This window comes from Morganella psychrotolerans, from assembly GCF_001676055.1.
GTDB classification, from domain to species: domain Bacteria; phylum Pseudomonadota; class Gammaproteobacteria; order Enterobacterales; family Enterobacteriaceae; genus Morganella; species Morganella psychrotolerans_B.
This window is the reverse complement of record NZ_LZEX01000034.1, coordinates 288,358-345,191: the sequence shown is the minus strand read 5'-3', so window position 1 is coordinate 345,191 and position 56,834 is coordinate 288,358. Positions and strand designations below refer to the sequence as shown.

The following is a 56,834-nucleotide window of genomic DNA, read 5'->3' as shown; positions in this document are numbered from 1 at the left end:
GGCGGTAAAAACTGTTTTGACGGATAAACCGCACACACCGGTTCTCCGGGAGCTGAAAAAGGGTTCAGCAGCGGTATTAATTTACCCTGCGCTATCAGCGGTCCCGCAAGAAATGCACCAATCTGACAAATGCCGTTCCCTGCAAGCGCCGCATCCAGGATAGCGCCGGTGTCTCCCAAACGCATTCTTCCGGTGACCGGGAGCGATATTATCTGTTTATCACGGCTGAACTGCCAGCCAACCCGCCGCCCGAGATGGCAAAAAACCAGACATTCATGTGCCGCCAGTTCATCCGGTGTTTCCGGTGTCCCTTTCCGGGCCAGGTAGTCCGGCGACGCACAGGTAATAAGGCGGTGCGGTGCCAGCACTTTGCGGACCAGGCGGCTGTCATCGTTTCCGCCGATGCGGATTGCCACATCAATACCTTCCTGTACCAAATCACAGTAATCATCAGAAAAACTGACATCAATCTCCACATCCGCCCATTGTGCGGTAAAGTCCTGCAAAACCGGCAGCACATAGCGGCGCCCGAATACCACAGGCAGGTCAATCCGCAATGTGCCCGACGGGGTTTGCTGCCCTTCATACAGTGCATTTTCTGCATCATCCACCTCAGATAAAATCCGTTTTGCATGAAGATAAAAGCGTTCTCCCTCTTCACTGAGACGAATTTGCCGGGTTGTCCGGTGCAGCAGGCGGGTACTGACTCTGTTTTCCAGCCGCTGAATACATTTTCCGGCCGCCGAGCGGGAAATTTGCAACTTTTCTGCCGCCGAGGTGAAATTTCCGGTTTCACTGACCCGCACAAATACCAGCACATCAAATAAATTATCCAGTAATAAACGATTTTTATTTGCCACGATTTGTCCCCGGTGTTACGCCAAAACCCCTGTTTATCTACCATATTGGCGCAGATAGACTGATGCCTCAAGTTATGTTTATTTTTATGAGGAATATATGTCAGCCAATCATTGTTTATCTCTGCCATTACCATCATTACGGCGGGGATGGCTTTCCGTTATTACCGTCACACTTGCCACCTTTGCCGTCGTTACCACGGAAATGCTGCCGGTCGGATTACTCAGCCCCATCGCCGCTGATTTTGATGTACCGCAGGCACAGGTCAGCCTGTTGCTGACCATTCCGGCAATCGTCGCGGCTTTCTGCTCCCCGCTGGTTATTTTATTTGCCGGCAGACTGAACCGGCGTGCCCTGCTGATGATCCTGATGGCGTTACTGATGCTGGCAAACATCAGTGCAGCTCTGGCAACACATTTTTATGTACTGATTACCGCACGGATTATTGTCGGACTGAGTATCGGCGGGATCTGGGCGATAGCCGGTGGTATTGCTGTCCGTCTGTTACCCCCCCGGTCGGTTGCTGCTGCAACATCATTGATTTTCGGCGGCGTGGCTGCCGCTTCCGTACTCGGGATCCCGCGGGGATCATGCTGGGAGAACTGACAGGCTGGCGGGGGGTATTCACTATCATGAGTGCATTCGCCCTGGTTATTCTGCTGTTACAAATGGTCTGCCTGCCCTCTTTACCCTGCGCACAGGCACCGGCGGTAAGCCGGTTTATGAGTCAATTACGCCGCCCGGTTATCCGTACCGGTTTATTTATCACGCTGCTGCTGGTGACCGGACATTTTATGGTGTTTACCTTTATCCGTCCGTTACTGCATGAGGATCCGCAACTGCAACCCCGCTACCTGAGCGGATTACTCGCGCTTTACGGAATTGCGGGGATCGCCGGAAACTTTCTGTTCGGGCTGCTTGCCGGACGTCATCTGTACCGGGCTGTTTTTGGTATTATTACCGGGATTACGCTCGCACTGGCCGGGATGCTTTTTCTGCCGCCGGTGATGAGCGCCCGCATCCCGCTGATCATTCTCTGGGGTCTGACTTATGGCGGTGTGTCTGTTGTACTGATGACCTGGATGATCCGCTTCAGTGCGCCGGATATTGAAATAACCGGCTCTCTTTATATTGCCTTTTTTAATGCAGGGATAGCCGCCGGGTCTGCTGCCGGCGGCGTATTTGTCTCCGCATTCGCACTTCAGGGGGATATCAGCGCAGCCCTGAGCTGCCTGTTTGCCGCCCTGTTATTGACCGCTGTTTTTATTCTCCGCTCACGCAGGACTTGCGCGTCAGCCGGTAAAGAAACCACGCGGCACACAATGCCATCAGAATATTAAACCCGAGACTCAGGCTGAACGCGGAAACCGGATCGGATGTTAAGGCGGGGGTATCAGCAGACCTGAGAGAAAATTGCAAAATAACAGATACGGCGGTAGCCCCTGCCGCCGCACCAATTTGTTGCAGTGTGGCGGTCAGTCCGGAAGCCATTCCGGTCTCCGGCGCAGAAACACGGGAGAGCACCAGATTCAGCATCGGCGTCATGATCATTGCCTGGGTGAAACCAATCCAGAACAGCAGCGGAGTGAGAAGCCATGGCGTCTCTCCGGCGGGTAACAGATAAAGCCCTGCTATCAGTGCGAGATAACCGGCGGCATACCACAATGCACCACGGAAAATAACGCGCTCCCCGCGTTTAATTATTGCGCGGGGCATGATAAATGAGGCGATAACAAACCCGATGCTCGACGGGACAAAAATCAGCCCGGCTTCCAGTGGCGTTGCGCCCATGACATTTTGCAGCAGTAATGACAGGACCAGCGGAAATGCCGAAGAAGTGGCATACACACAGACCACCACACCGGTGCCGGTAACAAACTTCCCGTTGCGCAGTATTGCCATGTCAAACAACGGCGTCCTGCCGGCACGGGAAAGATTCATTTCATGGCGGACAAAGCACCACAACAAAATAATACCGCTGATAAATAATCCGCTGCTCCGCAGATCCCAACCCCATACCGGTAACATCAGTAACGGCAGCAACAGCATACTGACGGCAGCCGCTGAAAGCAGGACACCGAACCAGTCCGGCGTTAACCGGCCTTCTGCCCGCCCTTCCTGTAAATAACGGGATAGTATCAGCGCCAGAATGCCGACCGGCAGATTAACCAGAAAAATCAGCCGCCAGCCCATGCCAAACAAATCCAGTGTAATGAGCCAGCCACCCAGCGCCTGCCCGGCGATCGCGGCAAGCCCGAGCGTCATTCCCAGATAACCGAAGGCTTTTTTTGCCTGTGTTTCATCAAAATTAAGGCGGATCCCGGCGTAGACCTGCGGAAACAGCAGCGCGGCGGCCAGACCCTGGATAAACCGGGCGGTCACCAGCAGTGTTGCGGTGGGTGCAAATGCACATAACAGTGATGCGACGGTAAAACAGGTCATACCGACGCGGTACAAACAGCGCCGCCCGTAAATATCACCAAGACGTCCGCCGGTGATAAGCAACAGCCCGAAAGCCAGTTCATACCCGACAATAATCAGTGTCAATTCCGTAAAACTGGTGTGTAAATCGCGCTCAATACTGACAATCGCCACATTAACCACAAATAAATCAAAAATAGTGACAAACCCGGCAAGAACTAATACAAACAGCACGATCCGTTGTTGTTGATTCATTATTTATCTCATTATGTAACCAATTCTATACCCGACGTCATTCAGGATGCAGGCTTCCCTGCGCCAACGAATCTGCAGTTTGAATGATTAAAGGTATAAGCAGGAATGAGACTATAATTGGTGTGTTATCCTGTTACAATTTAACCGTTTATACTATTACTAAAAGCAACCGGCTGACAAAATACAATTGATTATAAAGGACAACCATCAATGAATGATAAAACCCGGACCCGCCCGGAACTGGCTGATTTCCTGCGGACAAAACGCGAAAGTCTGACACCTGCGAGTGCGGGTCTGCCCCACACCTCACGGCGCCGTACACCCGGGCTGCGCCGCGAAGAAGTTGCGGCACTCGCGGGTGTCGGGCTGACCTGGTACACCTGGCTGGAGCAGGGTCGTGAAATCGGGGTTTCCACCCGCTTTCTGGATAACCTTGCGCGAACGTTGCAGCTCAATGATGCGGAACGTCAGCACCTTTATCTGCTGGCGCATCAGCGGGCACCGGAAGCCACCGGTGAAACAGAGCATCATGTCCCCGCCGTGATCACCCGTATGCTGGCGGATTTTCCGGACAGCTATCTCTGTTATGTCCTGAATCTGCACTGGGATGTACTGGCGTATAATGACAAAGCGGACAGATATTTTCATTTTTCTGATGCCGCACCCAAAATGCGCAACTTTTTGTATCTGCTGTTTACTGATCCTCGCTATCAGACCCGTTTTACTGACTGGGATATTGATGCGCAGCGCCTGCTCGCCAGTTTCCGCCGTGATTATGCGCGGACAAAACAAGACCCGGCGATTCAGTTGCTTATCCGTACATTATGTGAAAGATCCCCGGTATTTGACCGGCTGTGGAATATTCATGAGATCTATCAGCCCTGTAACGGAATGCGGGAGATTGAGTTTGACGGAAAGCGGGAAACCTACGAGTACGCGTCACTGACATTTGATATTGATAAGTCCAACCGGCTGCTGGTATACACGCCGGTCAGTGATGAAGAATAACCCCCCCGGTTCAGATAAAACCTGTCCGGCACACTCTGCCGGACAGGTTTTATCACGCGGAATCAAAAAACTCAGTTCTCAGTACAGTGTCTTGCGTTCATTACCCGCTGACGTTTTGCCTGATGCAATGTGACCTGAAGGATGATTAACCCGCCCGCAGCAACCGCAGCACCGGCATAACTGACCGCAGAATAATCCCCGCCGTTCGCCAGGACAGATGCTCCCAGCGCCGCACCAATGGCATTACCCAGGTTAAACGCCCCGATATTGACCGATGATGCCAGCGCCTGTGCATCTGATGCCACCTGCATCACTTTCACCTGTAACGGCGGCACAATCCCGAAACTTGCCAGTCCCCAGATAACCAGCATCACGCCCGCCGTGACACTGTCACTTGCTACCATCGGGAACAGTACCATTGTCAGCGCCAGCAGGGTAAATAATCCGTATAGCGTGCGGGAAACTGAGCGGTTTGCCCAGACACCGCCCAGGTAGTTCCCCAGCGTGAATCCCAGACCAACCAGTATCAGCATAATACTGATTTGTGCTTCCGGCACACCGGAGATAAACATCAGTGACGGCGAAATATAAGTATAAAATGTAAACATCGCACTGGCACCGAGCACAGTACACAGCATCGCCAGTAACACGGCCGGGCGGGTCAGTACCTGTAATTCACGCCGCAGATTCAGCTCTTGTCCCTGCATATTACGCGGCAGAGAGCGCAACAGTGCCAGCATAGTTATCAGCCCTAATACACTGATAGCAAAGAAAGATTCCCGCCAGCCCAGTATCTGGGATAACCGGGTGATCGCCGGTACGCCGCCGATATTGGCAATGGTAAGCCCCATAAACATCCCGGCGATAGCGCCCGCCTCTTTCCCTTTCGCTACTACGCGGGTCGCCACCATCGCGCCTATCCCGAAAAATGCGCCGTGATTCAGACTGGTAATAAAGCGGGCGATAAGCAACATGTCATAATTCGGCGACAGCGCCGACAAAATATTGCCGAGGGTAAAAATACTCATCAGAAAAATCAGGGCGGCTTTCGGTGAACGCTTAATTAATAACAATGTCATAATTGGCGCACCCAACATGACGCCCAGCGCATACACCACAACCAGCATACCGGCAGTGGGAATGGAAACCGCCAGTGAACCGGCGATTTCCGGCAGCATGCCCATCGGGGAAAATTCGGTCGCACCGATAGCAAAAGCCCCGACAGAAAGGGATAACAGTGCAGTATTTGTTCGCATAATGTCCTCAGAAAATAATAACAACGCCACTTTGTTGTAAGTGCGGCGATTGTGTCACATTGATTCTGGCGGAAATAGTCGTTAATCTGCAAAAAATAATTGAGTGAAACGCGAAAATGAACATTACGCTGGAAGAGATGCGGGTATTTATCGCTGTGGTGGACAGCGGATCTATCACTGCCGCCGCCGCACAAAGCGGACTGACAGTTTCTGCCACCAGCCGCGCCCTGCTGCGTCTGGAAGAAAAAATGAACAGCACGCTGGTCTTACGCACGACCCGGCGGCTGAAACTGAGTGAGGAAGGCGCGGTATTTTTGCACAAAGCCCGGGATGTCGTACAACTTGCGCAGGAAGCAGAAGACGTATTGATGAACCACCAGCTGATCCCGTCCGGTATTTTGCGGGTGGATGCATCAACCCCTTTTCTTATACATGTGATAACACCGTTGGTGGCACAGTTTAATGAGATCTACCCGCAAATCCGCCTGGAACTGACCAACTATGAAGGTGTGATTAATTTACTTGAAAAACAGACAGATATTGCATTTCGTATCGGCCCGCTCGCGGATTCCTCTCTTCACGCCACACTGCTGGGTCACAGCCGGTTACGTATTTTAGCCAGCCCGCGCTATCTGCAACAATATGGCGAACCCAAAACACCGCAGGAGCTGACACAGCACCGCCTGCTGGGATTTACCTCACCGGAAAGTCTGAATGAATGGCCATTGTTCCATGATGATAAAAAAGGACTGAAAATTACCCCTTCAATTTCCGCCAGCAGCGGGGAAATACTCTGTAACCTGACCCGTCAGGGTGCAGGGATTGTCTGTATGTCTGACTTTATGACCCACGAGGTGCGTGAAAGCGGCGAATTCCGGCAGATCCTGACCTCATTTACGTATGAAAGCAAACAACCTATTCATGCCGTCTATTACAGGAGCCAGACTCTCTCCCCGCGCCTGCGCTGCTTTATCGATTTCATTGTGCAGCACAGCCAGAGCCTCAAACGTCTGAGCTGAATCTGAACACAATATTAAGCCGCGACGGATGGCTCAGGGAAATGTTCGACATTATTTTTCAGATTGTTTAGTCTGCCTGCGATCACCGGATAATGATCAGGGTAAACAATTAATGAGAGAGATAATCATGCAAGCGTCGGATCCCGTATTTCCTGCCGTTATCACCCGCCATTGGGAAGAGGAATATCAGCACGGTCATGTGCTGGTGACACAGCCGGCATTGCGTCTGATGTGCAGGACTGATTTGGAAGAGGGTTACGATGCCATGTGGCTGCGGATGGCGCAGGAAGACCGGATTCAGGTAACAGACGATCTTGCCCGTCAGCTCAGATTACAGCAGAACCCCGTGTTGTCGCGGAATGAGTTTCTTGCCCGTATTGCTCAGAACGGACTTCACTGGAGCCATGCCGACCAGTTTTTTTATCTCACCACGCAGGCGGAATCTGTCCTGCTGAATTCCACATTTCCTGATTATGTCCGTACACTGACCGCTGCCGATGAGGCAATTTTTACCCGGTTTTGTGCGGAAAATAATGAAGATGATCTCGATATCGCCGGTGTTGAACCTGATCATCACCTGGTTTACGGTGTGTTTAAAAACAAACAGCTTGTTGCCGTTGCCAGCGCATATCCGTGGGAAACATCCCGATTGATGGATATCGGTGTACTTACACATCCCGGATACCGCAAACAGGGCTTTGCTTCACTGGCGGTCCGCGCACTGAGCCATGCTGCATTGCAGGCCGGTTTTACACCGCAGTACCGTTGTCAGCTGAATAATGCACCGTCTCTTGCCCTCGCTGAACACAGCGGTTTTACGCCGTTTGCACAGTGGAATTTTATTATTAAGGGCATATGATGGCACACTACTGCAAACGGATACTCGTTGGATTTATTCTCCTGCTGATAACAGCCGGACTCCTGCTGGTTTTTACCAGCCACCTTGATGATTTCGATTTTGACAACACGATACAGCAGGAACTGACCTTTGAATCACAGGGTAATACCCTTTCCGGCACACTTCTGTTACCCGGAAGCGGACAACCGGCGGCGGTTGCCGTTATTATTCACGGCGATGGCCCGCAGGATCGCTATTCCAATATGGGTTACAGCCCGCTGTTTAATACACTGACAGATGCCGGTATTGCCGTGTTTTCATGGGATAAAGCCGGTGTCGGCAGCAGCCGGGGAAACTGGCTGGATCAATCAATGCCTGATCGCGCAGAAGAAGCGGCAGCAGCACTGCGCTTTATTCAGTCCCGCTATCCGGGCGGCACTGTGCAAGTCGGATTTCTCGGTTTTTCCCAGGCGGGATGGGTTATCCCGGCGGCAGCGGGTCAATCACATCCGGCATTCTCAGTGATTATCGGCGCCGCAGTTAACTGGCGGGATCAGGGGCAGTTTTATCAGAAATTACGCTATGCGCAGCAGGGAAAAACGCCTGATGATATCGCCCGTTTACTGGCTGAAGAGCAAACAGAAAATGACCGTATTTTCTCCATGAATGGTTCAAAAGACCCGGCAAACCGCAGTGATATGACGCCGGATCGCTTTGCCTTCGTGGCAAAAAATTACCTGAGTGATTCATCCGCTGACCTGCCGCATATGAACGGGCGCGTATTGGCGGTCTGGGGTGCGGAAGATTTAAATGTGAATGCGCGCGCGGATGCCTGTCGTTATCAGTCAGCTCTGAAAGATAACCCGCAGGCGGATGTGATGGTTGTTCCGCAGGCAGGTCACGGACTGCTCCGCGCACCCGCCTTTAACTATCAGTTGGAAAGCGACTGGCCGGTACTGCGCCGGTGGCATTTTCTGTATTCCGGACGCGATGCCTATTACCCCGGCGCCCTCAATCTGATTACAGACTGGATAGAAAACAAAAAACCGGATTTAACACCCTATCTGCCCGTCTGTAAAGCCTGATAACCTGCATAACCACGCTTTGCGGCCGCATGATAAAGCTGATTCAGCGGCGCGGTCATGCTTTGTGCGATCCCTGTCATTTCAGCACCCGCCAGTTCCGGGGAACCTGTACCAAACGGCGGGCGCGGATCATACTCGATGGCCAGTTCAACCAGCGCAGCAAGTTCTTCCCCGCGCAGAGCCTGTAATACCCGCAAAGATGCATCAAAAGAGCCGGTCGCCGGACCCGATGTATAAATATTGCCATCAATAACAACTTCACTGCCGCTGACCGGCGTTGCACCCACATCGGGCAGCATCGGCACCACATTGCTGTTGCTGGTTGCCCGTTTGCCCTCTAATAATCCGGCCGTTCCCAGCATCAGTGAGCCGTAACAGGTGCCAATGACATATTTTGCCTTGCGTCCCTTATCCGCGAAAAACCCGATAACAGCAGGATCTTCAATCACTTCCGGCGGCACCATTCCGACAACCAGCACATCGAGGTCATCAGGGCATTCTTCAAATGTCATGGTCGGCATCGTCGGCCAGCCGATATAGCCCTCCACCAGTTCCTTATGCTTCCAGATAAGATGGATCTCCGCTCCGGCAATTGTAAACACAGACTGCGCACCGTTAATATCCATCGGCATAAAACCGGGACTGACAAAGATACCGACTTTCAGTAATGCAGGCTGTTGTGCCCGTCCGGCAGCGACCAGAGCCTGAATTGACGGAGTGGTAAGCCCGTAAGGGGTGTTTACTGTATAGTTTTGTTCAGACATCAGAGATACTCCGTTCAGCAGAAGATGAATTAATTACTATTTAGTAAAATAATACATACGGTACAATGATGTAAACTATTTTTATACTAATCAGTAAAAAATAAAACGGTAACTATATATGGCGCAAAAAGGCAGACCCCGGAATTATGACAGTGCAGTTGCGCTGGATAAAATCATGGCGCAGTTTTGGCGCAAAGGGTACGCCGCTACCTCAATTGATGAGCTGGCGGCAGAAACCGCGATGAAAAAACCCAGTCTTTATGCCGCATTCGGCAATAAAGAACGGCTGTATCAGTTGGCGATGGACAGGTTTGGTGAGATAGCACAACAGCATTACAGCGCAGCACTGGCTCCCCGCAGTGAGGGTGAACCGCTTTATCTGAGGCTGAGCCGCTATTTGCAGGCAACCGTAACACTTTATACCGGCGAAGAGGGTTTACCCGGGTGTATGGTTTTGTCGACTGCTGTCGCAGAAACACATAATCCTTTGATCAAAGCCCGGTTGCAGGAGGTGATAGCCACCCAGGAAAAGATGCTCCTGACCTGTCTGAATGAGAATAAAACAGCCCTGAAGGAGCCGGAAAGCGCCTCATTACTGGCAAAAACGCTGACCGCCTTTCTGCACAGTATTTCTCTGCGCGCCCGCGCGGGGGAAAGTGCGGAGCAACTGGCCGCGATGACAGAGGCAGGGCAATACGTGCTTCGCATGGCACTGAAAACAGATGAGTGATAATAATCCCCGCCGCGATTTATTCAGCGGGAATTATTTAAAGAAGATCAGCGCAAAGACATTTGCCCGGTGATAACGGAGACCACATCACCGGCAACCCACACATCAGCGCCCTCTTTGCTCAGAAAAATCTGCCCGTCACGGCTGAGCGCCCGTCCCTGATTAGCTGTGTATTTTTCCGGCAAGGTGCCGTTGCCAATCAGCCATTGTGCCAGTGACGCATTCAGACTGCCGGTGACAGGATCTTCCTCCACCAGAGAGCAACAAAATGCGCGCACTTCCAGTTGTACCGGACCATTCTGATCGTCATACAGAGCGCAAATACCAATGTCATAACCATTCAGACGGGAGTAATCCGGCTTAACCGCCAGCACACGTTCAACGCTGGTCAGTTGCAGACCTATCCAGCCCGGCCCGTTATCCACCCATGCGGAACGCACGACATCCGCCTGCGTTAATCCCAGCGCACTGATAATATGAGCCAGTCTTTCAGGCTCCACATCCCCGCCACGCAATAATTTTGGCGCGGCAAATGCCAGCTTTTCATCCTGCTGACGGATAGACACTAACCCCACACCGCACTCCTGGATAATCGTGCGTTTTTCCTGAAACGACTGCGTCTCCCGCCAGACATAGCAAGAGCCCAGTGTCGGATGTCCGGCAAACGGCAGTTCGCCGTCCGGGGTGAAAATCCGCACCCGGTAATCAGCCTGCGGATTTGTCGGTTTGAGCAAAAAGGTGGTTTCACTCAGATTTGTCCAGCGGGAAAAGCGCAGCATATCCTCATCCGTCAAATCATCGGCATCAACAACGACCGCCAGCGCATTGCCCAATAACGGCACCGCAGAGAAAACATCAACCTGGTGAAAACGATGGGGTTTGGTATTCAAAATAATTATCCTTATGGCATTTCTTAGTCAGTTAGCAGTACACTGATTTTTACCTCAAAAATACATTATGATGTACTGTTTTAATAACGATAGTGATAATTAATTATGCAAAAAAATGATTCTTTCTCAGGGATCACTGCGTTTGTTGCTGCCGCTCAATCCGGCAGTTTCACAGCAGCAGCCGATAAACTGGGCATAACAAAATCGGCTGTCAGCAAACGTCTCATTTTGCTGGAATCCGCTCTGGGTGTCAGTTTGTTTCAGCGGGGAAACCGGCGCATTACACTGACTATTTCCGGCGAGCGTTATTTGCAACACTGTCTGGCAGCCCTGAATATACTTAGTGAGGCAGAAGATGATATCAGTAAACAACAAACCACCCTGAGCGGAAGACTGCGTATTGATTTACCCGCCGCCTTTGGCCGTCGCCGGGTAATGCCGGTTCTGGACGGACTGATGTCCCGCTATCCACAATTAATGATGAGTATTTCCTTCCGGGAACGCTATATCGATCTCGCGGAGGAAGGTGCTGACCTGGCTATCCGGATCGGAGAGCTGGCAAATAGCAGCCATTTGATTGCACGGCGCCTGACCTCCCAGACGCTGGTGTTATGTGCCGCACCTGAGTATCTGGCACAATATGGCGAACCTGAGACTATTGACGCGCTGGCTCAGCACCGCTGTATTGTCGGATTTCGTCAGGATCAGCCGTTTTACTGGCCTCTGTACTGTGAAGAAAAACCACAGCGCATTATTCCGCCGCCATTTTATGAGCTGGCAGACGGTGATGCGATGCTGTCAACGGTACTGAACGGACACGGCATAGCTCAGTTACCGTTATGGATGGCCGGCGATTATTTACGTGATGGTTTATTATGCCGGGTACTGCCGGCATCAGAAGGGGCTCAGATACCAATACATGTTATCTGGCTCAAAAATACACAATTACCGGCAAAAACCCGTTTTGTTGCTGATGCCCTGATTGCTGCAGCAAAAAACGGTGATTTTGATTAATCGGCACGATATATCAGCACGGGGGAAGCCATCTGCCGCCGTACTTTCAGATATACCGTAATAAAAGCAGGTAATGCAAACGCAATCCCTGCCCAGACAATGGCATGAACACCATAATGGCGTATCACCCATCCGCCGGCCATAGCGCCCAATGTTATACCGAGGTTTGAGAAAGCGATATACAGACTATTGGCAAATTCAGGCGCAGATCCTGCGTCACGCAGCAGCCAGGTCTGACTGACAATTAATCCGGATGTATGCAGTATCCCCCAAAATACAACCAGCAATATCATCAGCCACTGAGAGGATCCACCCAACCAGACGGCCAGGTAAATCAGCACAAATAGCAACGGATACAATAATGTTGTTTTTATGACATTTTTTTGTAAGCAGCGACTGAAAATAAAATTACCGACATAACCGCTGATACCGAATATCACCAGTAAACCACTCGTAATATTATTGGGAAAATGGCCGATTGTGACGAGATAATCCGCAATATAACTGAATCCTGCAAACATTGCGGAAAAAATCAATGTCACCGCGGCAATACTCAGCCAAACATCCTTGTTCTGTAAAATAATCAACTGATCACGGATTTTTAATGGTTTAGTGACCGGTAATGAAGGAACAAACAGGGCAATACCGGCAAATGCAACCACACTTGTCAGTGTACCGAACCAAAATGCTGCACTCAGCGTAAATATTTCTGCAATAAATGCACTGAGAGGCATGCCCAGAACCATTCCGACCGCAACACCGGAAAAGACGATTGCAACCGCATGTGCTGAACGGGCGGCAGGTACAGAATTGGCAGCAACAACCAGAGCAATAGCGAAAAAAACAGCATGCGTCAGTGCCGGTAACATCCTGAAAAATAGAATGACATTATATTGATGCGTAATGGCATAAGCGGTATTAGAGACAGCAAAAATTGTCATAATAACCAATAAAACGGTTTTGCGGTTATAGCGCCCGAGCAACAGAGTGATAGCCGGTCCGGTCACCGCAACAACAACCGCATAAATACTCACTAAAAAACCAACTTGCGGCGCGCTGATATGTAATTGCGCCGTCAGTTGCGGCAACAAACCAATAACGGCGACCTCTGTTGTGATCACGCCAAAGACAGCAAGAGATAATGACATCAGAATCAGCATAGTTTTATTTTGCATAGAGATACCCGCAGGGTGCATGATGAATGACCCTGACATAAATAAAGTGAATGAATAGAGCGGATATATCCTGTGCGTATCCTGCCAAAGATAAGCCGTTGACGGAAGTGCATCGGCGGAAACTGTCAGTAGAGAAAAAGTTGACACTGTATGCACGCCACAGTGTCATAATGAATCAAACGGATTCATTCATATAAGCGATTAAGGACTGACTATGACACCTAAAATGATCGATAAGCTGGCACTGATCACTCTGAAAGACGGCAAAGTCGCGATGGTGCGCTCACACAATAAAACGCTGTTTTATGCCCCGGGCGGTAAACGTGAGGCTGGTGAAACCGATGAACAGGCACTCTGCCGTGAAATTGATGAAGAGCTGACTGTTACCCTGATACCGGACACTATCTCTTTTTACGGTGATTTTACCGGGCAGGCGGATGGCAAGCAGGACGGCACGCAAGTGCGCATCCGTTGTTTTCAGGCTGAATTTACCGGTGAACTGAAACCGGCGGCTGAAATCGCTGAACTGGCCTGGCTCGACAGCCGTGACCTGCCCCGCTGCTCTCTGGTTGCCGCGCTGATCATCAAAGACCTCTGCGCACGTAAATTAATTAATTGAATTCTTACTGCAGATGCGCAATTTTGTACAAGACAGACAACGAGTCTGCTGTTTGAATAAATAAAGGTATAAATACAGGTCTATTTTTATGCATGACAAACAGCCGGAGCGCCGGGAAACAGCGGATTATTTTCACCTGGACGATTTTTATGGTCTGAGTATGCTCTCGGCACGCTATCATCAGCAAAAATTCAGCCGCCATACCCATGAAGGTTTTTGTATTGGTGTGATTGAAGATGGCGTACAGCAGTTCTTCCGCACCGGCAGTAATCACTATGCCCCGGCCGGAGACATCATTCTGGTGAATTCCGATGAGATCCACACCGGCTCTTCCGCCCTGGAAACCGGCTGGGCTTACCGGGCGATTTACCCGACACCGGACATGCTGGACACCCTGATGCGTGATCTGAAAACCACAGACCAGCGCTTTGTTCCCTGGTTTACCAGCGCCGTGGTACATGACCCGGGGTTGTCCGCACAACTGCGGCTGCTGTTTGATTTACTGCTCAAACCGGATAACCGCCTGCTCAAAGGATCCTTGTTGCTCTCTACTCTCGCATGGCTGATAACCCGTTATAATAAAACAAATTTTTCCCGTGTTGAAATAACCCCTGCCGGTCAGCGCCTGCAATATATCGCGGATATGATGAACAGCCAACCGGAGACTGATTACGCGCTGGATGACCTTGCCGCACTCGCAAACCTCAGTCCGTGGTACTTTTTGCGCCAGTTTCGTCAGCGCTACGGCATGCCGCCTCATGCCTGGCTTATCCAGGCACGCCTGCGCAAAGCACGTCAGTTACTGATTGACGGCGGTCGCCCGGCAGATATCTCCGTTCAGTGCGGATTTACTGACCAAAGCCATTTTACCCGCCATTTCAAGCGGGCAATGGGTATTTCACCCGGTAAATTTATCCATAACCGCCTCACCCGCTGAGCAATTTTATACAATCTTCCCGCCCCCTCTGATGCCAGAGTATCCGCTACTGTTTCATGTTGACGGATGGCTCACTATGACGATAACCGCTGATTTACCTGTATCACCTCTGAAAGATTTTTTTACCGGCGCACTGCACATGACCCCGCTGAATCTCGCCGTGGTTCCCTGGGCAATCCTTGCCGGATCAATGGCGGTGGACAGCGGGCTGACCTTTGCACAAAGTGTGGCGATGTCTGCCATGATGTTTGCCGGTGCCGCCCAGCTTGTGACGCTCGGGTTGCTCAACAGCGGTGCCGGGATTATCACGATTATTGTGTCCGTCTTTTTTATCACCTCGCAGCACCTGCTTTACGGGCTGACACTGCGCCCGCATGTGCGTTCGTTTACCCCGGTGCAGCACGCGGGGATCGGGTTTTTACTGACAGATGAACTCTTTGCCGTCAGTGTTGCCGGGCGCAGACAGTTGAGTTTTGCGTATCTTTTCGGTGCCGGGCTCAGTTTTTACCTGGTCTGGGTGCTGGTCAGTGTGCTCGGAATTGTGCTGGCGCACAGCATCAGTGACCTGAGTCAGCTAAAGCTGGATTTTTCCGTGGTTGCAACATTACTGGCTATTGTTGTGCCGCTGATTAAATCAAAAAGTGCATTAACCGGTGCAATTATCTCTTTTGCGCTGACTATTTTCCTGACCCGCCAGGGCATTCAGGGCGGCACAGTGCTAGCCGGTGTCAGCGCCATGCTGATTGCTGTCTTTCTGGGTCGCAAATGGGGGGATGTAAAATGAGCTGGGGACTAATTCTGATACTGACAGTGATGGTTTTTTCGCTGCGCTTTATTTTTCTGATCCCGGGGCTGCCCTTGCGCCTGCCTGTCTTTGTGCAACAGGCGCTGACTTACTCCGCGCCCTGCCTGCTGGTGGCTATTTGTGCGCCAATTGTGTTATTGGAAGAGCAACAGTTCCGGGAGATAAATGATAATCCGTATTTATGGGGAACACTGTTTTGTATAATATCTGCGCGATTAATTAAAAATACCTTGCTGACTGTTGTTCTGACACTGACTTTTTTTTTATTCACTGATTTATCTGTTTTAATTATACTCGTCATACTTCAGGATGCGTGGGTGTTGACTGCACTACGCCCGCCGGGTCACATACTAATGTATGCTCCCCGGCAATCGGAGCTTCTCGCCTACACGCATCCCGAATTATTTAGAGTATATACCCGCTATATTTCAGCACCGGGCTTTACCGGTGCTGAATAAACACAAAATTAATGTTTTTCGTGTATTTCTTTTGCCAGTGCCGGCAAAATATCAATAGAACGGGGTCCGGGAACAAGCTCAGATAAATTCACTTTTATATAATTTTTATTTTTTATCGCGCTGACGCCCTGCATTTCCGGCATAGATTCAAGAAACGCGACTTTCTGGTCATAATCATCATCATTACGGAAGCCTTTGTAAACAGGAATAATGATAACTTGTGGATCAGACATAATCACATCTTCCCAGTTACCAACAGCCCAGGTTTTCTTAATACCTTTTCCGGCAAAAATATTTTTTACTGAAATTAACTTCAGCATTTCCGTCGTATATCCCTCAAAAAAGGTATACGGCTTGCCATCCTGTGAGTCAAAAATAAACGCGGTTTTCTCAGGGTATTTATCAATATGGCTGACAACTGATTTTAATTTTTCTTTTTCGGATGCAACATATTTTTGTGCATTGTCTTCAACACCAAAAATCTCACCAAACTTCAGCAGATCATTAAAATAAGTATTAACATCCGCAGATGAAGAAGTCATTGATTCAGGAATATAAACAGAAATGCCTTCCGGCACAATTTTATTGGCTTCCAGTGCTAATTTAGAATACGAATTTGCCCATCCCGTGGAAAAATCAGGAGAGACCGACATAAATACTTCATAAGAGGGCCATTTTTCTGCCAGCACCGGAATTTTATCATAGGCCTCTTTTACCGGCGGATAAATAGGCTCTTCCAGAAAGGCTGTTCCCACCATGCGATCACCTAACCCCAGCACCAGTAACATTTCAGTGGTGATCTGGCTGAGAGAAACAATGCGCTGCGGGTGTTTCTCCAGCTTAAAATGATATTCATTGCCGTCCAGATTTGCATCAAACTGAACCGGTGCCGCGTGTGCCGGTAATGAACATAGTGCGGAGACAATAAACGTACCCAATAATAATTTTTTCATCATTCCCTCTTGAGTGACAATAATATCTTATAAAACCGGTAATAAAATCAGGCTATAAAAATATAGCCACACGGTCGCCGACCGGTAATATGGTAAATTCCACACCAAATACATCAAACAGGCATTCTTTGGTAAATACCTGCGCAGGCGTTCCCTGTGCATATATTTCGCCGTCTTTCATCATAATAAGATACCGGCAATATTTTGCGGCTAAATTAATATCGTGAATTGTCATTATAACCGTCGCATCTGACGCCGCTAATGCTTTCATTACCTCAACTTTATACCTGACATCCAGATGGTTTGTCGGCTCATCGAGGATCATGATATCGGTTTCCTGTGAAAAACATTTCGCCAGCATAACCCGCTGTTTTTCACCACCGGACAGGTCGTGATACTCTTTATGCTTCATTGCTTGCAGACCAAATAATGCCATATAGCGGTCTGCAATCATAAAATCGTTACGGCTGTAATCAACATAATGTTTTTTATACGGCATTCTGCCCATCACAGCTATCTCTTCAATGGTCAGTTTTCCTTCGACCTGATCATTAAACTGGGTCAGTACTGATATATTACGGGCAAGCGATTTTATCGAAAATTCAGCAATATCTTTCTTATCAATAAAGACCGTTTTTTTTTGTTTTTACATCGCGGTAAATATGCCTCAGTAAAGTTGTTTTTCCTGACCCATTAGGTCCGACAATACCAATAATATGTTTACCGGAAAATGATAACGAAATCTCTTTTAGTATCCCGTTATAGTTCAGGTCAGTAACATCAACAGTACTCACTGTTATCGGCTCCTGTTTCCTTTGATAATAATATAAACAAACAACGGCGCACCAATCAAAGACGTGAGGATCCCGACCGGGATCTCCTCCGGTTTAAACCAGCTCCGGGATATAGTGTCGATAATAACCAGGAACACGCCGCCGATCAGACAGGAATAGAGGGATAATTTAAAATGTTTAACCGAAATAAGGTTCCTGACAATATGCGGGATAATCAGTCCGATAAATGCAATAACACCGACATTTGCAACAATAATGGAAACCACAAAAGAAGACAGAATGATGATACATAATTTAATTGCACCAACATTAATACCTAATTGTTGTGACGCATCCGCACCTAATAATAGTGTATCAAGGATATTACTGAATAAAAGACAGAATATCAGTACGACCAGCATAGCAACAAACGGGAGCCAGATATAGGACCATTTGATACCCGAAAAACTGCCCAGCATCCAGAACATTGCACTTTTCACCTGACTTTCATTTTTCGATAAATAAATAATCGCAGTTGTTATTGCAGAGAAAAGACTGGAGATCCCTATCCCGATAAGCACCAGGTTTGTCATGTTACTTTTTTTAAAGTTAAATAACACAATAATGGAGGTAGAAACCAATCCCCCTGCGAAAGCACCAATATAGATATTATAAGGTGAAACCGAAGAGAACAATCCCAGCACAATCGCGGAAACAGCCCCCGCACTAGCGCCGGAAGAAACGCCGAGAATATAAGGATCCGCCAGTTCATTACGGGTAATGGTCTGCATCAGAATACCGACCAGTGATAATGATGCACCGGTGACAGCAACAAGAATTATCCGGGGTAACCGGATATTATAAATAATGGTTTCATACGGCAATAAATCCCCGCTGTTTATTCCACCGGTGACTATTTTAAGGACAGTTGTCAGTTTTTGATGGAATTCCATATTGACACTGCCATAAAACAGTGAGAAAAACATGACAGCGAGTAAAATAAAGAGGTAAAAAAGGAACTGTAAAATACCCTGATACTGACATTTCTTTTTATTTACCCTGTTTATATCACTTACCATATCCCTCATATATATCAGCCTGTATTTAGTGAAACATTAACATAACACGTTGTCAGCATAAGAGTAACGTATTGATTAATCATTATATTCGATAATAAATTATAATGACATGTTGTTATGTACTCCCCCTGAGTACATTTCATAAAATAAGCCATTAACACAGCCATTCCATGTTCTGTATTTGATTACCACAGAATAAAATATCAATTTGGTACCGGATCCCTGCTATTTAAATAAACTGGATCTTTCTTCTTCCTGCCCGGCATATTACAGTACAAAAAACAGATACACAGCGGAGAAAAAAATGAGCCGGTTAAACACATTCGGACAACCTGTCGGCGATTCCATACCGGATTGGTCAGGACGCCCTTACCCTGAACGGATTAGTGCAGAAGGTGAACATTGCCGTATTGAACCTTTGGTTCCGGCACATGCAACGGATTTATATCAGGCATTTTCCCTTGCACCCGACGGACGTTACTGGACCTGGCTGCCGGATGGGCCGCCGCGTGATCTCTCTGAATATACAGCACGAATTGAAAAAAATGCGCAACTGACCGATCCGCTGTTTTTTACCATCATCAGTAAAGAAACCGGCAAAGCTATCGGGTTGTTCTCCCTGCTGCGGACAGACAGTCAAAATGGCGTAACCGAAGTCGGACATGTGCATTTTTCCCCGTTACTGAGCGGCACGGTGATGTCCACGGAAGCCCACTGGCTGCTGATGAAATATGTGTTTGATACCCTGAATTACCGCCGTTATGAGTGGAAATGCGACAGTCTGAATGAACCCTCCCGCCGCGCGGCGCTGCGTCTTGGTTTTCAGTATGAAGGGTGTTTCCGTCAGGCGCGTGTGGTCAAAGGCTGTAACCGCGATACCGAGTGGTTTTCCATTATTGATGCAGAGTGGCCGGATGTTGATCAGGCGATGCAGGCATGGTTATCTCCGGATAATTTTACCGCAGACGAAAAACAGATCCGTTCACTCGCCTCACTCCGTAAACTGACAGGACAGGCATGAAATTACTCAATATCGGGCGGGTTGCACAACTGACCGGCCTGACAGCGGCAACCATTCGTTATTATGAGAGCAAAGGACTGATTACGCCCGCCGGGCGTAAAGGTTTGACCCGTATTTATGAGCCGGAGGTACTGACCCGGCTCTCTCTGATCATACTGGCAAAACAGGGCCATTTTTCGCTGGATGAAATCGCGGTGATGCTCAGGGAATTACCGGAAAAAGGTATTGAACGGACCGCAATTAAAGCTAAGGTCGCCGAAATTGACGATAAAATACAGGAACTGCAAAAACTGAAACAAGGATTGCTGCATATTGAACAGTGTCCGGCTGAAAATCACCTGGAGTGTCCGAATTTCCGGAAAATCCTGGCCGTCAGCCTGAAAAATAACAGAGAAAAAATGATCAAAAACCCCTCTTGACTTAAAGTTAACTTGAAGTTGTATCATCCGGCATACTGATTTCCATCTTGTTGCATTACTCACTCACATCTTAACCTACGTGATTGAATAATAAGGAATTACTATGCCCCGTTCTGTTTTCTGGCTGGCTGCTGCTTTAGCCCTGTTTACCACCGGTAATGCACTGGTTCTCTCTGTGGCGGTATTAATCGGCTCACAACTGGCAGACGATCCGGCTTACGCCACCGTGCCGCTGCTGGCGCAATATATCGGGCTGATTTTTGCCTCTGTCCCGATGGCGCATTTTATGATGCGTGCGGGTCGCCGCCCGGGGTTTATCCTCGGCAATATCGGGGGATTAATTGGCGCTCTGCTGGCGATAGCCGGTATTTATGCACAGAGTATGACTCTTTTTTCTGTCGGCACGTTCTTTACCGGTATTGCTATCGGTACCGCACAACAATATCGCTTTGCCGCGCTGGAAGAAGCCCCGGCCGCACTGCGGGCAAAAGCTATCGGGCTGGTTATGAGCGGCGGTATTGTTGCGGTACTGATTGGTCCGACACTCGCGATGTCAACCCGCACACTGGTTGCAGCCTATCCGTTTGCAGGAACGTTTTGGGCGCTGAGTATTATTTATGTTCTGGCGTTTGCCCTGTTGCTGTATTTACCGCTTAAACCACAACATGCCCTGCGGGTAACAGATGCACCGCCAAACCGCCCGTATCGTCAGCTCTATTCCCAGCCATTACTGATGCTGATCGCGGTTGTCAGTGCCGTCGGTTATGCCCTTGTTGTTTATATGATCGGCGCGTTTCCGCTGGCTATGAAAGCGCAGGGTTTTGAATTTCCCGCCATTGCCTTTGTTTTCCAGTGCCACATTCTGGGTATGTTTGCGCCCTCTTTCTTTACCGGGCACCTCATCAGCCGTTTCGGGGTGACATTATTTGTCCGGCTGGGCGCGGTCTGCCTGCTCATTACTAATCTGATCAGCCTTGCCGGTAACAGTTATGCCCACTTCCTGATTGCCATGACCACTCTGGGGCTGGCCTGGAACTTTATTCTGATCAGTACCACACAACTGCTGCCGCGCACCTATCGCGGAAATGAGCGGGCAAAAATCCAGGGCGCAACCGACTTTCTTATCTTTAGTTTTGGCGCACTCGGCAGCCTGCTGGGAGGTGTTGCGTTTTATTATGCGGGTTGGTATTACGTCAATGCTATCGGGCTGGCGGTCGGATGCAGTATTGTTCTTGTGATGATAGTGCTGCGCCGCAGTATGAATGAAATACCTGCCAAGGCCGCTGGGTTATGAGTTCATCCGCTGTAAATTTGTTATAGTATCCGCGCTATGTATCATCCGGATCACCTAAATCATAACAAAAGGACAAAATCTGATGACAAACCAATATGATGACGCCCTTTACTGGGATCCGGATCTGGCGCGGTTTTATGATATGGATAACGAATGGCGGGCCGATTTTGATGTTTATCTCGCCCGTGCGGCAAGTGCCGCGCGTATTTTGGATCTGGGTTGCGGCACAGGTACACTGATGGCAGCAATTGCAGCAGCCTATCCGCATAAAACCCTCGCCGGAGCCGATCCGGCGCAGGCAATGCTGGCTATCGCACAGCAGAAAACAGATAGCGTCCGCTGGGTATGCAGTTCAGCAGAAAACCTTGATTTGGATATCACCTTTGACCTGATTATTTTATCCGGCCACGCGTTCCAGGTCTTTCTGACCCGTGAACAACGCATTGCACTACAGACAATTCAGCGCCATTTAAGCCCGGACGGTATTGTGCTGTTTGACAGCCGCAATCCGCAGACTGAAGAGTGGCGTGAATGGACGCCGGAACAGACCCGTGAAACGCGCATCAGTGATGAATTCGGTGACATCATTTCCTGGAATGATGTCACCGAGCATGACGGCTTTATCCGTTACAGTACTTTTTATCAGATGGGTGAAAACGGACAGATATTCAGTGCTGTATCTGATATTGCTTTCCCGTCTTTTGCGGAGATCTGTGATGCCGTTGAATACAGCGGACTGACAATCAGCCGTGTCTGTGGTGACTGGCAACACAGCCCTTTTCAGCCCGGTTCACCGGAAATGGTATTTGAGCTATGCCACCCGGGACATACTCAGACCTGCGCGGCCTGATCCCGTTGCCGGTACCAGGTATTTTTGACCATATACTCAAAATAGCGCTCTGTTTTGATATGAATAAATTTCAGCGGTTCAGTCAGTGTTCCGAACAGTGGTTTGCCGCCGCCTAACAGAACCGGCACTGTCGTGATCACCATTTCATCAATTAAATCTGCCGCCAGGCACTGCTGTGCCGCCGTTCCGCCATCAATATACAGCGTCTGATAACCCGCACTCCGGATAGTATTCAGCACCTCATTAATATCCCCCTGCATTAATTGTACGCCATGACCGGTGAGTTTTTCCGGCAGTTCCGTCACTGAGCGGGATAAGACAAAAACCGGTTTATCATACGGCCAGGCACCATCAAAATTGCACACGGTCTCAAAGGTTTTGCGCCCCATCACTACCGCGTCAATGCCCTGCATAAATGCCGAAAATCCCATATCATCCTGCTCAGGGTTCGGCACAGCAAACAACCAGTCCAGTTTATCCTGCGCATCGGCAATATAACCGTCGAGGCTGGTCGCGATATAAATAATATTGCGCATGATTAGCACCTTAATAGTTAATTAATAAAAGGATATAGATTGTGCTTTACTGGCATTCTACACTGTAGAATATCTTTACACAGCTTAGCGGACTGATATGGTTGTCGTCAATCATATGATCAAAAACGGACTGAATAATAATGACCACAACACGCACAGTACTGATCACCGGGGCAACCGGGCAGGTCGGAAAATTTCTGACACAGCGCCTGCGGGAAAGCACCGGGCTGAATGTTATCCTCGCCGCCCGTGACCCGCAGGTGCTCGCTGACAGTGGTCTGCCGGTCCGTTATTTCGATTATGATGATCCGGATTCAATATTGCCGGCGCTGGCGGGTGTTGACACTGTTTTTATGATGACCGGTTATACGCTTGCCATGCTGGAGCAGAGCAAGGTATTTACGGATGAAGCGAAAAAATCCGGTGTGCGCCATATTGTTCACCTCGGCGCCTGCGGTGATGATAATACCCGCGTAGCGCACTGGGCTTGGCATCAGTTAGTTGAGCGCTATATTGAATGGGCAGGATTTGATTTCACCCATCTGCGACCGGAATCCTATATGCAAAATTTGCTGGGATATCAGGGTGATAATACGGGTACGCCCGGTATATTAAGCGATTATTTCGGCGATGCAACACTGAGCTGGGTTGCCTGTGAAGATGTGGCAGAAGTGGCGGCGGCCTGTTTACGGGCACCGGAACAGCACCGCAACCGCGTGTACCGCCTGGGCTATGATGCAAAAAACCATCATGAGATTGCCGCTGTTATCAGCAATGTTACCGGGAAACCGTATCGCTATCAGGCGCTGTCTCCGGTAATATTCCGTGAGTTTGCCGAAAAGCAGCAGTTGGAACCGGCGTATATGAAAAGTATTTATGATCACTATGTGGCATTCAGCGAATTCCGTATTCCGGGAGCGGGAACCACATTTGATAATTTCACGGCGATCACCGGCAAAAAGCCAATGTCTGTGACAGACTTTATTCTTAAATATCAACACCATTTCCGGTAACCGGAGACTGAACGTGACCCAATCCCGACTGCCACCCTGCGGGCGGCCTGCTCACCGGGGCAGTAAACTGACACCGGAAAATATACTGACAGAAGCACAAAAAAATGTGGCAGTCACAGGGGAAAATACCGTCGATCCGCGCCCTCGCTGAATGCTTACAGGTTGATCCGATGGCTATTTATTACTATTTCCGCAACAAGCAGCTGTTACTGGAAGCACTTGCCACCGCACTGGTCGATACAATTTATCAGCCTGATCCGCAAGCGCCACGACAGCAGGAATTATGCCGCCTGGCAGAAAGTTATCTGCATCTGCTTTATATTTACAGTGATTTGCTGACTGTTCTGCTGTCTGCGGACAGTGACGGCCCGTCAGAATGCTTCCGGCGCCGCTATCTGCTCATCATTGAGCCGTGCGGGCTGAGTGACGCACGACGAACTGCCATTCTGCATCTGCTGGCAGATGCACTGCACGGACACAGTGTCGCTATCCGCCGCACCGACTATACTTTTGAACAGAGCCTGGCGCTCTTTCAGCCCGTTCTGGCACTGATTAGCGAACTAATTGAATCTCCCGGAGTATCATCATCATGACTATCCTCACCATAACAGTCCGCCCTGTCACTGCTCAGCCTGAGGACTATCCTCTGCTGCAAACCATCGCTCAGGTTCTGCATAACGAGTGGCAGGCGTTGGCGCAATGGCAGACTCCGGAGATAATTCTGGCGCGTCTGCTTAACCGGGTAAACGGGGAGAATGGTGAGCAGCTGTTTGTTGCCACAGATAAAAACGGGGCACTGCTGGCAACCGCCAGTCTTATCTGGCGGGAGCTGAAAACCAGCCGGATGGCAGATGCTGACTGGTGGACAGGCGAAATATACACCCTGCCCGCCGCACGGGGTCAGGGGCTGGGCAGCGCCCTGACGCAGGCTGTGGTTGATGTGGCAACCGCGCGTCACCTGCCTGCGCTCAATCTTTACACCCCGGACAAACAAGCCATGTATGGCCGAATGGGATGGAAACCGGTATTTGATGATGTTATCAACGATGAAAATGTCACCATTATGCAGCGTCGCTTAGCAGACTAATCATTCAGGGCTTAAGAGCTTTTCTGATCAAAACATGCAACCCGGCAATGCTGGCTTTCCAGTTAAACCCGGGCTCCATCAGATCACGGCCCATAGCACCTTCTGCTATGACCATCAGCCAGGATGCCGTTTGTTGCGGATTCAGTTGTGAATCGATCTCGCCTGCGGCAATTCCCCGGTGCAATACATCACATATTTTACTGTGCAGTTTTTGCTCATTTACCACAAATGCGGTGTTAAGTTCCGGGTTACGGCTCGCCTCGGTGATAATTTCCAGACTGATACGGGCATAGCCCGGTTCATTATAAAGAGCGATCAGCGCCGATACTATTTTTTCAATAATATCAACGGTATTTCCGGGCTCATCGCCCATGGCAAGAATGGATTTGTGATCATCACTGTCCAGGTCTGCGATAGCTTCTATAATCGCGTATTTCGTCGGATAGTAGTGAAACAGGTTACCCGGGCTCATTCCTGCGACTTTGCAGATCTCCGCTGTCGATGTCGAATGAAATCCCTTTTCAATAAAGCAGTGCATTGCTGCATCCAGGATCTGCCGGCGCTTCCGGCGCTGCTTTTCCGTTAATTTATCCATGAGAATACTCTCCGAAAAGCTGGACAATAAATGTTAGACTGATTACTCTATCTTTTATCAATTCATCTTTTATTATTTATATACCCAACACAATGAAGAGTATAACCACTGCCTCTGATGGTAGCAGATTACAAACAGAAAGTTTGGATGAAACAAACATAAACAGCGCATGTGCCCTGTTTTATCAGGCGTTTTCGTCTAAATTTAAAACCATACACACCATGGCGGATAAGCAACGTCAGGCGGTGCTGGAGATGTTCTGGCAGCGCGGGCTGAGTGAGCCGCATGACCGCCATTTTCAGGTAAAACGTGACGGCAAATTAGTCGCTGTTTACGGACTGAGCTATGGTGTGAAACATCCGGCGGAAAATGCACCGCGACCGGTATCTTATCTGACTATCCTGCGCAAAGCCGGGTTTATCCCGTTTATGAAAATCAGACGTATTTTTCAGATGTTTGTGCATGTCCCTGAACCGGATACCGCCTATATATCTTATCTGTGTGTGGATGAATCACAGCGCGGAACGGGTATCGGCAACTGTGTGCTTGATAACATCACAGAACAACTGCGCGCTGACCCGTCCATCAACCGGCTGTCATTGTATGTTTCAGACTTAAATACACAAGCCCGCGCGCTGTATCTGCGGCGCGGCTTTACTGATGTGAAATATGAAACCTCGCAGGCCACACTGCGCTATATGGATATTTACGGCTGGTATTATATGTCGTTACCTTTGAGATAATGAGCTGACTATGTTTATTTACCCTTCAGAACATCAGCCCCACAAAGCCACCTGGATGGCATTCGGGGCTCATCCACGTATCTGGTCTGTAAAACTTGCCGCAGGAGTCTGTCGTGATCAGGCAGATATTGCGCGGGCGATTGCCCGCTTTGAGCCGGTTAATCTGCTGGTAACAAAAGAAAACAGAGCTGTTGCACAGCAGTTACTTGGTGACACCGTCACTTATATTGACTGTCCGCTGGATGATATCTGGCTGCGCGACAGTGGTGCCAATTTTGTTTATGACACCCTGACACAACGCCCCGCCGCCGTCAGTTTTAATTTTAACGGCTGGGGCGGCAAACAGGCAGCAAAGCACGATGCAAACATTGCGGCGGTTATGGCGCAATACACCGGTATGCCTCTGCATATCAGCCCGCTGACCCTGGAAGGTGGCGCAGTTGAGGTCAATGGCTCCGGCACCGGTATTTTTACCCGCAGTTGTATTCTTAATAATAACCGCAATCCCGGATTCAGCCGTCACCGGACAGAGCAGTTATTACAGCAAACCCTTGGTCTGAATACGATTATCTGGCTTAACGGTATCCGCAACCATGATATTACCGATGCCCATGTAGATTTCTACGCACGGTTTATCAATGAAACATCGTTAATTATTCCGATGGAAAATGCCCCCGGTTCCTTTGAGTACGAGGTCACGCGGGATCATGCCGCCGCCCTGAATACCCTGCGTCAGAATACCAATCTGATTGATAATATTCATGTTCTGAATAATCCGTCACAGACAAGGGTAAACCGGGATAAACATCCGGATTTTGCCGCCGGATACATTAATTACTACCCGTGTAACGGCGGGGTTATCCTGCCGGAATTCGGTGATAAAACGGCTGATGCACAGGCACGATCCCTGCTTGAATCCCTGTTCCCGCAGCGCACCGTTGTTCAGATAAATATTGATAATATTGCGTCCGGCGGCGGCGGGATCCATTGTGTGACTATGCAGCAACCTGACTTTTCTTCTTTTATTACATCTCATTGCCGCTGAGGTAATACACTGATTAATCTGAGCTGCGGATAAAATTCATTAACATGCATTAAATATGCTTTAATTTGTGGGTTACTTCTCAAATTAAAGCATTCCTATAGCCCATACATTGACAAGCCTGTGATAGAGTCCGGCTATCAGTCCGTCAAAAATAGTATTTTACTTTGACATTCAATACGTTCAGCATTGATTTTAAAGGTGTTTCCATGGGTCTGTTCACTCAGCAGCGGCACAATCAAATTTTTGCAGGTATTCTCAATGAGGTTGTGCCTCAGGATGAATTCGCAAAACGTTTTTCCGTTTCCACCCGGACAATTCGCTCAGATATAAATGAAATCAATGAGTTGATTAAAGATCATGGGGCACATATTCTCTATGAGCGCGGCCATGGCTATCGTTTAAAAATTGACGATAATATCCTTTTTGAGGCGTTCACCCAGCAAGATGAAACAGAAAACAGTATTCCGCGTACCGGAAAAGAGCGTATCGATGCATTACTATTAAAACTGTTGATGTTATCACTCCCTGTAAAACTGGATGATATCGCAGAAGAATGGTCTGTCAGCAGAAGTACACTGCAACAAGATATGAGCGCGGTCAGAGAACATCTGCAAAAATATCAAATCAGCTCAGAAAGCATTCCCCATCAGGGAATTCGGTTAAATGCCAGCGAATGGGCAATCAGAGCCTGTCTCACCGAAACATTGTGGCGTCGTTTTTCTGAACAGATCAATCATGATTTAGCCACTTTTTCGCCTGAATGCTTAGATAATATTGATCTCACTTACATTGATAAAGTGCTGCATAACAGTATTAACCGCTTCGATATCCGGCTCAGTAATGAAGGTCATCTTTATCTCATTTTTAATTGTGCAGTCACCATTTTACGAATTACCCGCGGACATGAATTAACCTCAATAGTCAAAAGTAATACTAATGAAGACGTGATCCTCAACGTCTGTAATGAAATATCTAAAGGGCTGATTTATTTCTTAGGAAGCGACCTTTCTAATCACGAAATTAGCTATTTGCACGATCAAATTGTGGCAAGACGCATCAGCAGCCAGGATTCAGTCAGTCAAAAAAACGGGAGCCACAGTGAACTGGCTGAGTATATTCTGAGCTATATTAACTCACTCTATAACTATGATTTACGCAGTGACGAAAAACTTAAAAAAAGATCTGAATACGCATCTTGCTGCATTAATCACCCGGCTTCAGTACCATATATCCACACCAAACCCGCTGTTATCAGATATAAAACAATATTATCCTTTTGCCTATGATGTCACTCTCAGTGCATTGACCGGCGCAAGTAAAGAATTACTTCCCCACGCCATCAGTGAAGATGAACTTGGTTATCTGGCGGTGCATATCGGTGTCAGTCTTGAAAGAAATTATGGTGCCGGGTCTATCCGGCAAACAGAGGTGCTTGTTGTCACCGATGCAGGTAATTCAACATTCCGGGTGGTTGAATCTAAGATCATGCGTGAATTTCCGCAGCTGAAATTCAGCCGGGATCTCACTTTGCAGGAATATGAATCACTTGAGGAAGTTGATGAAGATTTTGTTATTACTACCGTGCGTATTTCTGAAAAAAATAAACCTGTTATAAAAATAGCCCCTTTCCCTACCCCCTATCAGCTCAAGCAGGTAGGTCGCTTAGCGATGATTGACCAAACGCATCCTTATATCATTGAGCAGTTTTTTGATGAACGGTTTTTTATGGTGATTAACGAAAAAATCAGCCAGGAAACACTGTTTCAAACGGTATGCCAAAAATTACAGCAAGACGGATACGTCACTCCGGATTTTTATCCCTCATTGCAGGAACGCGAATCAATTGTTTCCACTTTACTGGGTGAAGGTATCGCCCTGCCTCATTCGTTAGGATTACTCGCTAATAAAACGGTGGTTGTCACCGTTATTGCACCAAGAGGTGTCGAATGGAATAAAGAAACGAAGGAAAATGCCTATGTCATTTTTCTGCTCGCTATCAGTAAGGCTGATTATGAAGAAGCTATGGCGATATATGACTTATTCGTCACTTTCGTCAAAGAAAAAACAACCCGTCGCTTAATGACTGTCAAAAATTTCAATGAATTCCAAATGATAGCAAAAGACAGTTTAGCCCGTATCCTCTGAATACCGGCAGCTTCCACTTATTTGCGGAAAACCGGGAGTTGCTGCTTTTTACGTGATCTTAACCGCAATTTCATCATTTAATTTTTAACAATCCCCGGCTGATTTCACCACCAAAGACCCCAAGTGGAAATAATAGCTCGCCAATATCACTCCCTGTCAGCTCTGCATTTCCACCTTAACTAAAAAATAACTAACAGATTGAATTAAAACAATTATTTTTAAAATAATACTGCGTAAGAATTTTTTAAGACTCTTTTAAAATGTTATTTTTCCATTTAGCTTCCGCTTGGGTCAAAAAATAAACACCTTTATTCCTTGTATTATTCCCTGTCATTTCCACTTCCAAACGGAAATTTCCTGCCTGCAAAAACGATGCGGAACAGCTTAAGGTATCAGTCATCAGAGAACAGAGAACAGAGAACAGAGTAGTCTAACTTACATTATTACTTTGGATTTTAAATAGTTATGAGTGAAGCAATCGTGGTTTTTAAGATGTCAGAACACAACCTTAATATTGATGAGGTTACACAAAAACTGCTGGTAATGATTACTGACCGGCTCAGTCAGGAGGACTGCCAAACTACGGAGGTACAACAACAAATGCTGGTATCTCATCTGCGTGCCATGGTTGCCAGGGCACAAACCGGCGAAGCATTACCCGAAGTGGATATCAGCTTGTTTGATGAAATATCTGAACACTCCATTGCACTGGCTCAACGGGTTGTTGACACCTTACCCGGATTAGCGCCTGAAGAGACGCTCTTACTTTCTGTTCATTTTGAAGTTATTCGTTCTGATGACTAATTTTTGGAGAATAAAAATATGAAACAAATCGTTATTGTTATCGGCGACCGTTTGGGGAAAGGACAAAAAGTGGCTGCCGGTGCAGAAAATGCAGGTGCCAAAGCGATTGTGGTTCCCGGTGTTGCCGCTGATATGAAACTCGGTGATGTCATGAATGCGGAGAAAGCCGATCTCGGTATCTCTTTTTGCGGAAGCGGTGGTGCCGGTGCTATCACGGCTCAAACCAAATATGGCTATAAAGCACGTTACGGGATGCGCTCTGTCGAAGAGGGAGAAACGGCCATTGCAGACGGTTGCAACGTGCTGGGTTTCGGTTTTATGGACAAGGAAGAGTTAGGCGAGCGCTTAGTTAAAGCCTTTAATAAAAAATACGGCAACGCTTAATGAAAAAATCTACCGAAACGGTTGTACGGGTGACAGGGCAAGGCGACACCAAACAAAAAGCGATTGCTGACGCGTTGAATTCAATACAAAAAACCGTACTCAAAGACAACACCGACATCATACTGAGAATTGAACCAAAGGATGTTGCGGTGATTAGTGCTCATTCGCAGTCACGGACAGAAAAATTTCTTTTTATCTTTTTGCCGCGTAAACGCGAACACTTTCGTGTTGTTCTCGACGTTTCGCTGGATGTGACCTTACTTTCTGTTAACGAAATACCATTCACAGAACAATAAAAGCAATCAGGCACGGAGTTAATTCCATGAGTGAAACGGCATCTTTCTTAGAAATATTGGGTATGTCCCTGATTATCGGCGGCCTTTGCGGCTTTGGTTTAGGCGCCGGGGCAGCACGTATGTTCCACGCTCCGACCACTCAGGGAATGGGGGCATTTCGTACATTAGGCGAATTAAACGCCTGTGAAGGCGACCCTGCATCACACTTCTCTTTTGGTCTGGGATTCTTCTTTAACGCATGGGCCTCCTCTGTCGCTGCGGGGGCATTCACGCAAGACGTGGATCACCGCATCATTCCTAACTGGGGTGCGGCGGCACTGCTGACAAAAAACCGCAATGTTGCAGAAACATTGCATAACCCGAAAAAAATGGCGATAGCCTGTGCCATTATCGGCGCTTTTGTCGTCGCATTCTTAAATACCACCGCATCAGCTGTTCCTGCTGCTCTGCAGACAACCGCCATTAACGTGCTGGTTCCTGCCGCTAACTTACTGGTTAACACCGTCATGCCGGTTATTTTCTGGTTAGCCGCGATGGATGCCGGGCGTCGTTCCGGTTTCTGGGCAACACTTTTCGGCGGCTGCGCACAGTTGATTATGGGTAACGCAATCCCGGGTTTAGTCCTTGGTATCTTAATCGGTAAAGGTGTTGATGATAATGGCTGGAACCGCATCACCCGCACAATGATGATAACGGTTGTTCTGTTGTTCGTACTCAGCGGATTCTTCCGTGAATTCGACCTCAAAATGATCACCTCTTTCAATCTCGATAAACCATTGTGGCTTGACTATATCCACGGGCTGCTGAGCGGGAAATAACCATGACAACTGAAATTAACAAAAATGATTTTTGGTACGCAGAGTGGTCTTTCCCTCTCTTTGCCGGACTGTTATCCGCAGGGATCTTCGCCGGTACACACATGTATGTCGTCTACGGTTTCGGTGCATTTAACGAAGTTGCCTTTGTGGCCATGTTACGTGCAGGACTCGATACCGGTGTTTATGGCGCCGTCGCGGCGTTCGGTGCAAGTTTCTTGTTTGCACGAATTATTGAAGGATCGCTGGTCGGTATCCTGGATATCGGTGGCGCGCTGCAAACCGGGATCGGCCTCGGGGTTCCTGCGCTATTCCTTGCCGCCGGATGGGATATTTTAGTCACTAATTTCTGGCTTTCCTTACTGACAGGACTATTTCTTGGCGTGCTGATAGGTCTGCTGATTGTGTTTGCCCGTAAATTCACTATCGCTCAGGCAAACTCAACGTTTGGTGCAGATGTCATGATGGGTGCCGGTAACACATCAGGACGTTTCCTTGGTCCTTTAATTATTTTGGCTGCAATGGCTGCATCGATTCCGATTGGTATCGGCTCTTTAATCGGCGCATTGATTTTCTATGTGTGGCAAAAACCTGTGGCAGGCGGTGCCATTCTGGGCGCGATGCTATTTGGCTATTTCTTTCCTCTTGTTGCTTAGACACTCAGGGCTGCTGATGTAAGTATCAATCAGCAGTTCCTGAATAATAAAGAAGGTAACCATGTATTCTTTAATCATCAAACAGGGCAAACGTATCGATGGTGTAATTATCGATATTCTTATCAAAGACGGCAAAATCGACGCGGCCGGCCCGGAGCTGGCCTGTCATCAGCAAGCAGAGAAAATAATTGATCTGAAAGGGGAAATATACGTTAGTGCCGGATGGATTGACTCACATGCACACTGCTTTACGCAATCACCTGTCTACTTCGATGATCCTGATTGCGCAGGCGTTGCCGGTGGTGTCACCTCGCTGGTTGATGCAGGTAGTGTTGGTGCTGATGATATTGACACATTTTACCAATCGACACTCAAATCCAAAACCAATGTCTTTTCTTTATTGAATATTTCACGCATTGGCATAATTGCACAAAATGAATTATCCGATATGAACAATATCGATGATGCCTGCTTTCAGCAAGCCATTGAACGCCATAACGGTTTTGTTGTCGGCATGAAAGCGCGTATGAGTAAAAGTGTGGTGGGCGAAAATGGGATCGCCCCGCTCATCAGAGCCAAGGAGATGCAAAAAAAACATCGTCTGCCATTGATGGTTCATATTGGCAATAATCCGCCTGATATTGACGAAGTTGCCGGTTTACTGACCCGTGGCGACATTATTACGCACTGTTTTAATGGTAAACCCAACCGGATTTTAGATGACACCGGTTATCTCAGGCCGTCAATTGCCCGCGCACTGGCCCGGGGTGTTCTCCTGGATGTGGGTCACGGCAGTGAAAGTTTCAGCTTTAAAGTAGCAGAACAAGCCATGCGTATCGGTACTTACCCTGACATCATCAGTTCCGATATCTACCACAGAAACCGTGTTAATGGTCCTGTTTACAGCCTCGCATTTGTGATGACCAAATTCCTGTGCATGGGCTTTAGTGCAGAGCAAGTTCTGCGCTGTGTTACTGAAAAAGCCGCTGATTTGCTCTCTCTGCCGGCTAAAGGCTATTTAAGACCGGGTTTTGACGCTGATATCACACTGTTCAATCTTAAAGAAGAACTCACTGAACTGACGGACGCTGAAAATGAAAAGCGTACCGGAACACACCGTTTCGTCCCCGTCGCCGCCATCATTGGCGGAAAACATATAATTCAGGCACAAGGCGAATGTGAACATGCAATCGATTTATGAAAAATATCAGCTTAAACACGTTATTAACGCTTCCGGTCGCATGACTATGCTCGGTGTTTCAACCCCGGCCCCGGACGTTGTTGAACGTGTTGCTTACGGACTGAATAATTACTTTGAAATTAACGATCTGGTAAATAAAACCGGCGAATATATCGCGCAATTACTCGACGTTGAAGATGCGGTGGTGGTTTCTTGTGCATCAGCAGGAATTGCCCAGGCGGTCGCTGCGGTTATCGTGAAAGATGATGAGGATCTATTACTCAATTTACACTCATCAGACAAGCCTGTACCACGTGAAATTATCTTACCGAAAGGCCATAACGTTAACTTCGGGGCGCCTGTTGACACCATGGTGACATTAGGTGGCGGTAAAGTGATTGAAGCTGGTTTTGCTAACGAATGTAGTGCAGCCCAATTAGCCGCAAAAATTACCCCGCAAACTGCCGCTATCCTCTATATAAAATCTCATCATACCGTACAAAAAAGTATGCTGACGGTCAGCGATGCCGTCAGTGTTGCCCGCGAACATCAATTACCATTAATTGTTGATGCTGCCGCCGAAGAAGATTTAACCACTTACTACCGGGCAGGTGCTGATTTGGTTATTTACAGTGGTGCAAAGGCCATTGAAGGACCCACCAGCGGCCTGGTTCTCGGTAAAAAAACGTATGTTGAATGGGTTAAACGCCAAAGCCGCGGTATCGGGCGGGCGATGAAAGTGGGTAAAGAAGGTATTTTGGGGCTGACACTCGCCATCGAACACTATTTGACTGCAACCAAAGAAACCGGGGCTGAGATGGTTAACCGGATGGACAAATTTGTCTGCGATTTAAATGCCATTCCTGCTATTTCTGCACAAATCGTGTGGGATGCCGCCGGCAGAGATATTGCCAGGACTGAAATCAGCTTTGATGAAAAACAGATTGGAAAAACCACATATCAAATTATGTCTGAATTAAAACAAGGCGATACCGCTATCTATTTCCGCGAATACAAAGCTAACGAAGGTAAAGCAGAAGTTGATGTCCGTAGCGTCAGCAATGAACAACTCGATGTTATATCTGAACGTATCCGCTTGTTAGTTAAAGGAATATAAAATGAGATTGTCACCGAATTTTTACCGTAACCGTGTGTGCTTAAACGTATTGGCAGGCAGCCACCAAAACGCCAAAGATATCTGTGCTGCGGCTGAAAACTTTGTGGTCGTGGGCGTTTTATCAAAAAACTATCCGGATACTGAAAGCGCTATTGCGGATATGAAAATTTATGCACAAGAAACAAACAATGCATTATCTGTAGGATTAGGTGCCGGCGATCCGAATCAATCCACAATGGTTTCTTTGATTGCAAAGGAAGTCCAGCCTCAGCACGTCAACCAGGTTTTCACCGGCGCAGCTATCAGCCGTGCATTACTGGGTCAGAATGAAACCTTTGTGAATGCATTAATTTCACCGGGTGGTACCATTGGTATGGTTAAAATTTCAACCGGCCCGTTAAGCTCTGAAGCACCTGATGGCATCGTGCCCATTGAAACAGCTATTATGATGCTGAAAGATATGGGCGCTGACTCGGTTAAATTTTTTCATATGCAGGGACTGACGTATATTGAGGAGTACAAAGCCGTTGCCGCGGCCTGTGCAAAATTTGATTTTGCGCTTGAACCTACCGGCGGAATTGACTTAGATAATTTTGCTGAAATTTTACAAATCGCTCTTGATGCCGGCGTGAAAAAAATCATTCCTCACATCTATAGTTCGATTATTGATAAAGAGACAGGTAATACCCGTCTTGAAGATGTTCGTCAGTTATTACAAATGGTTAAGCAAGCCGTAATCTGATATTTCAGTAAACAGGAAATAAATACAGCGGGATATCGTCCTTCTTTCAGACAGTCATCAAACGGGATATCCCCGCAACAAAACGGATAACATAATGACCGCGATCACCTGGCACACCGCTGAATTTAATACATTATCGCCGCTGACACTCTACCGCCTTCTTGCCCTGCGCAGTGCGGTGTTTGTTGTGGAGCAGACCTGCTGTTATCAGGATGCGGACGGAATTGATCTCACCGCACTGCATTTGTGGGCGGAACAAAACGGGGAGATTGTCGCCTGCTGCCGTATTCTGCCCCCGGCGGATGATACAGCACCGGCAGCCATCGGCCGTGTCGTGGTTAATCCGCAGTTTCGCGGGCAAAAACTGGGCTATCCCCTGATGGAAGCCGCTATCCGCGCAATACATCAGCATCACGGACAGCGGCAGATTCATATCAGCGCCCAGGCACATCTGACCGCATTTTATGAAAAATGCGGCTTTACTGTCTGCTCAGAAATTTATTCAGAAGACGGGATCCCGCACTGTGATATGGTTCGCCGGTAAACCGGCGCCATCAGTTACGCGGTTATTAAATCACCTTAAGCGCTGTTATTGCTCATTAATAATTTCTGATGATATAATCGGCTCATTCTATAACTCAGAGAAAAAAAAGGAGGCTAATTATGTTGTTAAGTGATGTGATCGAATATTCACATTTCTTTGGTAATCGTCAGAACTCAGGCTGTTCTGTTAACGCTGCGCGTTAATCCTGCCTGAGTGAAGCATTACTGAGTAACATCCTTCCTCAGCTTACAGGGTTATCGCTTTTATGACCCAAGGTATAGTTATGCCTTAAATTTGAGTAAGCTATGAGTACATTATTATCAACCCGTAATCTGTCATTCCACCCCGGTCACACGCCCCTGTTAACCGATATTTCTGTTGCCCTGAATCAGGGAGAGAAAATTGGCCTGATTGGTCATAACGGTTGCGGGAAAAGTACCCTGATGAAATTATTATCCGGACAATTAATGCCGGATGAAGGTACTGTCACACCGGCAAACCGCGTGATAGTGGCCTATATCGAGCAACATCTGCCCGAATCATTACAGTCCGTGACACTGATTGAGGCGGTGCTGGAAAAACTGCCTGCGGAGCTGCGTGTCTCTGACATGTGGCGGGCAGAAATGTTATTGACCGAAACCGGTTTTGACAGCGCACAGTGGTTTTTACCGGTTTCCGCTCTGAGCGGCGGGCAGCATACCCGTTTGTTACTGGCGCGGGCGCTGATTATCAATCCGGATTTGCTGCTGCTCGATGAACCGAGCAACCATCTCGATTTACCCACGATTTTATGGCTGGAGCAGTTTTTAATCAGCTGGCGCGGCAGTTTTATCCTGGTCTCTCACGATAATACCCTGCTCGACCATGTGACAAACTGCACCTGGATATTGCGTGACGGCACTATTTCTGTGTTCCGGCTGCCTTGTTCACAAGCGCGGGAAGCGCTCAACGCACAAGATGAAAGTGATGAACACCGCCACAGTGCGCAGCAAAAAGAGATAGACCGCATCGCGCAGAGTGCAAAACGTCTGGCCATCTGGGGAAAAGTGTATGATAACGAAGCCCTTTCCCGCAAAGCCAAACAAATGGAAAAACAGGTAGGACGCCTGCAGGACGATCAGGTTGAACTATCAGCGGGTAGTCAGTGGCAGTTGAAACTGACCGGTGATGCCCTGCGGGCAGATCGCCTCTGTGCATTTAATCAGTTAGCTGTTATCCCGGCAGATAATTGTCCGCCACTGTATGTGACGGATAATTTATCGGTAAAAAGTGGCGACCGCATCGCCATTACCGGGGCAAACGGTACAGGGAAATCCTCGCTGTTGCGGATGATTTGGGCGCATTCACAGCAAGAGAGTGTCACCTTACCTGACAGCCCGCTGGTGCTGCATCCGCGTGTCCATTTGGGTTATTACGACCAGAAACTGGCGCAACTGAATGATACTGATTCATTAATGGATGCATTAAAACCATTTGCTCCGTTAATTGATGAACAGAGAAAAATGGCCCTGATCGGCGCAGGATTTCCCTATCTGCGCCACCAGCAGACTGTCGGTTCACTGAGCGGTGGCGAGCGGGCGCGACTGCTGTTTGTCGGGTTAAGTCTGGCGAAATATTCGCTTCTGATGCTGGATGAACCAACCAACCACCTGGATATGGACGGAAAATCCGCACTGGCAGATGAAATCAGCCGGTTTGCCGGTGGCTTGATTCTGGTCAGCCATGACCGCGAACTGATTGAAAAAAGCTGTAACCGGTTTTGGTATATCGACGGCTCACGGCTGACGGAATATCACGATTTGGATCAGGTTTATGATGCTATCCGCCATCTGAATGCTGATCAGTCCCCGGATGTTTCTGCGCAGTCACTTGCCGCAACAATTGAAACAACCGCGGTTGCAGATGATGAAGAGGAAAAACTGGCGATACTGATCGCACTGGAAGAAAGGCTTGCAGCCGATATACAGCGCAAACCCGGACATCAGAAACCCGCACTTCAGCAGCAATGGCAGACAGACATTGCCGCGTTACGTGCGCAGTTGGGATTAGATAATTAACTAAATCCGGTAAGTAAATAAAGCAAGGCGGACACTTTCCGGTATCCGCCTTTTTTTTCTTATTTTTTGGTCAGACCATCAGCCTTCAGCCAGCCTTCTGTTATTTTTCCATTCGCCGGATGAATATAACGCCCGTGCAAAAATCCCTGATACGGCTGTTTGCGATCAACCCAGACGGCATCATCCTGCACAACAAAGGTCTGTTCTTCAGCTTTGCAGTCTTTATCCGGCGCATCATAAAACCGGAGCTGTTTTTGCGTGACGATATATTTATGTGATGCCGGTTCACTGTTACGCAGTTCTTTTTCATAGGCTTTTTCTGCCTTTTCTGTGACGGCGTCACAAACTGCCCCTTCCGGTTCAAGGCGGTTTACATTGATCCAGCCCTGCGCATTGCCGTAAGCCACCAGCAACCAACCCTCTTTTTCACCTTTCACCGGGGTTGTCGCCCGGAAACCATTGATCTGAAGCACATCTCCGGGCACCACAAACGCATTATCATCGCGACACTGTGATGTGGGTGCGGCATGAAAATAGGTGCGTCCGGTACCCGTCACCCGCCATTTCGGTGATTGTGCAATAAACGCCTCAAGGCGCAGTGTGCTGAGGATCTGGTGACATACCTGTTCTTTTTTCAGGCAGGACTGCAACCGTTCGCCCTGCACGGCACTGAAAGTCAGTAATACAGGGTGATCTTCATCCGGCCCTGTCGCCTGCAATGTATTTTCTTTTATATTGTAAGTCACCCAACCGAGCTGCCCGGCACCGGGGCTTTCAGCCGACGGTGTCTGCCGGGTATCTGATAACTGAATGGCAAGTTCATTAATATCACGATTTTCAATATCAATTCCCAGCCTGTCGGCCGTCACTTTTTCCGCACGGATAAGGTCATGATTACTGCCCGCAATCAGTTTTGTCAGCTCATGATCACAATCAAACAGCGGACCGGAGACGGCAGCCGAAACGGTGCCGTTTTCATCCGCTACAACCTCTGCGGCTGCCGGTGCCGCAATTACCGGCAGTGCCGCCATCAACAGACTCAATCCTGAAACAACGGAACGAAAATACATCCCTATTCCTTCTCTTAATAAGTTTCCTGCTGCAATGCCTCGCGCTGCAACAGACGTTTTTTCCGGTCAATTCCCCAGCGATATCCGGCGAGTTCCCCGCTGGTGCGCACCACGCGGTGACACGGAATAGCCACCGCCAGACAGTTTGCCGCACACGCGCCCGCCACCGCCCGGATCGCGTTCGGGGAGCCTATCCGCTGTGCAATATCGCGGTAACTGACGGTCGTGCCGACCGGGATAGTTTGCAGCGCCTGCCAGACACGGCGCTGGAAAGCGGTACCGCGGATATCCAGCGGTAATTCAAACCCCGCAGATGGTGCCTCCACAAAACCGACCACCCGCGCAACCACCTGCTCAAATTGCGCGTCTCCGCCGACAAGTTCGGCATTCGGGAATTGATCCTGCAAATTTTGCAGCAGTGTTTCTGCATCATCACCCAGCAAAATAGCGCAAATGCCTTTTTCGCTTTGTGCGACCAGAATATCACCCAGCGCACAGATACCGAGAGCAAAATAGATAATCGCCCCTTTACCGCCTGCGCGCCAGTTTTTCGGCGTCATCCCCAGCAGTGTATCGGATATTTCATAAAAACGACTGCCGGAACTGAAACCGGATTCGGCAATTGCACCGGTAATTGTCGCCTGTTTTGTCAGTTGGTCGCGCAGCCGCTCACCCCGGTAAGCCCGCGCATACGCCGCCGGTGTCACCCCGGTGTGCGTTTTAAACAGACGATGAAAATGAAACGGACTGATCGCGGCGGATTTCGCCAGCTCCGCAAGAGACGGTACAGCACAACCTTGATTAATGCAGGCTTCCAGCTCGCGGCACGATTTGGCAATCAGTTGTGCATGACGCTGCATCATAGTGTCGCCGCTGCGCTGCTGCCGCTTTCCGGCACAATAACCTTGTGCTTCGGCTTGCGCCGGTGTGGCAAAAAATTCAGTATTTTCCCGTTTCGGCAGGCGTACCACCGTAGACGGAAATCCCCATGTCCGGGTGGTTCTGACTGCATAAACAAAATGCGCATCTGCCGTTTTGTCCCGGGCAACCAGCGCCGCCCAGCAATCATCATCAGATGGTCGTTGTATCTCTGTTTTCATCCTGAGCTTCCGTTATCGCGTACAGCGAAAAGTAAGATTAAACCGCCGGGCTCCCGCAAGCGGATGAACCCCGTTTTTTACCGGACGGACAGCATGATAATTCAGCCGGGAACGGCTGCCCCACACCAGCACATCGCCATGCTCAAGTGCAAAGGTTTTCAGCGGGTCGTGGCGCTGCATTCCGCCGAACTGAAATTGCACAGGCAGCCCGAGCGAAAACGAGACAATCGGCTGGCGGCGATCAGGTTCATCTCTGTCCTGATGCAATGACATGCCCGCGCCCGGGACATAACAGTTAATCAGGCAGCTGTCCGGAAAAAACCTGTGAAAACCGGCACGTTCCGCTGCATTCTGTGCAAGGGACACAAACAGATCCGGCATTGCCGGCCACGGATTGCCGGTCAGCGGATCAATCGCGGTATAACGGTAACCTTTTGCATCTGAAATCCAGCCCTGTGCGCCGCAACTGCTCATCGCCGCTGACATCGGGTATCCGCCCGGTGTCACCATATGACGAAACGGGGAGATAGTCGTGATCGCGGCAATATCCGCCAGCAGCACCGTATCTTCATCGCTGAGAAACCCTTTAAATAAACAGGCATCCGGCGCAATATTCAGTGGTTCATCGTGCGCAAAAAGATCTGACATTGTGTCCTGTTCCCTCTGTCCTTCCGTTGGTAACAGTATTGCCCGCCACCGGCAGACAAACACTCCGGCTCTTGCTTTTCAATTCGGATATACCCGGCGTCATGCCGTGCGCTCCTGTTTTAAACGCCGCCATAAGGTTGTCCGGCTGATCCCCAGCCAGTCAGCCGCCGCCTGCCGGTCACCACGAAAACGGGCAATGGCCTCTGCTGCCGTTGACGTTATTACAGGTCCGGTCACAACCTGATGTATTTCAGAGGGTTGTATCTCAGTGCGACGTTCGGGTGATAACTGCATTAATAATGATTCTGTAATTATTTTGTCAGGATACGCACTGCAATACAGCGCCACCCGCTCCATCAGATTACGCAACTCACGGGCATTGCCCGGCCAGCGGTACTGATAGAAAAAGGCACTGCACGCCAGAACTTGTTGCAGATATCCGCGATGCAGCGGCAAATCCAGTTCAGCAAAGGCAAGTTTGAGCAGTTTTTCCGCTAACAATAAAATATCTGCATCCCGCTCACGCAGTGCCGGTAATTGCAGACGCAGCACGCCGAGACGATAAAAAAGATCGGCACGAAACCGCCCTTCAGCCACCCATTTATCCAAATCACCATGAGTGGCGCAAATGACCCGCACATCCACCATAATGGGTTTGTATCCACCGATACGCACAATCGCACGATCTTCCAGTACCCGCAGCAGGCGGGTCTGAAGTGATAAAGGCATCTCACCGATTTCATCAAGAAACAAGGTGCCGCCGTCCGCTGCTTCAAATAGCCCGGCCCGCCCGCCCCGCAGTGAGCCGGTAAACGCGCCCTCTTCATAGCCGAATAATTCAGCTTCCAGCAGACTCTCCGGAATTGCCCCGCAGTTAACCGCAACAAACGGTGCACTGCGCTTTGTGCGCTTATGGGTACGGAACAAGGTATATTCGTGATGAATAGCTTGTGCCGCCATTTCTTTGCCGGTGCCGCTTTCACCCTGGATCATCACCGTTGCTTTTGAACGGGCAAACAGGGTGATTGTCTCGCGAACCTGCTCCATGACCCCGGATGTGCCCAGAATATCATTAATGGTATGGCGAATACTCAGAGATCCGGCAACCGGCAGCGGGAAGCTTTGCGGCTGGTGGCGGATCCGCGTCAGTTCTATTGCGTCGGTGAATGCCCGGCGGACAGCATCATTAGAATAAATAAAAATACCGGTCATTCCGCACTCAGCCGCAATATCGGTAATCAGCCCGGCACCCACCACAACGGTGATCCCCATTGCTTTCAGCGCACTACACGCCGCCCGGGCATCTTCGGCGGTGATATAACTGCGCTGCTCAATCTGCATCCCGAAACTCTGCGCCAGTGATTCCAGTGCCGGAAAAGTATCCCGGTAATAGACAAGACCGATGCGATCACTAATCTGACGCGCCTGCACCAGCGCCTGCATCACATCAAACCCGCCGGGAGCGGCAATAATCACCGGCACCGGTAAATGCTGCTTCAGATAAGCACCGTTTGACCCGGCACTGACAATCACATCACAGCGCTGCGTTTTCAGCCGCTCGCGGATAGCATCAACCGCCGCATCAAACCCGAGATTGATAGCACTGATAGTGGCGCGGGCACTGAATTCCGGGCTGATATCGCGAAACTGGGTAAACAGACGGGAGATGGAAACAGTCCAGATCACCGGTTTGTCGCTTTGAGTCATCAGTCTGCTCCTGTTTCAGATGTTTCATTCGTTTCAAATGTTCCATATGTTTCACTCACGTTTCATGAAACATCATAAACCAGGTAATGAAACATAAATAGCACCATCATCACAAATCACTAACATCCCGCTTGTCAGACAGAATCATCAACTTCTATAGTGGAGGCCGAAATATCCGCATAAACAAGCCAGTATTTGTGATGTGCATCCCGTTTTAGTTCGTTTTAGTTTAGTACCAGGCTGGTTGGCACAACGATTGCTTTATAACAACCAGGTATCAAATGAGTATCAAACTAATAACAAGGTGAATATATGGCTCTTAACTCCGCAGGACGCGCATTCCGTGATGCCGTAAAGTCTGAATCCCCGTTACAGCTGGTCGGTGCTATCAATGCCAACCATGCTTTGCTGGCTAAGCGTGCGGGCTATAAAGCAATTTATCTCTCCGGCGGCGGTGTTGCCGCAGGCTCCCTGGGTATTCCGGATCTGGGTATTTCCACGCTGGATGATGTGCTGACAGATGTCCGCCGTATCACCGATGTGTGTGATCTACCCCTGCTGGTGGATGCAGATATTGGTTTTGGTCCGTCAGCATTTAATGTGGTACGCACCGTAAAATCCCTGATCAAAGCCGGTGCCGCCGGTATGCATATTGAAGATCAGGTGGGTGCAAAGCGTTGCGGTCACCGCCCGAACAAAGAGATCGTCTCAAAACAGGAGATGGTTGATCGTATTAAAGCGGCCGTTGATGCGCGCACAGATGAAAATTTTGTGGTGATGGCACGCACTGACGCTCTTGCGGTGGAAGGTCTGGATGCCGCTATGGAGCGCGCGCAGGCATATATTGAGGCCGGTGCCGATATGCTGTTCCCGGAAGCTATCACTGAGCTGGATATGTACCGCCTGTTCACCAAAAATATTAAAGCACCGGTGCTGGCGAATATTACTGAATTCGGTCAGACGCCGCTGTTTACCCTGGATGAGCTGCGCAGTGTGAATATCGCTATCGCCCTGTATCCGCTTACCGCGTTCCGTGCCATGAATAAAGCGGCTGAGAATGTGTATAACACGCTGCGCCGCGAAGGCACTCAGCAGAGTCTGCTGGCACAGATGCAGACTCGCGATGAATTATACCAAAGCATCGGTTACTACGATTATGAAGACAAGCTCGACGCCCTGTTTTCACAGAAAAAGTAACACCTGAATCTTACCCGATACTACGCGAAGCAGGTTGTTTGACTATACCCAACGTCATTCAGGATGCAGGCAGGCGGCAAGGGAAGACTGACGGGGAGCATACATTAGTATGTGACCCGGCTGGCTGAGTACCGCCAACGAACCTGCAGTTTGAATGAATAAGGGTAAATAATAATAAGGAACACCCGTAATGAATAAGCCACTCACCACATCTGCACCTACACCGAAGAAAGGTAAAAAATCCGTCGCGCTTTCCGGCGTCGCTGCCGGAAATACCGCACTCTGTACTGTGGGGATCAACGGGAACGACCTGCATTACCGCGGATATGACATCCTGGACTTAGCCACACAATGTGATTTTGAAGAAGTCGCTCATCTTCTGATCCACGAAAAACTGCCGAATGCGGCTGAACTGGCGGCATATAAAGCCAAGCTGAAATCCCTGCGCGGTCTGCCGCACAGTGTGAAAAAAGCACTGGAAGCCCTGCCTGCATCCGCACATCCGATGGATGTTCTGCGCACCGGCGTATCCATTATGGGCTGTGTTCTGCCTGAAAAAGAGGGGCATCCGTTATCAGGTGCGCGTGATATCGCTGACCGCCTGCTCTCTTCCCTGACCTCAATGCTGCTGTACTGGTACCACTATGCGTTCAATGACCGCCGCATTGATACTGAAACAGACGAAGAAACCGCAGGCGGGCATTTCCTGCGCCTGCTGCATGGTAAAACGCCGTCGGCTGAGTGGGTTCGCTACATGAATTCCTCATTTGTTCTCTATGCTGAGCACGAATTTAATGCCTCGACGTTTGCCGCGCGGGTCATTGCCGGAACAGGCACCGATTTTTATTCGGCGATCACCGGTGCTATCGCGGCACTGCGCGGTCCGAAACACGGTGGCGCAAATGAAGTATCCCTGGAAATTCAGAAACGTTACAGCTCACCGGATGAAGCACAGGACGATATTATCGCCCGTCTTTCCCGCAATGAAGTGGTGATGGGTTTCGGGCATCCGGTGTATACCATCGCGGATCCGCGCCATCAGGTTATCAAAGCGATTTCCCGTGAGTTATCGGAAGAAGCCAAAGATTTCCGCTTGTTTAATATCGCAGACCGTATTGAATCCGTGATGTCACAGCACAAGAAAATGTTCCCGAATCTGGATTGGTTCTCTGCAGTGGCTTATCACCAGATGGGTGTTCCGACTGCGATGTTTACCCCGATTTTTGTTATTGCCCGCTCCGCAGGCTGGGCTGCACACATTATTGAACAGCGTCTGGATAATAAAATTATTCGTCCTTCCGCCAATTACACCGGCCCGGAAAACCAGACTTTTGTCCCGTTGAATGCGCGTTAATTATTGAATAATAAGGAATACAGATTATGTCAGCATCCATTACCCCACAGCACCAAGAGTACGATCAGGTTATTCAGGACATTACTGACTATGTACTGAAGATGGATATCAGCAGTGAGCGGGCTTATGACACTGCATATTATTGTTTTCTGGACACCCTGGGTTGTGGTATGGAAGCCCTGGAGTATCCGGCGTGCAAGAAAATGCTCGGCCCCGTCGTTCCGGGAACAATTGTTCCGAACGGCGCAAAAGTGCCGGGCACACAGTTTCAGTTAGATCCAATCCAGGCCGCATTTAATATCGGTGCCATGATCCGCTGGCTTGATTTTAACGACACCTGGCTGGCAGCTGAATGGGGTCATCCGTCGGATAACCTCGGCGGCATTCTGGCGGTAGCTGATTGGTTATCACGCGAAGCACTGGCAAAAGGTAAAGCGCCGTTGCCACTCAAACGCATTCTGACGGCGATGATCAAGGCGCATGAAATTCAGGGCTGTCTGGCGCTGGAAAATGCGTTTAACAAAGTCGGGCTTGACCACGTTGTGCTGGTAAAAGTTGCCTCCACCGCGGTTGTCGGTGAGATGCTGGGGCTGGATCGCGAACAATTGCTGAGTGCGGTTTCTCATGCGTGGGTGGATGGTCAGTCTCTGCGCACCTATCGTCATGCACCGAATACCGGTTCGCGTAAATCCTGGGCTGCCGGTGATGCAACATCCCGTGCGGTGCGGCTGGCACTGCTGGCACAGAAAGGTGAGATGGGCTATCCGACTGTGCTGACCGCGAAAACCTGGGGTTTCTATGATGTGCTGTTCGACGGCAAACCGTTTAAATTCCAGCGCGATTACGGCTCTTATGTGATGGAAAACGTGCTGTTTAAAATTTCATTCCCTGCTGAATTCCATTCGCAAACCGCCGTTGAAGCCGCAATGACGTTGCATAACACACTGGCAAAAGCCGGTAAAACCGCGGATGACATCGAAAAAGTCACTATCCGCACGCACGAAGCCTGTATCCGTATCATTGATAAACACGGGCCGTTGAATAACCCGGCTGACCGTGACCACTGTATTCAGTATATGGTTGCTGTTCCGCTGATTTTCGGTCGCCTGACCGCGTCAGATTATGAAGATAATATTGCCGCCGATACCCGAATCGATGCTCTGCGCGCGCGCATTCATTGTGAGGAAGATACCGCATTTACCAAGGATTATCATAATCCGGAAAAACGCTCTATCGCCAACGCCCTGACCATCACCCTGAAAGACGGCACTGTGCTGGATGAAGTCGTGGTGGAATACCCGGTCGGACACGCCCGCCGCCGTGAAGAAGGCATTCCGTTATTACTGGAGAAATTCCGGATTAACCTGGCACGCCAGTTCCCGGAAGCACAGCAAAAACGCATTCTGAATGCTGCCCGCGACCGTAAAACACTTGAATCGCTGTCCGTCAGTGAATTTATGGACTTGTTTGTTATCTGATAGTCAGTTCTTAATCTGCCCGGCAACGCAGAAAAACAGAACGGATACCCTCACCGGTATCCGTTTTTATTTCTGACTTCTTATTTTTCGGCAAACATCGCCAGAATATCCTGCTCTGTCAGCATCGGCGTTTTTTCTGCAAAATTATAATAATTCGGTTTGCAGTCAGTATAAATCTGCATAGTAAGGCGACTCTCTTTTGTCTCACCAAATAGTGCCGCCGATACATAATATTGATTGGCGGGTTTCAGATAATAAAAAAGATGCGTGCCGCATTCACGACAAAAACAGCGATCACCCCACTCCGATGAAGCATAACGGGAGATATAATCCTCCCCGCGGATACTGATATCACTGCCGCAATCGACAGACATAAACGGCGCACCATTCCATTTCCGGCACATCCCGCAATGGCAAACAGAAATGTCTGTTACCGGCTGTTGTGTGGATACTGACACTTTCCCGCATAAACATTGACCCTGTGGCATAGGTTGCTTCCTTATCATTATCATTGACGGTTTTTTAGTAAGTTAGCACAGCATTTTTCCGGTCAATAATTGAAAAGCGGAACCTGTGACGCGCTTTCAAAAGTTTATCCGCGTTACACTGTGCAATATTAACCGCCGGCACTATACCGCGGTGGATGTGTTATTTTTCCGGGAAACCCCGCTGACAGAATCGGAGTAAGTCATGATTGTTTTAATTACAGGCGCAACCGCAGGTTTCGGTGAGGCTTTTGCACGCAAATTTATTGATAACGGCCATACTGTGATAGGAACAGGACGCCGTCTTGAGCGCCTGGCAAAATTACATAAAGAGTTAGGCAATCGCTTCTATCCGCTGGCGCTGGATATGATGGACAGACCGGCGGTTGATAATGTGATTGCCGCCCTGCCTGAATCGCTGCGTGAAATTGATGTGCTGGTGAATAACGCAGGTCTGGCGCTGGGTATGGAAACCGCTGATAAAGCGGATCCTGCAGAGTGGGATGTGGTTGTCGATACCAACATCAAAGGGCTGCTGCATATGACCCGTGCAATACTGCCGGGTATGGTGGAAAGAAACCGCGGCCATATCATTAATTTAGGATCAACTGCCGGCTCCTGGCCTTATATGGGCGGTAACGTTTATTGTGGTTCAAAAGCCTTTGTAAAACAATTCAGTCTGGCACTGCGCGCTGATTTGTTCGGCAAAAAAATCCGTGTGACCGATATTGAACCGGGTATGGTCGGTGGGACTGAATTCTCAGGGATCCGCTATCGTGGTGATGAAGAAAAAGCCGGTAACACCTATAAAAATGCCGATCCGCTGATGCCGGATGATATTGCCGAAGCCGTTTACTGGGTGGCGACATTACCGGCGCATGTTAATATCAATACCATGGAAATGATGCCGGTTTGTCAGTCCTTCGCCGGACTGAATGTTCATCGTGAAGACTGAAAATCACAGTAAAATATAAACTTACCTCATTTATTTCAGGTAATTTTCTTAAATTACCTGAAATTACGCACGAAATGCTTTTTCTTTTGTTGGTGCTCAAATACACTTCGGTATAATGCATAAGATCAGAACTAAATTTGCAGGATTGAACTTTGAGGAAAACACGATAATGACTAAATCCATACTCACAAAGTGGTTTATCGCAACCGCCTTCGCTGCACCATTATTTTTTGCAGCACAGGCAAATGCGGTTACTGCAAATTGCAGTCCGGGCAGCACATGTGTCGTCAGTGGCGGTGACACCGCGCTGGAGAAAGAGAGAGCACGCCAGGAAAAAGAACAGTGGGATGATACCCGCTCCCTGCGCCAGAAAGTAAACCGCCGTGCGGAAAAAGAGTTTGATAAAGTTGATCGTGCTATTGATGTCGAAGATGCCTGCTTAAAAAGTTCCGTCGTCACTGCGTATTGGGAGCCTAATACACAGAGATGTCTTGATGCAAATACAGGACGTGAAGTTACTTCAGGTTGGAAGTAGTAAACATTTAAGGAAAAATGATGAAAAAACTGATTGCAGTTAGTACAGTACTTTTTGCGCTTGTCCCTGCTATGGCACAAGCTTCCTGCGAAAGCGTCACGGAAGAAATTTCGCAGAAAATCATCAGTAACGGTGTACCTGCTGAAGGCTTTACCTTAACGGTCGTGCCTGCGGAAAGTGCCGCACAGGCAGAAGGTCAGGTTGTGGGTAACTGTGACAATGAAACGCAGAATATTATTTATCTTCGTAAATAATTCGCAGATAACCGTACGCAGTCAGACTTTGTAATATCGTAAATAAAACAAAAAAGGGCTATCAATAATTAGCCCTTTTCTTTTTAGCCATCAGTCCGATAACTCAGGAAGCGACCAGTTCTTTGCCCCAGAGCATCTCAATTTTTTCAGCATTCAGATAATGCGATAATTCGCGCTCTTCCGGACGCAGTAAATACGGGATCTCCCCCAGAAGCGGAGCCGGCAGGTGTTTCAGTAAACGATCCATTACCTGTGCGTAATGAGACAGCCCCGGGTTAATCCGGTTTGCAATCCAGCCGATAATTTCCAGGCCATCCTGTTTAATTGCTTCAGCAGTTAATAGTGCATGATTCACACATCCGGACTGGATCCCGACCACCAGAATCACCGGCAGTTTCTCTTTTTTCACCCAGTCAGATAAAAATGTCTCGTTATTCAGTAAATAACGCCATCCGCCATTCCCTTCCACCACAACCTGTTCCGCTACCCGGCTTAATTTTTCCAGTCCCGCTGACAATGCAGGGAATTGGATATCCGTTGTCGTCGGACCATAGTTATTTTCCAGCATCACCGGGTTAACATCCTGATAAGTAACATCAATACTGGATGTCTCATGCAGAACCATAGCATCACGGTTACGTTTACCGTTAAGGGTATCATGGTATTCTGTTGCGATTGGTTTATACCCAACGACAGATTTACCCAGTCGGTTGATGGCTTGCATTAAAGCCCGCGTAGCGACAGTTTTGCCGATATTCGTATCTGTGCCGGTTATAAACAAGCGCCTTAACATAGATGATTTTCCGTTATATCAAGAAGTGCGTATCAAAATTGATAACAGAACAAGTGTAAGGCATCAGATATCTGTCAGGTTTGCGCCAGCGCAATTTTTTGCGAAAATCCTGTTTTGATGAACAAATCCTTGCCATTAATTTGTTTTATGTCAAAGACCAACACTACAACATTACTTATCCATTCATCAATTTTATAAGTAAAGAACCGCTGTACAACGCTTCCTTAACTAACGCAGCACCCGGTAATGTACCGCAATTAATAAATTCACATGAAGTCATTGTGAATGTCCGGCTGAATTCGGGTAATGCACCCTGATTAATCCGGGATTGGATGGCCGGAAACAAAACAGACGATGCTGCGTTTAAAGGAGATCCAATCAGGATCATTTCCGGATTAAAGATATTGACCATGACAGCGGCGACATCACCGATATAATGCCCGGTCTCTTCAATAAGTGCGCATGCGGACACATCGCCTGCCAGTGCCGCGCGGCATAACGTATCCGCCGTCGGAAGCTGCCCGTCCGGTCCGGTCAGAAATGCAGCGGCACGCGCCAGTAAATGCCGTATACCAACTTCCGTTTCCAGACAGCCCTGATTGCCGCAGTAGCAGGGTTTACCCTGCGGATTAACCCGGGTATGCCCTATTTCCGCGCAGCTGTGGCGATGTGCATGTAATAACGAACCATCGGTGATAACCGCTGCACCGACATGTTCATCAATCACCAGTTGAATGCTGTTCCTGCACTCTTTCGATGCACCAAAAAAATATTCAGCCAACGACCAGGCAGAGACTGCATGCTGAAGAAAAACCGGCATACCGGTGTGCTGAAATAAGATATCTGCGATAGGTAATTCAGCAATATTATAATAAGGAAAATCGAGGATAATGCCTTTTGCCGGGTCAACCGCTGCATTGATGGTGATCGCAATAGCGGTCAGACGCCCTACTATCGCGTAGTTCCGGGCAAAAAAAGCATCAATTTCAGCCAGGAAAGGCGGAACAAAATCAGCACGGGCAGCCGGAAATTCGATGACCTCTTCTGCCAGAAGTTTCCCGCTCAATTCCCGCAGCGCAAAAATCACCTCACCCCGGTTAATGCGGATGCATAAGAAATGCCAGCCGCCACAATCTGTTTTCAGCCCGATAGCAGGACGACCGCGAAACCCGAGCCCCGGAAATTCTGTTTCACGAACCAGATGTGCATCCATCAGTTCACGGGTAATTTTGGTGATACTCGCCGGGGCTAACTGCGCCTTTTTTGACAGAGAAATACGGGATATCGGCCCCTGCTGATCAATATAGCGATAAACAACCCCCATATTGGTTTGTTTGATATGGTCAATATGTCCGGGTTGTGTTGTAGGTTTCACCAGTAATAATCCTGAGCAATGTACGGGCTGAAATAGTCATTATCCGGGTAAATACCGGGTTCGCAAGTGGTTTCACAGCACAGCACGGTATACCACTATCCCGCTTTTTTGCCGGAGATACAGGTGTAATGGCGAATCAATCACCTGTCGTTCCCGCCGTGTTGATGATGCATTACGCAGAAATAATCCGTCCGGGGTACGGATAATAATCCCCGCGTGAGAAACATCCAGTCCGTCTTGCGGGGAATAGATCCCGATATAATCCCCGGTTTGCAACTGCGCGAGAACCATTGGCGTCAGCGCAGATACCGGCAGCCAGGCAATATCCCGCGCCGTTACCGGCAGACCCGGAATATAGGCGCCGCCCGCCTTGCGCTGATTAAGCAGCTTATGTGTCACCTGAAAATCTGCTGACAATTGCCGGGTAATATCCTGTGCAACCGGTTGTGAGCCGCTTACCCAATCTGAAAAAAAATGGCGTCGCTGAAAATAACTGATATCTCCGTTTTTATAACGGATTTGCGCCAGTTGCCCGGGGAAATCCTGCTGTTGCGGGCTGCGCTTCAGCGCTTCCACATAATCCAGATAGGTAAAACAATCGAGCGCATTTAAATTGATGACCAGTTGCTCCGGTGTTTCCGGCGAACCAATCAACTGATGCGCCCGGTACGGCACAGCAAGAAATTGCCCGGTCAGTGCAGTAATATTATACGTTATCACACGCCGGGTGCCGTCGGGCTGATAAAAATCACTGAGACTCACCGCCGCACCGGCAATACCTGACCACAGAGTGACTAACAACGCGGTTATCGCCGGATATTTATTACACAAGAACACTGGCACCTCAGTTTAAACGGCTCCGCTCAGCGGAAAACATTACTTTTCAGCATCGCAATCAGCCGCTGACCGGCAGGCGATAATATTTTATGCTTATGATACACCAACCAGACTTCAGAAAACGCCTGATTTTCAGCTAAATGCACGTAACGGACACCATCCACTTTCATCCGCGTGAAGGATTCAGTCACCAGGGAGACTCCGAGCCCCGCAGAGACCAGCCCGAGTATTGTCATGGCCTCACCCGCTTCCTGAGCTATCACCGGGGTCACACCCGCACCCTTCAGGATATTAATAATTTCATCGTATAACGCCGTTCCCACATCCCGCTCAAAAAAGACCAGCGGCACGCCGTTGAGCATATCAAGCGAAATACCTGTTTCCCTGTGCCGGATTAACGGATGATCATCATAGACTGCTAACATAAAGCGTTCTCTGAATAACAACTCATGAACCAGGTTATCAGGCAATTGAGTGTTGCGCATCACACCAAAATCAATCCGGCCGGTTAGCAACGGGTTGATTTGCTGTTTTGTATTCATCTGGTGCATGTGAATCGCGACATCCGGATAGGCTTCCCGGTACTGACGGAATGTTGCGGTAATATGGCGCATAAAAGGTGTGGTTGATGTGAAACCAACAGAGACTTCTCCCAACTCGCCGCGCTCCATCCTCGCCGCTTTGCCAATCGCCGCCTCAATCTGAGCGCGGATTTGATACGCTTCGCGCAGAAACATTTCACCTGCCGGTGTCAAACTGACATTCCGGTTATTGCGCGCCAGTAATTTTGCCGGTATCGCATTCTCCAGGGCCTGTATTTGCTGGCTTAGCGGGGGCTGCGAGATATTCAGCCGCTCTGCCGCCCGTCCGAAATGCAGCTCTTCCGCGACGGCAATAAAATAGCGCAAATGGCGAAATTCGATCATTATTGCCTCATTAAGTCGTTTAAAGTATCAATCAAGAGCATTAATATATTAGACAAAATAGTAGCATCTTTTTATTCTCTGTTACATTACTGCGACCTGAGATAAGTGTATGACTGACGAGAATAAACTGATGACTGACCGTGATATTGACCGGGACAGTGCCGTGGGTCAGACAAAACTTCACTATATCCAGCGTGATGACAAATTGTATCTGCGCGTTACCCTCTCTTTTTTTATGGTTGGCCTTGCAACCTTTGCGCTGCTCTATTTTGTCCAGCCTATTCTGCCTCTGTTATCTGAAGATTTTGCCGTGTCACCGGCGCAGGCGAGTTTATCACTCTCCCTGGCCACCGGATTTATGGCGGTAGGGTTATTGATTACCGGCCCCATTTCGGATGCGGTCGGGCGTAAAAATGTAATGGTTGTCGCCCTGACCTGCGCCGCACTCTTTACACTGCTCAGTGCTTTTACCACGAGCTGGACGGGGATCCTGATTGTCCGCTCACTTGTCGGATTGTCGCTCAGCGGTGTGGCGGCAGTGGCAATGACGTATCTCAGTGAAGAGATCCATCCGGGCTATGTAGCGCTTTCCATGGGGTTATATATCAGTGGTAATTCAATAGGCGGTATGAGCGGACGGCTGATAACCGGGGTGGTTGCCGATTACGCCAACTGGCGTATTGCCGTTCTGATCCTGGGGACATTTGCACTGTTCGGTGCATTTCTGTTCTGGCGATTGTTACCGGCCTCCCGCCATTTCCGTGCCAGTTCACTCAAACCCAAAAGTCTGTGGAAATACCTGATCCTGCACTGCCGGGATGACGGGCTACCCTGGTTATTTGCTATCGGTTTTATCATTATGGGTAGTTTTGTCACACTGTTTAACTATATTGGTTACCGGTTGCTGGAGCCGCCGTATAATTTCAGTCAGTCTGTCGTCGGTATGTTATCTGTTGTTTATTTATCAGGCACCTATAGTGCATCCAAAGCAGGTGCACTGACCCGGAAATATGGATACGCCAATATATTGATTGGTGCGATGGTGCTGATGCTCGCCGGTATTCTGATAACTCTCGGGGATGCCACGGCCACCGTACTGATTGGTATGTTAGTGCTGACCACCGGTTTTTTCGCTGCTCATTCCGTCACCAGCAGCTGGGTCGGACGCCGTGCAAGACGCGCGCGGGCACAGGCATCCTCACTGTATCTGTTTGCGTATTATAGCGGTTCCAGTATTGCCGGCACACTTGGCGGCGTGTTCTGGTCTTACCGGCACTGGACGGGGGTCGGCTGTTTTATTGCCGCCATGTTGGTTGTCGGACTATTTATTTCTCTACATCTGAAGAAGCAGATTTCTTCATAAGGCTTATATTAATCCCCGTGAAGTAACCCATGGGCATTAATATCTCCGATATATAAAACCCCTCACCGGTTAATTACAGACCGGATGCATCCATTACCGTTATGTTTCATTGATAACAATGTAATTTTTTATTTTTTAACAGACCCACTATAAACCAGCAATAACCTTACATACTAAAACTAACACAAGGAAATAATTTATATAAAATAAAGAAGATAGCTTCTATATTCTCACCATATAAAATACCTAATAAGGTTAATTGTCCTTACAGATTAAGCCCGCTAATGTTAATCCGTACCATAGATATAAAATCACAACTTAATGATAATTTAATCTATATCCAACGTCATTCAGGATGCAGTTAACGACTCTGCAGTTTGAATGAATAAAGGTATAATAGCGAGGTTACTTATGTTGACATTACTGCTGACTGGTTCATTAATAACGCATTCCTTTTTCCCGCCACGAAATGACAATCAGGTTCCGCCTCCGCCACCACGGGAGCCAACAATCTCTTATTATGTTGACAGTGCTTGTTCACTCAGCAATCCTTTCTGTTTTTAAAAAATAATTCATTACAGGGAGTATCTATGTTAGCACTATTATTATCCGGTTCATTATTTATTTTTTCTTCTGCTTCATTTGAAGGCTGCGATATTGTTGCACCTGAATACTGCCCGGTTATTTGGGGATATCCCGGATAATATTAAAATACATATTGATAGCTGATTATTGTATTAAAAGTCAGTTTATACATGTAATGAGGTGATTATGTTAACACTGTTTTTAAGCAGTTCACTGATGATTCATAGCTGTTATCCCAAGCTTAATGTTAATGAACTCCCGCCTGAACGTTGGGAGCTATCAGAAACGTATCAATACCAGGATAGCTGTCCAAAAGAAAAGATTGGTTGCTCCTGATGAAAACACTCACCTGCGATATATTATTTCGGGTTATCTTTCGGTAAAGAATAAATAATTCCGAATTTTGGCTACTGCTTGACTACTGATATATACCCAACGTCATTCAAGATGCAGGAAGGCGGCAAAGGAAGACAGACGGAGAGCATACATAAGTATGTGACCCGGCTGGCTTCATGCCGCCAACGAACCTGCGGTTTGAATGAATAAGGGTATAGCGGGTAAAATATATCGTATTATACCAAACCAACATCCACCATTACCTCGGTATTTAATTATCGGGTTAATGGTGATTTTAGTTTATGTCCGCAATACTGCCACATAAATCAACACCCCACACCAATGACCACCAATTTGTATTTAAAGCACCCTTTTCAACCTGTAGAGTGAATTTTATCCTTGTATAAAGCAGAATGCTAAAGTAGTCTGATGATAAACATAAGTTGTATGTTGTAACTAAATAGGCGGATCCGATGCGATATGATGCCAAAATGTCACTGACATCCTGTTTTGAACAGCTTGAGAATATGTTGAATACCTTCTGCCTGACACTCAGCCAAACGCTGGGAATTCAGGCTCAGGTGTATCAGTTGCCGGACATATTAAAAGGTAAGGAAAATGAAGAGATTACCTCTGTCTCTGTTATTCCCGTCTCCGGAGAATCTGCAACAAATATGGCATTAGCGCATTATCAGCGGCTGTTTATTTTTGATAATGACCACAATATCAGCAGTAAATCGGCGGTACGTCTGCCCGGTGTCATACTGGTTCCCCTTCCCCGTGCTGAACAGCGGCAGGTTAAGCAACAACTCGATGATATTAATACCCTGAAAAAGCAGTTGGCAACAATAGTGACTGAAACATCCGGAGTCAATAAAACACAGCGTTTTGAATTTGTTCATAATCAAATCAAAGGATTGATTACATTAAATGCTTATCGTCAGATCCAGTCAGTGACTTCTCCCGATACAGTGCGCTTTGGCTGGGCGAACAAACATATCATCCAAAAAGTGGATCGTGACGAATTACTGGCTCAAACAGAGGAGCGCTACCAAAACCCGCGGGCAGTTGCTCCCCATACCAGGGAAGCGTGGCAGGCATTTCTGGCAACGGAAATAGCAGCACTGAAACAGATCCCGGCGGATGCTGTACTTAAAATCAAACGTCCGGTTAAAGTCCAGCCGATTGCCAGAGTCTGGTACAGTGAAGCACAAAAGCAGGTGCAATATGCAAACGCCTCACCGATTATTGTGTTCTATGATGGTGATGACAACAGACCCGTTACCGGTGATTTACCGGATTATGATGCCGGAAACATTAAGGTGCGCCACCGTCCTCAGGCAAAAAAACTGATCTCCGTAATACCCCGCCTGCATTTATTTATGGAGATAATCTGAGAATATTCATGGGACAGGTGTGAGAACGGAGCCATATCAGGATACTCGTCATACTTCAGAATGCCCGGGTGTTGACTGCACTCAGCTCGCCGGGTCACATACTGATGTATGCTCCCCGGCGGTCGGAACTTGTCGCCTACAGGCATCCCGAATTATTTA

59 protein-coding genes and 2 pseudogenes (1 of these 61 running past the window's edge) are annotated in these 56,834 nt (G+C 48.4%); 41 read left to right on the top strand and 20 right to left on the bottom strand.

Translation table 11 applies throughout. The annotated features are described in order from the left end of the window. On the bottom strand, positions 1-860 hold the 5' portion of the coding sequence (locus AYY17_RS15540) for a LysR family transcriptional regulator (RefSeq protein WP_067425031.1). 67 nt of this gene lie to the left of the window's left edge; only the first 860 of its 927 coding nucleotides appear in the window; its start codon is at positions 858-860; its stop codon lies beyond the left edge, outside the window. Between the two features lie 97 nt (positions 861-957). Between AYY17_RS15540 and AYY17_RS15535 the strand changes: the two are divergent. Then, positions 958-2,198, top strand: a pseudogene (locus AYY17_RS15535) (MFS transporter). Here the strand turns inward: AYY17_RS15535 and AYY17_RS15530 are convergent. Next, positions 2,122-3,534 carry an MFS transporter gene (locus AYY17_RS15530; protein ID WP_067425028.1) on the bottom strand — a complete coding sequence of 471 codons (1,413 nt, stop codon included), beginning with the start codon at positions 3,532-3,534 and terminating at the stop codon, positions 2,122-2,124. The pseudogene AYY17_RS15535 and the gene AYY17_RS15530 overlap by 77 nt on opposite strands. A 210-nt stretch (positions 3,535-3,744) precedes the next feature. On the opposite strand from AYY17_RS15530, the gene AYY17_RS15525 reads away from it, so the two are divergent. Further along, positions 3,745-4,542, top strand: a complete 798-nt coding sequence (locus AYY17_RS15525) for a helix-turn-helix transcriptional regulator (RefSeq protein WP_067425026.1) — start codon at positions 3,745-3,747, stop codon at positions 4,540-4,542. Between the two features lie 71 nt (positions 4,543-4,613). Here AYY17_RS15525 and AYY17_RS15520 read toward each other — a convergent pair whose 3' ends face one another. After that, a complete protein-coding gene (locus AYY17_RS15520) occupies positions 4,614-5,798 on the bottom strand; it encodes an MFS transporter (RefSeq protein WP_067425023.1) in 1,185 nt (394 codons plus the stop codon). A gap of 116 nt (positions 5,799-5,914) precedes the next feature. On the opposite strand from AYY17_RS15520, the gene AYY17_RS15515 reads away from it, so the two are divergent. The 3 genes from AYY17_RS15515 to AYY17_RS15505 all read left to right on the top strand — a co-directional run bounded on the left by AYY17_RS15515 (position 5,915) and on the right by AYY17_RS15505 (position 8,740). After that, complete coding sequence (locus AYY17_RS15515) at positions 5,915-6,817, top strand: LysR substrate-binding domain-containing protein (RefSeq protein ID WP_067425020.1); 903 nt, start codon at positions 5,915-5,917, stop codon at positions 6,815-6,817. A 127-nt stretch (positions 6,818-6,944) separates the two neighbouring features. Further along, on the top strand, positions 6,945-7,676 hold the full coding sequence (locus AYY17_RS15510; RefSeq protein WP_067425017.1) for a GNAT family N-acetyltransferase: 732 nt from the start codon (positions 6,945-6,947) through the stop codon (positions 7,674-7,676). After that, positions 7,676-8,740, top strand: a complete 1,065-nt coding sequence (locus tag AYY17_RS15505; protein WP_235845409.1) for an alpha/beta hydrolase family protein — start codon at positions 7,676-7,678, stop codon at positions 8,738-8,740. The genes AYY17_RS15510 and AYY17_RS15505 overlap by 1 nt, the downstream gene beginning before the upstream one ends. Here the strand turns inward: AYY17_RS15505 and AYY17_RS15500 are convergent. Next, entirely contained in the window at positions 8,716-9,504 is a 789-nt protein-coding gene (locus AYY17_RS15500; protein WP_067425013.1) for a DJ-1/PfpI family protein, read from the bottom strand. The genes AYY17_RS15505 and AYY17_RS15500 overlap by 25 nt on opposite strands. 118 nt (positions 9,505-9,622) lie before the next feature. Between AYY17_RS15500 and AYY17_RS15495 the strand changes: the two genes are divergently transcribed. Beyond that, positions 9,623-10,234, top strand: coding sequence for a TetR/AcrR family transcriptional regulator (locus AYY17_RS15495; RefSeq protein ID WP_067425011.1), 612 nt, complete (start codon positions 9,623-9,625; stop codon positions 10,232-10,234). Between the two features lie 47 nt (positions 10,235-10,281). Here the strand turns inward: AYY17_RS15495 and AYY17_RS15490 are convergent, their stop codons facing one another. After that, the gene (locus AYY17_RS15490) at positions 10,282-11,124 is read right to left on the bottom strand and encodes a PhzF family phenazine biosynthesis protein (RefSeq protein WP_067425008.1); all 843 of its coding nucleotides are present in this window, start codon (positions 11,122-11,124) and stop codon (positions 10,282-10,284) included. Positions 11,125-11,229: 105 nt separating this feature from the next. Here AYY17_RS15490 and AYY17_RS15485 point away from each other — a divergent pair, with 105 nt between their 5' ends. Continuing rightward, positions 11,230-12,138, top strand: coding sequence for a LysR family transcriptional regulator (locus tag AYY17_RS15485; RefSeq protein WP_067425006.1), 909 nt, complete (start codon positions 11,230-11,232; stop codon positions 12,136-12,138). On the opposite strand, the gene AYY17_RS15480 is transcribed toward AYY17_RS15485, so the two are convergent. After that, positions 12,135-13,313 carry an MFS transporter gene (locus AYY17_RS15480; RefSeq protein ID WP_067425128.1) on the bottom strand — a complete coding sequence of 393 codons (1,179 nt, stop codon included), beginning with the start codon at positions 13,311-13,313 and terminating at the stop codon, positions 12,135-12,137. The genes AYY17_RS15485 and AYY17_RS15480 overlap by 4 nt on opposite strands. A gap of 214 nt (positions 13,314-13,527) precedes the next feature. Here AYY17_RS15480 and AYY17_RS15475 point away from each other — a divergent pair, with 214 nt between their 5' ends. From AYY17_RS15475 to AYY17_RS21625, 4 genes are all read left to right on the top strand, one after another. After that, entirely contained in the window at positions 13,528-13,932 is a 405-nt protein-coding gene (locus tag AYY17_RS15475) for an NUDIX hydrolase (protein WP_067425003.1), read from the top strand. An 88-nt stretch (positions 13,933-14,020) separates the two neighbouring features. Continuing rightward, positions 14,021-14,869 carry an AraC family transcriptional regulator gene (locus AYY17_RS15470; RefSeq protein WP_067425000.1) on the top strand — a complete coding sequence of 283 codons (849 nt, stop codon included), beginning with the start codon at positions 14,021-14,023 and terminating at the stop codon, positions 14,867-14,869. A 76-nt stretch (positions 14,870-14,945) separates the two neighbouring features. Next, the gene (locus AYY17_RS15465) at positions 14,946-15,653 is read left to right on the top strand and encodes an AzlC family ABC transporter permease (RefSeq protein ID WP_067424997.1); all 708 of its coding nucleotides are present in this window, start codon (positions 14,946-14,948) and stop codon (positions 15,651-15,653) included. Next, positions 15,650-16,132, top strand: a complete 483-nt coding sequence (locus AYY17_RS21625) for an AzlD domain-containing protein (protein WP_156656723.1) — start codon at positions 15,650-15,652, stop codon at positions 16,130-16,132. Before AYY17_RS15465 ends, AYY17_RS21625 begins: the two co-directional genes overlap by 4 nt. A gap of 8 nt (positions 16,133-16,140) precedes the next feature. On the opposite strand, the gene AYY17_RS15455 is transcribed toward AYY17_RS21625, so the two are convergent. The 3 genes and pseudogenes from AYY17_RS15455 to AYY17_RS15445 all read right to left on the bottom strand — a co-directional run bounded on the left by AYY17_RS15455 (position 16,141) and on the right by AYY17_RS15445 (position 18,937). After that, on the bottom strand, positions 16,141-17,085 hold the full coding sequence (locus AYY17_RS15455; protein ID WP_235845408.1) for an ABC transporter substrate-binding protein: 945 nt from the start codon (positions 17,083-17,085) through the stop codon (positions 16,141-16,143). 52 nt (positions 17,086-17,137) lie between these two features. Further along, a pseudogene (locus AYY17_RS15450) lies at positions 17,138-17,879 on the bottom strand (ABC transporter ATP-binding protein). A 2-nt stretch (positions 17,880-17,881) separates the two neighbouring features. After that, positions 17,882-18,937: a FecCD family ABC transporter permease gene (locus tag AYY17_RS15445; protein ID WP_328585543.1), complete on the bottom strand. Its 1,056-nt coding sequence runs from the start codon at positions 18,935-18,937 to the stop codon at positions 17,882-17,884. Positions 18,938-19,241: 304 nt separating this feature from the next. Between AYY17_RS15445 and AYY17_RS15440 the strand changes: the two genes are divergently transcribed. The 4 genes from AYY17_RS15440 (at position 19,242) to AYY17_RS15425 (ending at position 22,521) form a co-directional block, all read left to right on the top strand. Beyond that, entirely contained in the window at positions 19,242-19,958 is a 717-nt protein-coding gene (locus tag AYY17_RS15440; protein WP_067424988.1) for a GNAT family N-acetyltransferase, read from the top strand. Then, a complete protein-coding gene (locus AYY17_RS15435) occupies positions 19,955-20,377 on the top strand; it encodes a MerR family transcriptional regulator (RefSeq protein WP_067424985.1) in 423 nt (140 codons plus the stop codon). The genes AYY17_RS15440 and AYY17_RS15435 overlap by 4 nt, the downstream gene beginning before the upstream one ends. Before the next feature lie 103 nt (positions 20,378-20,480). Then, complete coding sequence (locus tag AYY17_RS15430) at positions 20,481-21,671, top strand: MFS transporter (protein WP_067424982.1); 1,191 nt, start codon at positions 20,481-20,483, stop codon at positions 21,669-21,671. Between the two features lie 82 nt (positions 21,672-21,753). Beyond that, positions 21,754-22,521 carry a class I SAM-dependent methyltransferase gene (locus tag AYY17_RS15425; protein ID WP_067424979.1) on the top strand — a complete coding sequence of 256 codons (768 nt, stop codon included), beginning with the start codon at positions 21,754-21,756 and terminating at the stop codon, positions 22,519-22,521. Here AYY17_RS15425 and AYY17_RS15420 read toward each other — a convergent pair. Continuing rightward, positions 22,503-23,057 (bottom strand): dihydrofolate reductase family protein, encoded by a 555-nt coding sequence (locus AYY17_RS15420; RefSeq protein WP_067424977.1) that lies wholly within the window; start codon positions 23,055-23,057, stop codon positions 22,503-22,505. The two genes, AYY17_RS15425 and AYY17_RS15420, sit on opposite strands and share 19 nt — an antisense overlap. A gap of 140 nt (positions 23,058-23,197) precedes the next feature. Here AYY17_RS15420 and AYY17_RS15415 point away from each other — a divergent pair, with 140 nt between their 5' ends. Genes AYY17_RS15415 through AYY17_RS15405 form a run of 4 tightly spaced genes read left to right on the top strand, consistent with a single transcriptional unit; the run spans position 23,198 to position 25,157 of the window. Next, a complete protein-coding gene (locus AYY17_RS15415; protein WP_067424974.1) occupies positions 23,198-24,070 on the top strand; it encodes an NmrA family NAD(P)-binding protein in 873 nt (290 codons plus the stop codon). Positions 24,071-24,083: 13 nt separating this feature from the next. Then, on the top strand, positions 24,084-24,221 hold the full coding sequence (locus AYY17_RS22415; protein WP_235845406.1) for a hypothetical protein: 138 nt from the start codon (positions 24,084-24,086) through the stop codon (positions 24,219-24,221). Next, on the top strand, positions 24,175-24,663 hold the full coding sequence (locus AYY17_RS15410) for a TetR family transcriptional regulator (protein WP_235845405.1): 489 nt from the start codon (positions 24,175-24,177) through the stop codon (positions 24,661-24,663). Before AYY17_RS22415 ends, AYY17_RS15410 begins: the two co-directional genes overlap by 47 nt. Further along, the gene (locus AYY17_RS15405) at positions 24,660-25,157 is read left to right on the top strand and encodes a GNAT family N-acetyltransferase (protein ID WP_235845404.1); all 498 of its coding nucleotides are present in this window, start codon (positions 24,660-24,662) and stop codon (positions 25,155-25,157) included. Before AYY17_RS15410 ends, AYY17_RS15405 begins: the two co-directional genes overlap by 4 nt. Positions 25,158-25,161: 4 nt before the next feature. On the opposite strand, the gene AYY17_RS15400 is transcribed toward AYY17_RS15405, so the two are convergent. Then, positions 25,162-25,752: a TetR/AcrR family transcriptional regulator gene (locus AYY17_RS15400; RefSeq protein WP_067424971.1), complete on the bottom strand. Its 591-nt coding sequence runs from the start codon at positions 25,750-25,752 to the stop codon at positions 25,162-25,164. Between the two features lie 143 nt (positions 25,753-25,895). Here AYY17_RS15400 and AYY17_RS15395 point away from each other — a divergent pair, with 143 nt between their 5' ends. From AYY17_RS15395 to AYY17_RS15335, 14 genes are all read left to right on the top strand, one after another. After that, on the top strand, positions 25,896-26,495 hold the full coding sequence (locus tag AYY17_RS15395) for a GNAT family N-acetyltransferase (RefSeq protein WP_235845403.1): 600 nt from the start codon (positions 25,896-25,898) through the stop codon (positions 26,493-26,495). Between the two features lie 10 nt (positions 26,496-26,505). Continuing rightward, positions 26,506-27,540: an agmatine deiminase family protein gene (locus AYY17_RS15390; protein WP_067424964.1), complete on the top strand. Its 1,035-nt coding sequence runs from the start codon at positions 26,506-26,508 to the stop codon at positions 27,538-27,540. Positions 27,541-27,746: 206 nt separating this feature from the next. Beyond that, positions 27,747-28,826 carry a BglG family transcription antiterminator gene (locus AYY17_RS22410; RefSeq protein WP_235845402.1) on the top strand — a complete coding sequence of 360 codons (1,080 nt, stop codon included), beginning with the start codon at positions 27,747-27,749 and terminating at the stop codon, positions 28,824-28,826. Then, positions 28,723-29,685: a BglG family transcription antiterminator gene (locus AYY17_RS22405; protein ID WP_235845412.1), complete on the top strand. Its 963-nt coding sequence runs from the start codon at positions 28,723-28,725 to the stop codon at positions 29,683-29,685. Before AYY17_RS22410 ends, AYY17_RS22405 begins: the two co-directional genes overlap by 104 nt. 465 nt (positions 29,686-30,150) lie before the next feature. Then, positions 30,151-30,489, top strand: a complete 339-nt coding sequence (locus tag AYY17_RS15380) for a transcriptional antiterminator (RefSeq protein WP_067424962.1) — start codon at positions 30,151-30,153, stop codon at positions 30,487-30,489. Positions 30,490-30,507: 18 nt separating this feature from the next. After that, on the top strand, positions 30,508-30,873 hold the full coding sequence (locus AYY17_RS15375) for an SFCGS family glycine-rich protein (protein WP_067406207.1): 366 nt from the start codon (positions 30,508-30,510) through the stop codon (positions 30,871-30,873). After that, positions 30,873-31,169, top strand: a complete 297-nt coding sequence (locus AYY17_RS15370) for a DUF4312 family protein (protein WP_067424960.1) — start codon at positions 30,873-30,875, stop codon at positions 31,167-31,169. Before AYY17_RS15375 ends, AYY17_RS15370 begins: the two co-directional genes overlap by 1 nt. Before the next feature lie 26 nt (positions 31,170-31,195). Then, positions 31,196-31,987 (top strand): DUF4311 domain-containing protein, encoded by a 792-nt coding sequence (locus AYY17_RS15365; RefSeq protein WP_067424957.1) that lies wholly within the window; start codon positions 31,196-31,198, stop codon positions 31,985-31,987. 2 nt (positions 31,988-31,989) lie between these two features. Beyond that, on the top strand, positions 31,990-32,640 hold the full coding sequence (locus tag AYY17_RS15360) for a DUF4310 family protein (RefSeq protein ID WP_067406213.1): 651 nt from the start codon (positions 31,990-31,992) through the stop codon (positions 32,638-32,640). Between the two features lie 61 nt (positions 32,641-32,701). Continuing rightward, positions 32,702-33,841, top strand: coding sequence for an amidohydrolase/deacetylase family metallohydrolase (locus AYY17_RS15355; protein ID WP_067424955.1), 1,140 nt, complete (start codon positions 32,702-32,704; stop codon positions 33,839-33,841). Further along, positions 33,825-34,937, top strand: a complete 1,113-nt coding sequence (locus AYY17_RS15350; RefSeq protein WP_067424953.1) for a DgaE family pyridoxal phosphate-dependent ammonia lyase — start codon at positions 33,825-33,827, stop codon at positions 34,935-34,937. Before AYY17_RS15355 ends, AYY17_RS15350 begins: the two co-directional genes overlap by 17 nt. Before the next feature lies 1 nt (position 34,938). Beyond that, complete coding sequence (gene dagF / locus AYY17_RS15345) at positions 34,939-35,679, top strand: 2-dehydro-3-deoxy-phosphogluconate aldolase (protein ID WP_067424951.1); 741 nt, start codon at positions 34,939-34,941, stop codon at positions 35,677-35,679. A 94-nt stretch (positions 35,680-35,773) separates the two neighbouring features. Then, positions 35,774-36,223, top strand: a complete 450-nt coding sequence (locus tag AYY17_RS15340) for a GNAT family N-acetyltransferase (protein WP_067424949.1) — start codon at positions 35,774-35,776, stop codon at positions 36,221-36,223. A 305-nt stretch (positions 36,224-36,528) separates the two neighbouring features. Beyond that, a complete protein-coding gene (locus AYY17_RS15335; protein ID WP_067424947.1) occupies positions 36,529-38,280 on the top strand; it encodes an ABC-F family ATP-binding cassette domain-containing protein in 1,752 nt (583 codons plus the stop codon). Between the two features lie 59 nt (positions 38,281-38,339). Here AYY17_RS15335 and AYY17_RS15330 read toward each other — a convergent pair whose 3' ends face one another. The 4 genes from AYY17_RS15330 to prpR form a co-directional block, all read right to left on the bottom strand. Then, positions 38,340-39,350: a hypothetical protein gene (locus AYY17_RS15330; protein WP_067424945.1), complete on the bottom strand. Its 1,011-nt coding sequence runs from the start codon at positions 39,348-39,350 to the stop codon at positions 38,340-38,342. Positions 39,351-39,364: 14 nt separating this feature from the next. Next, positions 39,365-40,450, bottom strand: a complete 1,086-nt coding sequence (gene ada, locus AYY17_RS15325; RefSeq protein WP_067424943.1) for a bifunctional DNA-binding transcriptional regulator/O6-methylguanine-DNA methyltransferase Ada — start codon at positions 40,448-40,450, stop codon at positions 39,365-39,367. A 12-nt stretch (positions 40,451-40,462) separates the two neighbouring features. Then, a complete protein-coding gene (alkB, locus tag AYY17_RS15320) occupies positions 40,463-41,098 on the bottom strand; it encodes a DNA oxidative demethylase AlkB (protein ID WP_067424941.1) in 636 nt (211 codons plus the stop codon). A gap of 99 nt (positions 41,099-41,197) precedes the next feature. Further along, positions 41,198-42,805, bottom strand: coding sequence for a propionate catabolism operon regulatory protein PrpR (gene prpR / locus AYY17_RS15315; protein WP_067424939.1), 1,608 nt, complete (start codon positions 42,803-42,805; stop codon positions 41,198-41,200). Positions 42,806-43,117: 312 nt separating this feature from the next. On the opposite strand from prpR, the gene prpB reads away from it, so the two are divergent. From prpB to AYY17_RS15300, 3 genes are all read left to right on the top strand, one after another. Further along, a complete protein-coding gene (prpB, locus tag AYY17_RS15310; RefSeq protein ID WP_067424937.1) occupies positions 43,118-44,002 on the top strand; it encodes a methylisocitrate lyase in 885 nt (294 codons plus the stop codon). A 190-nt stretch (positions 44,003-44,192) separates the two neighbouring features. Then, positions 44,193-45,356: a bifunctional 2-methylcitrate synthase/citrate synthase gene (gene prpC, locus AYY17_RS15305; RefSeq protein WP_067424935.1), complete on the top strand. Its 1,164-nt coding sequence runs from the start codon at positions 44,193-44,195 to the stop codon at positions 45,354-45,356. Between the two features lie 26 nt (positions 45,357-45,382). After that, on the top strand, positions 45,383-46,834 hold the full coding sequence (locus AYY17_RS15300; RefSeq protein ID WP_067424933.1) for a bifunctional 2-methylcitrate dehydratase/aconitate hydratase: 1,452 nt from the start codon (positions 45,383-45,385) through the stop codon (positions 46,832-46,834). Between the two features lie 80 nt (positions 46,835-46,914). On the opposite strand, the gene AYY17_RS15295 is transcribed toward AYY17_RS15300, so the two are convergent. Then, entirely contained in the window at positions 46,915-47,322 is a 408-nt protein-coding gene (locus AYY17_RS15295; protein ID WP_067424932.1) for a GFA family protein, read from the bottom strand. 202 nt (positions 47,323-47,524) lie between these two features. Between AYY17_RS15295 and ydfG the strand changes: the two genes are divergently transcribed. From ydfG to AYY17_RS15280, 3 genes are all read left to right on the top strand, one after another. Next, complete coding sequence (gene ydfG, locus AYY17_RS15290; protein WP_067424930.1) at positions 47,525-48,274, top strand: bifunctional NADP-dependent 3-hydroxy acid dehydrogenase/3-hydroxypropionate dehydrogenase YdfG; 750 nt, start codon at positions 47,525-47,527, stop codon at positions 48,272-48,274. Positions 48,275-48,443: 169 nt separating this feature from the next. Beyond that, the gene (locus AYY17_RS15285; RefSeq protein WP_067424928.1) at positions 48,444-48,809 is read left to right on the top strand and encodes a DUF1283 family protein; all 366 of its coding nucleotides are present in this window, start codon (positions 48,444-48,446) and stop codon (positions 48,807-48,809) included. A gap of 20 nt (positions 48,810-48,829) precedes the next feature. Beyond that, a complete protein-coding gene (locus AYY17_RS15280) occupies positions 48,830-49,063 on the top strand; it encodes a DUF1161 domain-containing protein (RefSeq protein ID WP_067406258.1) in 234 nt (77 codons plus the stop codon). Between the two features lie 103 nt (positions 49,064-49,166). Here the strand turns inward: AYY17_RS15280 and bioD are convergent, their stop codons facing one another. The 4 genes from bioD to AYY17_RS15260 all read right to left on the bottom strand — a co-directional run bounded on the left by bioD (position 49,167) and on the right by AYY17_RS15260 (position 52,997). Then, positions 49,167-49,856, bottom strand: a complete 690-nt coding sequence (bioD, locus tag AYY17_RS15275) for a dethiobiotin synthase (RefSeq protein ID WP_067424926.1) — start codon at positions 49,854-49,856, stop codon at positions 49,167-49,169. 175 nt (positions 49,857-50,031) lie between these two features. Continuing rightward, positions 50,032-51,231: a sugar metabolism global transcriptional regulator Mlc gene (gene mlc / locus AYY17_RS15270; protein WP_459562076.1), complete on the bottom strand. Its 1,200-nt coding sequence runs from the start codon at positions 51,229-51,231 to the stop codon at positions 50,032-50,034. Between the two features lie 72 nt (positions 51,232-51,303). Further along, on the bottom strand, positions 51,304-52,062 hold the full coding sequence (locus tag AYY17_RS15265; protein WP_412779025.1) for an N-acetylmuramoyl-L-alanine amidase-like domain-containing protein: 759 nt from the start codon (positions 52,060-52,062) through the stop codon (positions 51,304-51,306). A 32-nt stretch (positions 52,063-52,094) separates the two neighbouring features. Next, a complete protein-coding gene (locus AYY17_RS15260) occupies positions 52,095-52,997 on the bottom strand; it encodes a LysR substrate-binding domain-containing protein (protein WP_202906427.1) in 903 nt (300 codons plus the stop codon). A gap of 106 nt (positions 52,998-53,103) precedes the next feature. Between AYY17_RS15260 and AYY17_RS15255 the strand changes: the two genes are divergently transcribed. Next, the gene (locus AYY17_RS15255; protein WP_082981413.1) at positions 53,104-54,357 is read left to right on the top strand and encodes an MFS transporter; all 1,254 of its coding nucleotides are present in this window, start codon (positions 53,104-53,106) and stop codon (positions 54,355-54,357) included. A 1,394-nt stretch (positions 54,358-55,751) separates the two neighbouring features. Continuing rightward, entirely contained in the window at positions 55,752-56,675 is a 924-nt protein-coding gene (tus, locus tag AYY17_RS15250) for a DNA replication terminus site-binding protein (protein WP_067424919.1), read from the top strand. Positions 56,676-56,834 lie beyond the last annotated feature (159 nt).

What these genes read in the sequence shown, in the direction of transcription:
- AYY17_RS15530 (WP_067425028.1), bottom strand. Translation starts at nt 3,534, where the DNA reads ATGAATCAACAACAACGGATCGTGCTGTTTGTATTAGTTCTTGCCGGG.
- AYY17_RS15525 (WP_067425026.1), top strand. Translation starts at nt 3,745, where the DNA reads ATGAATGATAAAACCCGGACCCGCCCGGAACTGGCTGATTTCCTGCGG.
- AYY17_RS15520 (WP_067425023.1), bottom strand. Translation starts at nt 5,798, where the DNA reads ATGCGAACAAATACTGCACTGTTATCCCTTTCTGTCGGGGCTTTTGCT.
- AYY17_RS15515 (WP_067425020.1), top strand. Translation starts at nt 5,915, where the DNA reads ATGAACATTACGCTGGAAGAGATGCGGGTATTTATCGCTGTGGTGGAC.
- AYY17_RS15510 (WP_067425017.1), top strand. Translation starts at nt 6,945, where the DNA reads ATGCAAGCGTCGGATCCCGTATTTCCTGCCGTTATCACCCGCCATTGG.
- AYY17_RS15505 (WP_235845409.1), top strand. Translation starts at nt 7,676, where the DNA reads ATGGCACACTACTGCAAACGGATACTCGTTGGATTTATTCTCCTGCTG.
- AYY17_RS15500 (WP_067425013.1), bottom strand. Translation starts at nt 9,504, where the DNA reads ATGTCTGAACAAAACTATACAGTAAACACCCCTTACGGGCTTACCACT.
- AYY17_RS15495 (WP_067425011.1), top strand. Translation starts at nt 9,623, where the DNA reads ATGGCGCAAAAAGGCAGACCCCGGAATTATGACAGTGCAGTTGCGCTG.
- AYY17_RS15485 (WP_067425006.1), top strand. Translation starts at nt 11,230, where the DNA reads ATGCAAAAAAATGATTCTTTCTCAGGGATCACTGCGTTTGTTGCTGCC.
- AYY17_RS15480 (WP_067425128.1), bottom strand. Translation starts at nt 13,313, where the DNA reads ATGCAAAATAAAACTATGCTGATTCTGATGTCATTATCTCTTGCTGTC.
- AYY17_RS15475 (WP_067425003.1), top strand. Translation starts at nt 13,528, where the DNA reads ATGACACCTAAAATGATCGATAAGCTGGCACTGATCACTCTGAAAGAC.
- AYY17_RS15470 (WP_067425000.1), top strand. Translation starts at nt 14,021, where the DNA reads ATGCATGACAAACAGCCGGAGCGCCGGGAAACAGCGGATTATTTTCAC.
- AYY17_RS15465 (WP_067424997.1), top strand. Translation starts at nt 14,946, where the DNA reads ATGACGATAACCGCTGATTTACCTGTATCACCTCTGAAAGATTTTTTT.
- AYY17_RS21625 (WP_156656723.1), top strand. Translation starts at nt 15,650, where the DNA reads ATGAGCTGGGGACTAATTCTGATACTGACAGTGATGGTTTTTTCGCTG.
- AYY17_RS15455 (WP_235845408.1), bottom strand. Translation starts at nt 17,085, where the DNA reads ATGAAAAAATTATTATTGGGTACGTTTATTGTCTCCGCACTATGTTCA.
- AYY17_RS15445 (WP_328585543.1), bottom strand. Translation starts at nt 18,937, where the DNA reads ATGGTAAGTGATATAAACAGGGTAAATAAAAAGAAATGTCAGTATCAG.
- AYY17_RS15440 (WP_067424988.1), top strand. Translation starts at nt 19,242, where the DNA reads ATGAGCCGGTTAAACACATTCGGACAACCTGTCGGCGATTCCATACCG.
- AYY17_RS15435 (WP_067424985.1), top strand. Translation starts at nt 19,955, where the DNA reads ATGAAATTACTCAATATCGGGCGGGTTGCACAACTGACCGGCCTGACA.
- AYY17_RS15430 (WP_067424982.1), top strand. Translation starts at nt 20,481, where the DNA reads ATGCCCCGTTCTGTTTTCTGGCTGGCTGCTGCTTTAGCCCTGTTTACC.
- AYY17_RS15425 (WP_067424979.1), top strand. Translation starts at nt 21,754, where the DNA reads ATGACAAACCAATATGATGACGCCCTTTACTGGGATCCGGATCTGGCG.
- AYY17_RS15420 (WP_067424977.1), bottom strand. Translation starts at nt 23,057, where the DNA reads ATGCGCAATATTATTTATATCGCGACCAGCCTCGACGGTTATATTGCC.
- AYY17_RS15415 (WP_067424974.1), top strand. Translation starts at nt 23,198, where the DNA reads ATGACCACAACACGCACAGTACTGATCACCGGGGCAACCGGGCAGGTC.
- AYY17_RS15410 (WP_235845405.1), top strand. Translation starts at nt 24,175, where the DNA reads ATGTGGCAGTCACAGGGGAAAATACCGTCGATCCGCGCCCTCGCTGAA.
- AYY17_RS15405 (WP_235845404.1), top strand. Translation starts at nt 24,660, where the DNA reads ATGACTATCCTCACCATAACAGTCCGCCCTGTCACTGCTCAGCCTGAG.
- AYY17_RS15400 (WP_067424971.1), bottom strand. Translation starts at nt 25,752, where the DNA reads ATGGATAAATTAACGGAAAAGCAGCGCCGGAAGCGCCGGCAGATCCTG.
- AYY17_RS15390 (WP_067424964.1), top strand. Translation starts at nt 26,506, where the DNA reads ATGTTTATTTACCCTTCAGAACATCAGCCCCACAAAGCCACCTGGATG.
- AYY17_RS22410 (WP_235845402.1), top strand. Translation starts at nt 27,747, where the DNA reads ATGGGTCTGTTCACTCAGCAGCGGCACAATCAAATTTTTGCAGGTATT.
- AYY17_RS15380 (WP_067424962.1), top strand. Translation starts at nt 30,151, where the DNA reads ATGAGTGAAGCAATCGTGGTTTTTAAGATGTCAGAACACAACCTTAAT.
- AYY17_RS15375 (WP_067406207.1), top strand. Translation starts at nt 30,508, where the DNA reads ATGAAACAAATCGTTATTGTTATCGGCGACCGTTTGGGGAAAGGACAA.
- AYY17_RS15370 (WP_067424960.1), top strand. Translation starts at nt 30,873, where the DNA reads ATGAAAAAATCTACCGAAACGGTTGTACGGGTGACAGGGCAAGGCGAC.
- AYY17_RS15365 (WP_067424957.1), top strand. Translation starts at nt 31,196, where the DNA reads ATGAGTGAAACGGCATCTTTCTTAGAAATATTGGGTATGTCCCTGATT.
- AYY17_RS15360 (WP_067406213.1), top strand. Translation starts at nt 31,990, where the DNA reads ATGACAACTGAAATTAACAAAAATGATTTTTGGTACGCAGAGTGGTCT.
- AYY17_RS15355 (WP_067424955.1), top strand. Translation starts at nt 32,702, where the DNA reads ATGTATTCTTTAATCATCAAACAGGGCAAACGTATCGATGGTGTAATT.
- AYY17_RS15350 (WP_067424953.1), top strand. Translation starts at nt 33,825, where the DNA reads ATGCAATCGATTTATGAAAAATATCAGCTTAAACACGTTATTAACGCT.
- dagF (WP_067424951.1), top strand. Translation starts at nt 34,939, where the DNA reads ATGAGATTGTCACCGAATTTTTACCGTAACCGTGTGTGCTTAAACGTA.
- AYY17_RS15340 (WP_067424949.1), top strand. Translation starts at nt 35,774, where the DNA reads ATGACCGCGATCACCTGGCACACCGCTGAATTTAATACATTATCGCCG.
- AYY17_RS15335 (WP_067424947.1), top strand. Translation starts at nt 36,529, where the DNA reads ATGAGTACATTATTATCAACCCGTAATCTGTCATTCCACCCCGGTCAC.
- AYY17_RS15330 (WP_067424945.1), bottom strand. Translation starts at nt 39,350, where the DNA reads ATGTATTTTCGTTCCGTTGTTTCAGGATTGAGTCTGTTGATGGCGGCA.
- ada (WP_067424943.1), bottom strand. Translation starts at nt 40,450, where the DNA reads ATGAAAACAGAGATACAACGACCATCTGATGATGATTGCTGGGCGGCG.
- alkB (WP_067424941.1), bottom strand. Translation starts at nt 41,098, where the DNA reads ATGTCAGATCTTTTTGCGCACGATGAACCACTGAATATTGCGCCGGAT.
- prpR (WP_067424939.1), bottom strand. Translation starts at nt 42,805, where the DNA reads ATGACTCAAAGCGACAAACCGGTGATCTGGACTGTTTCCATCTCCCGT.
- prpB (WP_067424937.1), top strand. Translation starts at nt 43,118, where the DNA reads ATGGCTCTTAACTCCGCAGGACGCGCATTCCGTGATGCCGTAAAGTCT.
- prpC (WP_067424935.1), top strand. Translation starts at nt 44,193, where the DNA reads ATGAATAAGCCACTCACCACATCTGCACCTACACCGAAGAAAGGTAAA.
- AYY17_RS15300 (WP_067424933.1), top strand. Translation starts at nt 45,383, where the DNA reads ATGTCAGCATCCATTACCCCACAGCACCAAGAGTACGATCAGGTTATT.
- AYY17_RS15295 (WP_067424932.1), bottom strand. Translation starts at nt 47,322, where the DNA reads ATGCCACAGGGTCAATGTTTATGCGGGAAAGTGTCAGTATCCACACAA.
- ydfG (WP_067424930.1), top strand. Translation starts at nt 47,525, where the DNA reads ATGATTGTTTTAATTACAGGCGCAACCGCAGGTTTCGGTGAGGCTTTT.
- AYY17_RS15285 (WP_067424928.1), top strand. Translation starts at nt 48,444, where the DNA reads ATGACTAAATCCATACTCACAAAGTGGTTTATCGCAACCGCCTTCGCT.
- AYY17_RS15280 (WP_067406258.1), top strand. Translation starts at nt 48,830, where the DNA reads ATGAAAAAACTGATTGCAGTTAGTACAGTACTTTTTGCGCTTGTCCCT.
- bioD (WP_067424926.1), bottom strand. Translation starts at nt 49,856, where the DNA reads ATGTTAAGGCGCTTGTTTATAACCGGCACAGATACGAATATCGGCAAA.
- AYY17_RS15255 (WP_082981413.1), top strand. Translation starts at nt 53,104, where the DNA reads ATGACTGACGAGAATAAACTGATGACTGACCGTGATATTGACCGGGAC.
- tus (WP_067424919.1), top strand. Translation starts at nt 55,752, where the DNA reads ATGCGATATGATGCCAAAATGTCACTGACATCCTGTTTTGAACAGCTT.